The organism is Haloechinothrix halophila YIM 93223 (genome assembly GCF_000504245.1).
Taxonomy (GTDB): Bacteria; Actinomycetota; Actinomycetes; order Mycobacteriales; family Pseudonocardiaceae; genus Haloechinothrix_A; species Haloechinothrix_A halophila.
On sequence record NZ_KI632509.1, the window covers coordinates 1,341,015 to 1,397,203 of the forward strand.

Here is a 56,189-nt window from a genome sequence, read left to right on the forward strand (position 1 = left end):
CGACCACAGCGCCATACCAACTCGGTAATGATGAAGGTACGGCCCACGGTACGGGCAATGGAAGGGCGCGATTCGGTGGTGAGTGTTGCCCACGGTCGCCCTGCGTTGTCAGATAGGCATGGCACCCGGATAAAACGTGATCGAACACACTACGTGCGCCGATTGCCCGCCGCGACGGCCAGGAGCACCCTGATGCGATCAACGCACGTTAACCACCGCGGCGCGGCGGGGGACACTTGCCGTGTCGCGCCTAATCCGAGAACCGGACACGGCGAGGAGCCTCGATGACACAGGGGAACACACAGAGCGCAGATGACGGTTTCCGTCCCGGCCTTGAGGGCGTAGTCGCCTTCCGCACCGAGATCGCGGAACCGGACAGAGACGGCGGCGCGCTGCGGTATCGAGGTGTCGACATCGAGGACCTCGCGGGCAAGGTGACGTTCGGGGACGTCTGGGCGCTGCTGGTTGACGGCACGTTCGGTCAGGGATTGCCGCCGGCCGAGCCGTTCCCGATCCCGGTGCACTCCGGTGACGTCCGGGTCGACGTTCAGGCCGCGCTGGCGATGCTCGCCCCGATCTGGGGCTACGAGCCGCTGCTCGATATCAGCGACGAGCAGGCCCGCGACCAGCTGGCCCGCGCGTCAGTGATGGCACTGTCCTATGTGGCGCAGTCGGCGCGCGGCATCGGCCGCCCCGCGGTGCCGCAGTCGCGGGTGGACGAGTGCGACACCGTCACCGAGCGGTTCATGACCCGCTGGCGCGGCGAGCCGAACCCCGCACACGTCAAGGCGATCGATGCCTACTGGGCGTCCGCGGCCGAGCACGGCATGAACGCATCGACGTTCACCGCCCGCGTGATCGCCTCCACCGGCGCGGATGTCGCCGCGTCGATATCCGGCGCGATTGGCGCGATGTCCGGGCCGCTGCACGGCGGCGCGCCCGCGCGGGTGCTGCCGATGGTGTCCGAGGTGGAGCAGGTCGGCGACGCACGCGCGGTGGTGCGCGACATCCTGGACCGCAAGGACCGGCTGATGGGCTTCGGACACCGTGTGTATCGCGCGGAGGATCCACGTGCCCGCGTGCTGCGCCGCACCGCGAAGGAACTGGGCGCGCCCCGCTACGAGGCAGCGGCCGCATTGGAGCAGGCAGCGCTCGCGGAGTTGCGGGAGCGTAGGCCGGACAGGGCGATCGAGACGAACGTCGAGTTCTGGGCCGCGGTGATGCTGGACTTCGCCGAGGTTCCGCCACACATGATGCCCGCGATGTTCACCTGCGCGAGGACGGCGGGCTGGTGCGCGCACATTCTTGAGCAGAAGCGCACCGGACGTCTGGTGCGGCCGTCGGCCGTCTACGTCGGTCCCGAGCCACGCCGCCCGCAGGAGGTCGAGGGCTGGGACACCGTCCAGGCCCTCTGACGCCGGGCGGGCGGTGCGGCGTGCGGCGGCTCGCGAGTCGCACCTTAATCGCCGCGAGTCGCACCCTAATCGCCGCGAGTTTCACCTTGACGGCCGCGAGTCGCGCGTTCCGTGTCGCCGAATGCCGCGGGTCACTAACCTGGAGTGATGACGTCGAGGGGGAGCTCCGAGTACAGCCCGCTGCTGCCTGTTGGGAGACGACGGCCGCTTCCGGTGCGTCTGGTGCGAACCGTCCGTTCGCGCCGGAGCCACCTGCCAGCACCGTGGATCTCCGTCGCGGCGCTCGTGCTCGGTGTTGCGCTCGCCGCTGTGGCGGCGTTGCTCTTCCGCTGGCCGTGGTGGCTGAGCGGCCTCGTTCTCATCGCCCCGGTGTCGCTTGCGGCACTGCTGTTCGCCGCGACCGCGTTCACCGGGGGAAAAGCGGCCGAAACGTGGTCCCAGCTGACGCTGGACGTCCTGTCCAGCGTGAGCCAACGCCGGGCGCGCGAGCTCGCACTACGCCGCAGGGTGGCGCCGTTCCGGTCCGCGCCGTTTCCGCTGTACGGGCTGCCGCCAACGTGGCCCGGCCGCCGGATGTTGGGGAGCACGTCGTCCAGCGCGGACCGGAACGGGCCCATGCGGACGACGGCGCTCGAACTGCGGCACGTCAACGGGCCTGCGGTGGACGTCGAGGCTTGCCACGTCGATGACGACGGACTGACCGTCCGGCTGGACGAGCTCGGAGCCGACGTCGACGACGGTGGCGTGGTCACCATCCCGGTTGACGGCCAGGAGCACGAGTTCCGCTACCGCACGTCGGACGGCGGCGTTGTCGCATACACCCATGTCGGCGACCACGCCATCCTCGTGCGCTGTGACCGGAGCGTTCTGGACGACGTCGAACTGGTGCGCATCACCGACTTGCAGCCCTACATCGACGGCCGCAGCCCGTAGGTTCCCCGCGATCATCAGGCGTTGTGGCGATATATGTCGCCGCAACGCCTGATGATCCACACGGCGACGTCGGTGGGGCGGGCCGCCCGCCACGTCACGCGTTGCGCAACTCCTTGGCGATGACCATGCGCTGGATCTGGTTCGTGCCCTCGAAGATCTGCGGCACCTTCGCCTCGCGCATGTAGCGCTCCACCGGGAAGTCCTTGGTGTAGCCCGCGCCGCCGAGCACCTGCACCGCATCGGTGGTCACCTTCATCGCCGAGTCCGTCGCCACCAGCTTCGCGATGGACGCCTGCCGCGCGAACGGCAGCCCACGGTCCTTGCGGCGCGCGGCCTCCAAGTACGTCGCCCGGGATGACTCCACCGCCGCGGCCATGTCCGCCAGCAGGAACTCGACGCCCTGGAAGTCGATGATCGACTTGCCGAACTGCGTGCGCTCGGTGGCGTAGCGGACCGCCTCGTCCAGTGCCGCCTGCGCCAGCCCCACCGCGCACGCGGCGATGCCGAGCCTGCCGGACGCCAGCGAGTCCAGCGCGATCCGCAGCCCGGCGCCCTCCTCGCCGAGCAGCCGGTCAGTGGGCACGCGCGCGTCGGAGAAAATCATCTGCGACGTCGTCGAGGCCGTCATGCCCATCTTGCGTTCCGGCGTCGCCGCCGAGAGGCCGGGCGTGTCGGCGGCCACGAGCAGACAGCTGATGCCCTTGGAGCCGGCTGGCGAGGTCCGCACCATCGTGGTGTAGAAGTCGGCCTTGCCGCCGTGGGTGATCCACGCTTTGGTGCCGTTGACCACGTATTCGTCCCCGTCGCGCACCGCCCGCGTCGACAGCGCCGCCGCGTCCGACCCGGCGTGGGTTTCGGACAGCGCGTACGCGCCGAGCAGGTCGCCGCCGAGCAGGTCAGGCAGCCAGCGGTCGCGCTGCTCGTCAGTGCCGTAGAACGCCAGCGCGAAGCAGGACATCGTGTGCACGCTCAGCCCGACGCCGACGGACATCCACGCGCTCGCGATCTCCTCGAGCACCTGCAGGTAGACCTCGTATGGCACGTCGCCGCCGCCCCACCGCTCGGCGTACGGCAGCCCGAGCAGGCCGCTCTTGCCGAGCAGCCGGAACTGCTCGCGCGGGAAACGTTCCGCCTGCTCGTACTCGTCGGCGCGCGGTGCGAGTTCGTCGCGGGCGATCTCGCGGGTCAGCGCGAGCAGATCCTCGGCCTCGGTGGACGGCAGCAGGCGTTCGGCTGGCATGGCTCTCCTCGAGCAGTACTGAGAACGATACTGTAGAGCTTAGCTCAGTACTCTCATGTCGAGAAGACCGAAAGCAAGCTGCCTGGCACGCAGGCGTGACCTGCCAGTTCTGCTTGCTGCCGGTCGGATCGGCAGCTACTGGCGCAGTACGCTGAAGCCCATGGCACCCGGCGCACGCAGACAGCCGACGGCGCGGCAGCTGGCGCTGCTCGCCGACCTGGAGGAACTGTTCCTCGTCAAGGGTTTCGCCGCGTTCACCCTCGACGACCTCGCCGCGCAGCTGAGCTGCTCGAAATCGACGCTCTACACGCTCGCGGCCAGCAAGGAACAGCTCGCGACGCTGGTGGTGCGCCGGTTCTTCAAAGGCGCGGCGCGCACCATCGAGGAGCGCATCTCGGACAAGACGGATGTCCGTGAGGTCGTCGCGACGTATCTGGCCGGGGTATCCGACCAGCTCGACCGGGCGTCTCCGGAGTTCATGCGCGACATCGCGGAGTTCGCACCCGCCCGCGCCGAGTACGAATCGAACAGCAGGGCGGCAGCGGAGCGGATTTCGTCATTTATCGACGACGGCGTGCGCGATGGGACGTTTCGCGAAGTTCATGCCACGCTGATCGCGCAATTCGTCGGCGTGCTGATCGAGGCGATCCAGACCGGGGTTGTGGCTGATCGTGCCGGGGTCAGTGACGCCGAGGCGTACACCGCATTGGCCGAACTTTTGCTCGATGGATTGACCCGAGAGTGATCCACCTTACGTGGCGATCATCCACCGACTGTGAGAATGTTCCCAACTCCGCCGTTCCAGGGCCGTCAGATGCTGCGCGAATGGTGCTATCTGCACTAGCGTAAGGCCGAATTCATACCCCAACGGGGCGGTGTGCGGTGCGGGTCCTGTCTTGGGCTGGCTGACCACAGCCGGCCGAGCCCAGTCAGGCGCAGCCGTCCCGTGTGACGTGAGAGGGACGTACATGTCCGACACCGCAGCCACGCCGCACACCGGCACCGAGACCGTCACGCTGCGCTTGCCGAGCGGTGAGCATGAGCTGAACGTAGTACCCGCGGTCGAGGGCGCGCCGGGCATCGAGCTCGGCAAGCTGCTCTCGTCGACCGGGTACATCACGTATGACCCCGGTTTCGTCAACACCGGCGCGACGTCGTCAGCGATCACTTACATCGACGGCGATGCGGGGATCCTCCGGTATCGGGGGTATCCGATCGAGCAGCTCGCGGAGCACTCGAACTTCATCGAAGTCTCCTACCTGCTGATTTACGGTGAGCTGCCCACCGAGCGTCAGCTCGCCGACTTCAACGGCCGCATCGAACGCCACACCCTGCTGCACGAGGATCTGAAGCGGTTCTTCGACGGCTTCCCGCGCGACGCGCACCCGATGCCCGTGCTCTCCAGCGCGGTCTCCGCGCTGTCGACGTTCTACCAGGACTCGCTCAACCCGTTCGACGAACCGAGTGTCGAGCTGTCCACCGTCCGGATGCTGGCCAAGGTGCCGACGCTGGCGGCCTACGCCTACAAGAAGTCCATCGGCCAGCCGTTCCTGTACCCGGACAACTCGCTCAGCCTCGTCGAGAACTTCCTGCGGATGACGTTCGGGTTGCCCGCAGAGCCGTATGAGATCGACCCGGACATCGCCAAGGCGCTCGACCTGCTGTTCATCCTGCACGCCGACCACGAGCAGAACTGCTCGACGTCGACGGTGCGGCTGGTCGGCTCCTCCGAGGCGAACCTGTTCGCCAGCGTCTCGGCGGGCATCAACGCGCTGTTCGGCCCGCTGCACGGCGGCGCCAACGCGGCGGTGCTCGACATGTTGGAGGACATCAGGGCCGACGGTGGTGACGTCGACCGGTTCGTCTCCAGGGTGAAGAACAAGGAGGCAGGCGTCCGGTTGATGGGCTTCGGCCATCGGGTCTACAAGAACTACGACCCGCGCGCCAAGATCATCAAGAAGACGGCGGACGAGATCCTCGGCAGGCTTGGCAAGAGCGACGAGTTGCTCGACATCGCGAAGAAGCTGGAGGAGACCGCGCTCTCCGACGACTACTTCGTCGAGCGCAAGCTCTACCCGAACGTCGACTTCTACACCGGCCTGATCTACCGGGCGCTCGGCTTCCCGACCGAGTACTTCACCGTGCTGTTCGCGCTGGGAAGGCTGCCGGGCTGGATCGCGCACTGGCGCGAGATGATGCTCGACCCTGCCCGCAAGATCGGCAGGCCGCGCCAGGTCTACACGGGTGCGCCCGAGCGGAAGTACCTCGACATCGAGAAGCGCTGACGTCCTGCGCACCGTCGGCAGCCAGCTGAGCTGCCGACGGTGGTCGCTGGCGCATTGGCGCGCTCAGCGGTGGCGGGGCCGGGCACAATGATCGGGATGTCCGACCGTTGTGCCGTGCTGTGGTTCCGGCGGGACCTGCGGCTCGCCGATCACCCCGCCCTGCTGGCCGCCGCCGACCGCGCCGAGACGGTGCTCGCGCTGTACGTGCTCGACGAGCGCCTGATCGGGCCAGCGGGGGCGCCAGCGAGGCCGCTCAGCCGCGCAGCGCTGCCGTGAGCTTCATCCTGCTGCCGGTGTGCAGCACGGCGTTCTGGTAGATCCGCCCGCCGATGTAGGTGACCAGCGTGATCGCGGCGAGTGTGAGCCCGATGGCCAGCGCGCTTTCCCACACCGCGACGTCGCCCGCCGCGATGCGCCCCGGCATCAGCACTGGCGACATGAGCGGGATCAGCGACAGGACGCGTGCCGCCGTGCCGTCGGGGTCGGCGATCATCACGTTGAACCCGGCGAGGAAGCCGACCACAAGCACCATCGTCACCGGGGTGAGCACCGACTGCGCGTCCTCCTGCCGCGACACCAGCGCGCCAGCACCCGCGAACAGCGCGGCGTACAGGAAGAACCCGAGCAGGTACCAGATCACGCCCCACACCAGGGTGCCAACGGCGACACCGGACAGCGTGAGGACGTCGGCTGCCAGCGCCAGTGCGATACCGGCTCCCGCGATCGCGACCAGCTGGATGAGACCGACCAGCCCGATCCCGATGATCTTGCCGAGCAGTAGCTGCCACGGCCGGATCGTCGCGAGCAGGATCTCCACGACGCGACTGGCCTTCTCCTCGACGACGCCTTGGGCGACGAGCGTGCCATAGGCGTTGATCGACATGAACAGCAGGAACACCATGATCGCGCCGATGGCGAGCCGTTGCTCGTCCTCGGCGCCGCTCGGCTCGATCGCGGTGACCTCAACCCGCGTGGCGTTCGCTTCCGCCATCACGCGAGCCGGATTGGGCACACCAGCCTGCGCCAGTTTCGCGGTGAGCACTTCCTGCTGAGACAGCCCGGTGAGGACGGCCCGCAGCCTGGGGTTCAGCTCCTCGGCGACCAGCACCCGCAGCTCGGCGGGGGTACCGGAGACGACGGCGTCCAGCGAGCCATCGCTGAGATCGGCCCTCGCAGCGGTGAGGTCGACGACGGTGGTCGTCTCGACGTCGATCTCCAGCTCCGACGCCGCTGCCGCCACCCGCTCGGAGAGTCCGGTCGCCTGGCCAGCGAAGCCGATCTTGCTGCGGTCCTCACCGCCGAAGACCGACATCTGGAGCAACACGTAACCCGCCATCACCGCGATGATCACGAGCGTGCCGATCAGGAACCACTTGGTGCGCAGCCGAAGCGCAAGTTCCCGTTGCGCGACGAGGCGCACCGCGGCGGCCGATGTCACTGTGCGTTCCCTTCGACGACGACGTTGCGGAACAGCTCGGGCAGCGTCGGCCGGTGCCGGGAGAACTCGGTGACCCTGCCCGCTGCCATCGCCGCTCGCAGCACGGCCTGCTCGTCGGTGTCCCGCGCCAATTCGAGCAGCGTCGCGCCGCCGTCGGACCCGGCCACCCGCACGCCGTCGATGTGGTCCGCCCAGCCCGGTGCGGCATCGACGTCGACCCGCAGCCGGGTGGTGGCGTCCGCGGTGAGCTCGTCGATGCTGCCGACCGCCACCATCGCGCCGTCGCGGATGATGCCGACCCGGTCGCAGAGCCCTTCCACCAGTGCGAGCTGGTGACTGGAGAACACCACCGGCACGCCCTGCGCGGCCTTCTCCTTGAGCACCTCGCTCATGACGTCGACGGCGACCGGGTCGAGGCCGGAGAACGGCTCGTCGAGCACGAGCAGTGCCGGGTCGTGCACCAGCGCCGCCGCGAGCTGCACCCGCTGCTGGTTTCCCAGGCTGAGTTTCTGGATCTCGTCATCGCGGCGATCGGCGATGCCGAGCCGTCTGATCCAGTTCTCCGCGGCGGCGTGCGCGTCGTTGGTGGCGAGGCCGTGCAGCCGCGCGAGGTACACGAGCTGGTCGCGGACGGTCATCTTCGGATACAGCCCGCGTTCCTCCGGCATGTAGCCGATGCGGGCGCGCGTCTCGAGGTCGATCGGCTCGCCGCCGAAGCGCACGTCACCGGCATCCGCGGCGAGCACGCCGAGCATGATGCGCATCGCCGTCGTTTTGCCGGCGCCGTTGCTGCCGACGAACCCGAACAGCTCACCAGGGCCGACGGTGAATCCGACGTCGTCGAGCGCGACGATGTCGCCGTAGCGTTTGCGCAGGCCAGTGACCTCTACGGCGTGCCGCACCCGGCTCCCGGCGTGCTGCACGTCGAGCGCCATGGCGTGCCTCCTCGCGCGATCGCTGCCTCCCAGCACGGCCAATGATCGCGCGCGGTGATCAGGGCCGTCGCGGCGGGGTGGGGTGGGATGCGTTGTATGACCCTTTCACTCCGTTGGGTGGGGCGAAAGCGTCATTCGTCGCGTCTGGTGCGGGGAAGGCGCCATCCACCGCGCGGACCGGGGCACCGTCCACCAGTGCAGAGAACCGGTCCGGATGGCAACCGACGTAGCCGTGCACCGGTGCGGTCAGCGCGGGGCCGTCGACCGTCACGACGCCGTCCGGCAGCAACTCGCGCCGGTAGCGCGGGTCGTCCCTGCCCGGCTCGCCCCAGCAGCTCAGATCAGCGGCCTCGCAGACGTCGAGCACCTTGAGCTGGTCTTGGGTGACGAGCAGGACGGCGTGCTGCTCGATGACGTCCGGGACGTCCGGCACCGGAATGAGCGTCACCGTGCGCTGGTTGTCGCGGGCGCGCACTCCCGTCGTCCACACCGCCGAGTAACCCGTGCACCAGGCAAGCACCGCCACCACCGGCCCGGTGAGCCCGAGGTTGTCCCGCAACCAGGTGAGCTTCGACGGGCAGGCGTTGGAGCCATACGCGAGCACCGGCGTCCTGCCCACCAGGGGTGGCGAGCCGTGCGCCGCGAGCCAGTCGTCCAGGGGAACGCTGTCAGTGCCGCCCGCGCCGTTCACCAGGTACTCGCCGCTGGCCACCGTCAGCGGGTACCCGACGCCGTCGACGTGGACGAACGACGTCGGCGGACGGCGTCCGGGGTACGGGTCGGCCGGGTACTCGGCGTCGGTGAACAAGTCCGCTAACACGGCCCCGAGTGTGGCCGACCCGCGCCCGGCGACGCTACGCCAGCCGGGTGATCTCCAGCTCGCCCTCGGCATTGGCGGTGCGCAGCCGCTTCTTGTCGAACTTGCCGACGCTGGTCTTGGGCACCTCGTCGACGAACGTCCAGTTCTCCGGCAGCTGCCACTTGGCCACCTTGTCGCCGAGGAAGTCCCGCAACTCGGCGGCTGAGACCTGCTCGCCCTCCTTGAGTACGACGGCGACCAGCGGCCGCTCATCCCACTTCTCGTCCGGGATGCCGATGACGGCGGCCTCGGCCACGGCGGGGTGCGCCATGACGCTGTTCTCCAGCTCCACCGACGAGATCCACTCGCCACCCGACTTGATGACGTCCTTCGACCGGTCGGTCAGCGTGAGGAAGCCGTCCGGGGTGATGTGGCCGACGTCGCCGGTGCGCAGCCAGCCGTCGTGGAACTTCTCCGGGTCCACTGTGCCTGTGGCCTCGCCGGCCGGGCTGGACACGTGGTACGCCGATGCGATCCACGGCCCGCGCACCTCGAGCTCGCCGACGCTCTCGCCGTCCCACGGCAGCTCGGCGCCGGAGTCGTCGATCAGCCGCGCCCGGACCGACGCGGGGAAGCGGCCTTGGGTGTAGCGGTAGGCCCAGGCCTGCTCGCCGGATGTGCCCTGCGGGGCTCGGGCAACACTGCCCAGCGGCGACGTCTCGGTCATGCCCCAGGCGTGCAGCACAGGAACGCCGTGCTCCTCCGCGAACGTGTGCATCATCGCGGGCGGTACCGCCGACCCGCCGACGACGACCTCGCGCAGGTGCGAGATGTCCTGCGGGTTGGCCTCCAGGTGCTGCAGCAGGCCCTGCCACACGGTCGGAACGGCCGCGGCGAACGTCGGCTTCTCGGTGGCCAGGATCTCGGCGATCGGGCCAGGCTGCAGGAACCGGTCAGGCATCACGAGCGACGCGCCGACCATGAACGCCGCATACGGCAGTCCCCAGGACATCGCGTGGAACTGCGGCACGATCGCCAGCGCCTTGTCGGCCTGCGAGAGCGCCATGCCGTCGGTCATGCACACCTGCATCGAGTGCAGCCAGATGGAGCGATGCGAGTAGACGACGCCCTTCGGGTCACCCGTCGTGCCGGACGTGTAGCACATCGCGGCGGCTGAGTTCTCGTCGATCTCGGGCCAGTCGAAGCTGGTGGGCTGTGCGGCGAGCAGCGCTTCGTAGGAATGCACCTTCACCCCATCGGGTGCTTCCAGCGAGGCGGCATCCCCATTGGCGACGATCACGTGCCGCACCGTCTTGAGCTCGGGCAACTGCTTGGCGAGCAGCGGCACCAGCGTGCCGTCGACGATGATGACCTCATCCTCCGCGTGGTTCGCGACGAAGATGAGCTGATCGGGGAACAACCGGATGTTGAGGGTGTGCAGCACCGCGCCCATCGCGGGGATCGCGAGATACGCCTCGAGGTGTTCGTTGTTGTTCCACATGAAGGTCGCGACCCGCTGATCAGCGGTGATGCCCAGCGAGCGCAGCGCATTCGCCAGCTGTGCCGCACGCTCGCCGACCTGCGCGAACGTTTCCCGCCTCGGTTCGGCGTCCGTCCATGTGACTACCTCGCTCGCGCCGTGTGTGCTCGCGCCATAGCGCAGCAGTTGAGACAGAGAGAGCGGGACGTCTTGCATGGTGCCGAGCATGGGTTACTCCTGGTGTCACGTAGGGCCACGGAAGCGGTTTGTGGCGAGCCTAACCCCGTTCGCAACGCTCGATATCCACCTTTCGCATGAGTGCTTTAGCCAGGTGATATGGCGTGTCGAGGAGGCACGTTTGGCCAGGTTGGCGTTTACTTAGTGAGTAGTGCCTGCCTGGGCGAGTCGGTTCGCGGCCCGCGACGGCAGGACGATCAAGCGCAAAGAGGAAGGATTAGTACGTTGGCTCTGCCCACGTTGACTCCGGAGCAGCGCGCCGAAGCGCTCGCCAAGGCGGCGGCCGCTCGTAAGGCCCGTTCCGAGCTGCTTGCGTCGATCAAGTCCGGCGAGCAGAGCATCGACAAGGTGCTCAAGCGCGCCAAGGAGGACAAGACCATCGGAAAGACCAAGGTCGCGGCGCTGCTCAAGGCCGTGCCTGGCCTCGGTGCGGTGAAGGTCGCGGCGCTGCTCGAACAGGCGGGTATCGACCCGGACCGCCGTGCGGCCGGGCTCGGTGAGCGGCAACGCGCCGCACTGCTCGACGCGCTCAAGTAGCGCATACCAACCTAGGTCTCCACCGGCACGCCAGGTGCCGGCATAAGACCTGGTAGACGCCTTAACGGGCGTCTACCAGGTGGCTCGCGCGTGTCTTCGCGAGGTAGTTGCACTGATCACGGCCACGGATCCTGTGCGCCGGGTAGTGCCACAATCGTTCCGTGACGGATACCGCGAGCATGTCGCGCCAGGGTGTGGCCGACCCCGTACGTGCGCTCGCCGACTATCGCCGTGGTGATTTCCTGTTCGCCACCCAGCAGCGCACGCTGTTCGCCCGCGGTGTCGCGCGCGAACTCCCCTTCGCGGGTGATTCTGCGCTGGCTGCTGAGCTGGACGACGCCGCGACCCCGCTCGCGGTTGGCGTGCTGCCTTTCGACCTGACAGCCGGGCCAGCGCCCCGGCTCGTCGTGCCTCGCGAGCTACGGGTGGCAGGACCGGCGCATGAGTCGATCCGGGCGTTGCCCGTGCGCCAGATCGGCGTTCCCGAACGCATGCTCGCCGTGCCCGAGCAGGACAAGCACATCGACGCGGTGGCGCGCGCGTTGGAACCGCTGCGGGACGGCGCGCTGCGCAAGGTGGTGCTGGCGCGGGTGCTCGACATCGCCTTCGCCAACGATGTCGACCCGGCGAGCGTGCTGCACAACCTCATCGCGGACAACCCGGATGGTTTCACCTACGCCGCCGCGCTCCCTGGCGACCGCACCCTGGTGGGTGCGAGCCCCGAGCTGCTGGTGCGTCGTTATGGAACGCGCGTGGTCGCGCACCCGCACGCGGGCACCGCGTCGCGCTCGACCGACCCCGACGTCGACGAGGCCAACGCGCGTGGTCTGCTCGCTTCCGCGAAGGACAAGACCGAGCACGCGCTGGTCGTTGAGGCCGTCGTCGAGGCGCTGCGGCCCTTCTGCCGCACGCTCGATGTGCCCTCGGCGCCTTCGCTCGCGCCGACGCCCGCCGTCTGGCACCTCGGCACTGAGATCACCGGCGAGCTGGCTGACCCAGACGTGAGTGCGTTGCGGCTGGCCAGGGCGCTGCACCCGACGCCTGCGGTGTGCGGCACGCCCACCGCCGCGGCACGCGAGCTGGTCGGCGAGCTGGAACCGTTCGACCGGGACTACTACGCGGGTGCTGTCGGTTGGGTCGACGCCGCTGGCGACGGCGAGTGGGCCGTCGCGATCCGTTGTGCGGAGATCGCCGATCGCTCGATGCGGCTCTACGCGGGTGGCGGCATCGTCGCGGCCTCCGACCCGGACGCGGAGCTGGCCGAGACCTCAGCGAAGTTCGCGACACTGCTGCAAGCCATGGGCGTCGACCTGGACGCATAGGTGCCAGCGCTCCCTGCGCGCCGTGTCCGACGTTCAGGACGCCGTGTCCTGCACTCGTGACGCCGTGTTCGACGTTCAGGGCGCTGTATCCGACGTTCAACTCACAGCGAGGCCCAGTGCTCGGTGATCTCGACCGGCACATTGGTCAGCGCGGCAACGGCAGCGCGGTAGCCGGGACCGGGATCGACGTCGAGCAGGGTCGCGGCGGCGGGGTCGAGCGCGGCGTCATCGGCAGCCACCAGCCGAGGGGGTTCGCCGGGCGCGGACAGGGTAATGTTCCGCAGCGGGATCTTCAGCCCGCGCCCGGTTGCCTTCATCAGCGCTTCCTTGCGCGCCCAGTAACTGAAGAACGCGGCAGCGGCGTCGTCTGAGGTTAGCCCGGCCAGGGCCGTGCGCTCGGTGTCGTTGAGTGCGTAGTTGATGAGGTCGTTGGTCGCGTTCCTGCTGGCGGATTCGACATCGAGTCCTATCGGGACACCAGTCGTGACCGCGACGCCCACCCGGTCGCCGGAGTGCGACAGCGAGAGCGCTACGTCGTCGTGGCCGATGACGCGCGGTTTGCCGTGCGCCTTGCCGCAGTCCTGGCAGGTCGCATCGAAGCTGATCTCGGCGGGCTTGGTACCGAGCCATCGGGCGATGGCGAACCGAGCGAGCACCCGACCGGTGAGGAATCGCTGTTTGTCCGCGTTCTGCCGGTATGCGTCGAAGCGCCCGCGTTCCGCGTCATCCAGCGTGTCAAGGTAGTCGTCCGCCGACGCCAACGGACGCGACCACCACACCTCGCACGCGACGCTCATGGGTCCAACCTACGGGTCATGTCCCGCATCCCGACGTGTGCTGCGTCAATGTCGTCGGGAATGCACAACATGGCGTCGGGAATGCCGAACACGACGTCGTGAGTGCAGGACACGACGTCCGGAAGGTCGGACACAACGTCACGAGTGCAGGACACGGCATGTGGGGTTACACCCGGGTGCCCCAGGTGTACTTCACGATGGTGCGGCAGCGGTCCATGTCGGGCTGTGGTGGGGCGTCGCCGGTGCTGAGCGAGCGGAGCGCGATGTCGGTGAACTGGCTGGCGAGCCTGTCGAGCTTGATCTCGCCCTTCGGTGAATACCATCGCGCGACACCGCTGCACATCTCCAGCAGTGCCCTCCGGGCGATGCCGTCGTGATCGGGCCGGAACAGCCCTGCCTCAGAGCCCTGCTCGATCGTCTCCGCCCACAGTTGTTCGTAGGCATCGCGCTTGTCAATCACTCGCCTGCGCAGTTTCGGCGCGAGCGAACGGAGCTCGTTGTCGACGACGGCGGTCTCCTTGGCTTGCACCGCGTGTGCGATCACGTGGAGCGTGACCAGCCTCCCGAGCTTCTCCTGCGGGTCGGCAACATCGGTTGTCGCCAGCATCGCTGCGGACAGCAGCCGCTCCAGGCTCTCCCACATGATGTCGGCGAGCAGTTCCTCCTTGCTGCCGATGTAGTGGTACAGGCTCGCGGGTGACACCTTCGCCGCCTGGGCCAGCTCCCTGATGCCGACGCCGTGGAAGCCCTTCTTCGCGAACAGCCGGATCGCGGCATTGCGTACTCGGGTCTGGGTCGGGTTTACCGCCATGATTGCTCCACCCTGTCGTAAGTTCGTGCGAGCGCGTCGCCGTCGTTGCCCCGCAATTGTCCTTTCGCGACCCGCTCCGATGGTGTCGTGGGTAGTGAGTCCACAATCGCCCAAAATCGAGGCACCTTGAAATAGGCCAGTTTGGACGAACAGAACTCAGCTAGTTCATCCGGCTTCGGATTCGCGTCCCCTGAGGGGACGACGAACGCCTTGATCTCTTCGCCCCGGACCTCATCTGGTACGGCGATGACGGCGGCGAGCGAGATGTCCGGATGCTGCTGCAGCGTGCGCTCCACCTCGTCGGCCGAGACGTTCTCGCCGCTGCGCCGAATCATGTCCTTTGTCCTGCCCACGTAGTACACCAGGCCGTGCTCGTCCATGGTGGCAAGGTCACCAGTGTGGAACCAGCCGCCGCGAAACGCACGTTCTGTCGCATTGGGGTCGTCGTGGTAGCGCAGCATGAGGCCGGTGCCGCGCAGCGCCAGCTCACCGGTCTCGCCTCGTGGTAGCGGCAGGCCGCCCTCGCCGAGGATGACGGCTTCGCGGTCGCGGGTCGGCCTGCCGATGCAGCCCGATCCAACGAGCGCGTCGTGATCAGCCTCGGACATCCTGATGTCCGCTCCGGTCTCGGTCATGCCGAACGCCTCGTACCATGGCACGCCCCACCGCTGTTCGAGCGCGGCATGCACGTCGCGGGGGATAGCCGAGGCATGGATCGCACGGACGTGATGCCGCCGGTCGTCTGGGTGTTCCGGTTGCCGCAGTAGCAACGTCGGCATCAGACCGAGGCAGTAGAACCAGGTGACGTCGTACTCGCGCACCTTCTGCCAAAACGTCGACGGGTGGAACCGGTCGAGCACGACAAGCGTCGCGCCAGACGCGAGTCCTAACGCGACATTCCATTGCGGATCGATGTAGTGGAACGGCTGCGCGGTGATGAGCGTGTCAGCGTCGCTAATGGCGGGAAAGTCGGTCACCAGCCCGCGGGCCAGCGTCACCCAGTACCGGTGGGGGAGCACGCAGCCCTTCGGCGCCCCTGTCGTGCCCGAGGTGTACTGGATGTTCACCGGCTGCTCCGGAACAGCGGTGCCGGCGTCCCCGCGGGCAGCGAGGCCGATGCCGGAGGTGGCGGTGCTCTCGGTGGTGCTTTCGTGCCAGGAGACGCCAGCTGCCGGACCGACATCGTCCGGCGTCAGCACCCGCTCCAGCGCGGTCGCAGACCGAATGCGGGCGAGCAGGTCGGTGAACTCCGGTTCCACCACCGCTAGTCGCGCGCCGGAATGCGCGAGCACATGCCCGCCGTCGACCTCGCGATAGTTGGTATTGACCGGCACGATCGCTGCCCCGATGCGGGCGAGCGCCAGCCACAGCAGCGGGAACTCTGGCCGGTTGCGCAGCATCACGGCGACCCGGTCACCAGCCGAGATGCCGTAGTCGGCCAGCGCTCCGGCGAGCCGTGCGCTCTGCCGCGCCACGTCATCGAACGTCAGCGAGGTGCCGGTCTCGTCGAACACCCACGCCGTGCGGTCCGGCCATCGTGCCGCAGCCCGACTGACCAGCGAGGACAGGTCGTCGATCTCGGCGAGCGCCGTCATGTGCCCTCCGTGCCCCGCTCGCGGAACCGCCCTGCCGACGCCGCGACGGCCGCGGTGTTCTCGGTGAACAGGGCGTGCGTGACTTCGAGTTCCAGAACGGACTCCAGTGAGGCGTCGATGCCTGAGTCCAGCGCGCGTTTGACCAGCGTGACCGCATAGGACGGTTTGCCAGCCAGCTCGCGGGCCATCTCGACGGCGGCATCCCGCGGTTCGCCGGCGACGACCCGATTGATCAGCCCCATCTCCAGCGCCCGCTTGGCACCGATGCGCTCCCCGAGTAGCAGTAGTTCCTTCGCCCGTACCGGCCCGACAAGCAACGGCAGCAGCCGGGACGCGCCGCCGGTGACGCTGAGTCCGAGTCCGGCCTCCGGGAACGCGAATACCGTGTCGTCCGCGGCGAGGATCAGGTCGCAGCCGAGCGCGAACTCCGCGCCCGCTCCGATCGCGTAGCCGTGCACCGCAGCGATTACCGGCTGTGGCAGGGCGCGCAACCGTCGCGTCACATGCTGAATTCGCTCCAATCTGCCGCGCGAATCACCGGTCGGTGCCGGTTCCTTGAGGTCGTGGCCAGCGCAGAAGGCCCTGCCGTTACCGGCCAACACGACGGCGCGCACGTCGTCTCGCGCCGCGATCTCGTCCAGTCGCGCGATCAGGTCGTCGACGAGCGCGGGCACCACCGCGTTGAGCCGGTGCGGCCGGTCGAGCGCGACCACGGCGACGCCGTCGTCGATGTCAATGGCGACCGTGCGCGCTGAGTCAGCAGACGTCATGACTCCCAAGCCTAGACGATCGAACGATCGGTCGGCTAGGTTTGGGTCGGTACCTACCAATGGCGATGTGGGGGTCGACGAATGCGGGTGGACGCGGTCTACACCGGGGCACGGGTGCTGACCGGCGAGGACTTCCGGCCTGCCGACGCACTGGCCGTGCACGGCGGCAGGATCATCGCGCTGGGCGACGCGGCGCGCGAGCTCAGCGCGGCACGAACCATCGATCTCGCCGGTGCCACCGTCGTGCCGGGCTTCCACGACGCGCACAACCACATGGCCTGGTATGGCACGGGCCTCGACGAACTAGACGTCAGCGACGCTCGTTGCGCGAGCCTCGACGACGTCTACGCCGCCGTCGCCGCGCGCGCCGCCGAGCTGCCGGCAGGCAGCTGGATCGTCGGGCGCGGCTACGACCAGACCAAGCTCGGCAAGCACCCCGACCGGCACGGCCTCGATCGGGCCGCACCACGGCACCACGTGAAGCTCAAGCACACCACCGGTCACATGTGCGTCGTGAACTCGCTGGTGCTGAACCAGCTCGACCTCGCGAACGTGCCCGCGGGCGGCGACGTCGTCGCGGAGGGCGGCGAACCGACCGGTCTGTTGCGAGAGCAGGCGCAACGGCTGCTCGATCCGCTGCTGTACCCGGTGCCACTGGCCGACGTCGAACGCGGCATCGACCGCGCTGGTCAGCAGTACCTCACCGAGGGCATCACCAGCGTGCAGGAAGCGGGCATCGGCAGCGGACTCGTCGGCAACACGCCCATCGAGCTGGCCGCGTACCAGCGCGCTCGTGATGCTGGCACGCTGCGGGTGCGCACCGCGCTGATGGTCGCCGCCGACTCGCTGCATCCGCTGGAACACGGCGACGGCGACGACGTCGATTTCGGCCTCGACCTGGGTCTGCGCACCGGGTTCGGCGACGACTGGTTGCGGATCGGGCCGATGAAGCTGTTCTCCGACGGTTCCCTCGTGGGGCGTACCTGCGCGATGCACCAGCCGTTCGCGGGCGAGACGGATAACGTCGGGTACTTCCAGACGGCGGAGGACGACATCGGTGAGATCATCCGGCGCGCGCATCGGTCCGGCTGGCAGATCGCCACGCACGCCATCGGTGACCGCGCGATCTCCGTGGTGCTGGACGCCTACGCCGCCGCGCTCGCCGAGTACCCGCGCGCCGACCATCGACACCGGATTGAGCACTGCGCCGTCATCGACCAGCCTGACCTGCGGCGGGTGGCCGCGCTTGGCGTCATCCCTGTGCCGCAGGGCCGGTTCGTCAACGAGATCGGCGAGGGCATGCGGGCCGCGCTCGGGCCGGAGCGTGAGGCCTGGTGCTACCGGCAGCGCGGCTTCCTCGACGCGGGCTGCGTCGTGCCAGGCAGTTCCGACCGGCCGGTGGTCAACGGCGCGCCGCTGCTAGGCATGGCGGACATGGTGCATCGCCGTACCCCGACCGGGCATGTGCTCGCGCCGGACGAGCGCGTCAGCGCGCGTGAGGCCCTGCGTGCCTATACCTACGGCTCGGCGTACGCGGGCCGCGTCGAGCGCGACCTCGGCACGCTCGACGTCGGGAAGCGCGCCGACTTCGTCGCGCTGTCCGCCGATCCCACCGATGCCGATGCGCTGGGCGAGATCCGCGTGCTCGCCACCGCGATCGATGGTGCGATTGTCTATGAGAGCTGAGCGAGGGAGGGCCATGCCAGTACGGGACGCGACACGCGCTGACGTCGATGAGATCTGCTCGCTCATCGAGGAGCACGCCGCTTATGAGGACAAGCACGACCTGCGGCTGGATCGTGCGGGGATGACCGAGCACCTGTTCGGGGCCGCCCCGAAGGCATGGGTGCTCATCGCCTATCCGGATGATGACCCAGGCGCGGTGGCCGGTTTCGCGTTCTGCTGGTCGACGTTGTCGACGTGGGAGGGTAAGCCCGGTATCTGGATGGACGACCTGTTTGTCCGGCCCGCTTATCGACGTCAAGGCCTCGCCGCCGAACTGATGGCCGCGTTGCGCAAGCGCACCGACGGCAGGGTCGAGTGGGAGATGCGCGAGGGCAACGACAAGGCGACGGCGTTCTACGCGCAGCTCGGCGCGGTGCCGGTCACCGGCTGGGTGCAGTACCGCTGGCAGCTCTGACGGCGGAGTTGACGGCAGCACATCACCCGGTGAACGGGCCCGTATCGTAGGGGTATGCCTGATCGGTTGCAGCGACGTTCGGCCTCGATCGAGGACTACGTCCGGGTCATCTACGGCCTCGCCGAGCGTGGGGACGAGGTCACCAACACCACGCTGGCCTCGCGGCTCGAGGTCAGCCCGTCCTCGGCGTCGGGCATGGTGACCAAGCTCTCGCAGCAAGGGCTCGTCGCGCACGTCCCGTACAAGGGGATCGGCCTGACCCCGGAAGGCATGAAGCTGGCCCGATCCGTGCTGCGCAGGCATCGCTTGATCGAGTCATATCTGGTCTCCGAGCTGGGCTACACCTGGGACGAGGTGCACGCCGAGGCCGACGCGCTCGAACACGCCGTCTCTGACCTGCTGATCAACCGGATCGCGGCGAAGCTCGGCAACCCGCTACGCGACCCGCACGGCGACCCGATCCCGTCCGCGGACGGCAGTGTCGAGGAGTTGCCCACCCGCATCCTCGACGAGCTGGAACCCGGCGCCGTCGGTGAGATCGTGCGGGTCTGGGACACCGATCCTGACCTGCTGCGCTACCTCGCTGACCGGCAGATCGGCCTCGGTGAACGCATCGAGGTCGTCGAGCGGCAGCCGTTCGGCGGGCCGCTGGTCGTCAAGGTCGGCACGGACACCCACGCGCTCGGTAAGGAGATCGCGCAAGCGCTCTCGGTGGCGTTGCTGTAGGAGTCCGCGATGCGTGGCGTGCTGATCGACATCGACGGGGTGCTCACGGTTTCGTGGCGGCCACTGCCCGGTGCGGTTGACGCGCTGGCCTGGCTGCGTCGCACTGGCCATCCGCTGAAGCTGGTCACCAACACCACGTCACGCTCCCGTCGTTGGATCGCGGACACGCTGGCCGACGCTGGGTTCGACGTCGGCATTGACGACGTCGTTACCGCGCCGGTCGCCACCGCGGCTTACGTCGCGGAGCACTTCGCCGGTGCGCGGTGCCTTGTGCTGAACAGCGGCGACATCGGCGAGGACCTGGCCGGGCTCGATGTCGTGACGGACGGCACGCCGGACGTCGTCCTGGTCGGCGGGGCTGGCCCCGAGTTCTCCTACGACGCGCTCAACACGGCGTTCCGGCACGTGCAGCGTGGCGCGCGGCTGGTGGCGATGCAGCGCAACCTGTTCTGGCGCACCGACTCTGGCCTTCAGCTCGATACAGGGGCGTTCCTCGCCGGACTGGAGCGGGCCGCCAAGGTGGAGGCCGACGTCGTCGGCAAACCGGCGGCCAGCTTCTTCGCCAGCGCGTTGCGGCTGATCGACGTCGCGGCGGAGGACGCGATGATGGTCGGCGACGACATCGAGTCCGACGTCCTCGCGGCGCAGCGAGCGGGGCTGACCGGGGTGCTTGTCAAGACAGGCAAGTACCTGCCGGAGACGCATGCGCGGGCCGACGGTACCCCGGACCACGTGATCGACTCGTTCGCCGATCTGCCCGACCTGCTGCGCGGCGGTTGACTCAGTCCTCGTCGCGGCCTTCAAGCAGCAGCCGCACCGACAGCTCAAGCCGGTGCTGGACGTCGGTGGCCGATGCGCGCCGAGTCACCCATGCCACCAGGTTCGCCATCCAGACGTCGGCGATCATGTGGAAGATGACGCTGTCCCGCTCGGTGGGCACCTCTTTGCCCATCGCACGGGCGAACATGCTCTCCATCAGCTTGCCGACCTGCTCGACCTCGGCGGCGGCCGTGGTGTCGGCGAACATGAACGCGCGCACCATCGCCTCGGTCAGATGCGGGTCGCGCTGCATCATCCTGGTGTTGCGCCCCAGCACGAACAACAGCCGATCGGTTGGCGTGTCGCCGGGGATCTTGGTGCGGTCGAGCTTCTCACTCGCCCGCTGGAATTCCCGCGACAGGCCTGCGACAAGCAGGTGCACTTTGGACGGGAAGTACCGGTACAGCGTGCCGAGCGCGACGTCGGCCTTGTCCGCGACCGCGCGCATCTGCACCGCGTCGTAGCCGCCTTTCGCCGCCAGCGCGAGCGTGGCGTCGATGATCCGCTTGCGCCGTTCGCGCTGTGCCGCCGATCCAAGCTCCTCGCTCGACGTCGTGGCCATTCCGGTGCTGTTGCTCGTCGCTTGTGGCGGCATGGGTGGCATCCGCTGGCTCCCCGTTGGTCGGAACCTGTTGCAGGTTGTCGGAGGTAGCTTACCTGAGCCCCCCGTCTCCGCATGTGGCGCGGTAGTCGACACATATATAGAACACGTTCTACTCTTGAGTGGTCGACATTGCCGAGGAGGAACCCGTGCCGATCGCCATCACCGACACCCAGCGTGCGCTCGCCGACTCGATCCGGGACTGGGCCGAGCGGGCCGGATCCGTGGCCGCCGCGCGCGACGGCGCTCCCGAGCGGACCTGGGCCGGGCTGGCCGACATCGGGCTGTTCGGCATCGCGGTCCCCGACGAGCTCGGTGGGGCCGGTGCCAGCATCGCCGACGCCGCGGCCGGGCTGGAGGCCGCAGCCGAGGCGCTGGTGCCCGGCCCGGTGCTGTCCACGATGCTCGCCGCGGTGCTGCTCGGCCGTCACGCGGACGCCGCCGTGGCCAAGGAGGTCGTCCCCGGCCTGGTCGCGGGGACGTCTCGGGCGGCGGTCGCGCTGGAACCCGGCACGGTCACTGGCACCGCGACGCCCGACGGAGTCCGGCTGTCCGGCGACGCGGGCCTGCTACCCGGTGCCGATACCGACGCCGTGTTGCTGCTGTCCGCCGACGTCGACGGCGAGCAGCGGTGGTGCGTCGTCTCGCCCGGTCTCGCGCGGGTCGAACGCCTTGAGTCGCTCGACCTGAGCCGGGATGTCGCCCGCGTCCACCTGGACGACGTCGTCCTGCCGCCGACCGCGCTGCTGCCGGGCACGCAGGACGTCAGGGAGGTGGCGGCCACCTTCGCCGCGGCGGAGGCGTCCGGGGTCGCGGCGTGGTGCCTGCGGACCGCGAGTGAGTACGCCGGCGTTCGGGAGCAGTTCGGCGTCAAGATCGGCACGTTCCAGGCGGTCAAGCAGTTGTGCGCCACCGCGCTGTGCCGGGCGGAACAGGCCGCCGCGCTCGCCTGGGATGCCGCGCGCGCCGCCGACGACGACCCGGACCAGCAAGCCTTCGCGGCCGCGGTAGCGGCGGCGGGTGCCCTTGATGCCGCCGTGGACAACGCCAAGGACTGCATCCAGACGCTCGGTGGCATCGGCTTCACCTGGGAACACGACGCCCATCTCTACCTGCGGCGCGCCGTCGCGCTGCGGCAATGGCTCGGCGGCAGCGCGGCCTGGCGGCGTCGTGCCGCCCGGCTCGCGCTCGACGGCACTCGCCGGGAGCTGGCCATCGACCTGCGCGAACACGGCCCGGACGCTGCCGAAGCCGAGCGGGTGCGGGCCGACATCGCAGAGATCGCCGCCGCACCGGCCGAGCATCGCAGGGGGATGCTCGCCGAGACCGGCTACCTGATGCCGCATTGGCCGAAGCCGTACGGGCTCGACGCGTCGCCCGCGCTGCAACTCGCCATCGACGCCGAGCTGGACCGGGCCGGGATCGAGCGCCCTGACCTGGTCATCGGCGGGTGGGCCACGGCGACCATTCTGCGGCACGGCACCGACGACCAGCGCGATCGCTTCCTGCTGCCGACGTTGCGGGGCGAGCTGAGCTGGTGCCAGCTGTTCAGCGAGCCGGAGGCGGGCTCCGACCTGGCCTCGCTGCGCACCGTCGCGGAGCGCACCGACGGTGGCTGGTTGCTGACCGGGCAGAAGGTGTGGACGTCGCTGGCGCGGGAGGCCGACTGGGCGATCTGTCTCGCCCGCACCGACAAGGACGTGCCCAAGCACAAGGGCATTACGTACTTCCTGGTCGACATGACCTCGCCCGGCATAGAAACCCGCCCGCTGGCCGAGATCACCGGCGAGGAGCGGTTCAACGAGGTGTTCCTGACCAGCGTGTTCGTGCCGGATGCCAACGTAGTGGGTGACCAGGGCGACGGCTGGCGGCTCGCACGTACCACGCTGGCCAACGAGCGTGTCGCGATGAGCGACTCGTCGCTTGGCGAGAGCCTTGAGCGGTTGCTCAAGCTCGTACCCGAGGACGCCGACCTCGCCGAGATTGGCCGGTTGCTTGTGGACGGCGCGGCGTGCGCTGTGCTCGACCTGCGTTCGGTGCTCAACCAGCTCGCCGCGCAAGGGCAGGGCGCGGAGTCGAGCGTGCGCAAGTTGATCGGCGTGCGGCATCGTCAAGACGTCGCCGAGGTGGCGCTGGATCTGTTGGGGCCTGCCGGCGTGGCCGATGCGGCGGCGACCCACGACGTCCAGCACGAGTTCCTGCTCAGCCGGTGTCTGAGCATCGCGGGCGGGACGACGGAGGTGCTGCGCAACGTCGCCGCGGAGCGGATCCTCGGGCTGCCTCGGGGGTGAGTCGCGGACGGCCGCGTTTTCGGCTTTGATCGTCACGTCACAAAAGTAGAACATGTTCTAGTTTTGTGACTATAATCGCTGGTATGCAGCGACTTACCGGGCTTGACGCCAGTTTTCTGTACCTCGAAACGCCACAGCAGCTGCAGCATGTGTGCGCGCTGCTCACGCTCGATCCCTCTACCGTACCCGGCGACCACACGGTCGACGCCTTCGCGCGGCGGCTCGCCGAACGGTGCGCGCGGATCCCGGTGTTTCGCCGCAAGCTCTACAGCACGGCGTTCAATCTGGATCACCCGGTGTGGGTCGCCGACGAGGAGTTCGACGTCGACAACCACGTCTTCCGTGTCGAGCTGCCCGCGCCGGGTGGCAGGGAAGAGTTGGACGAGCTGTGTGCCGATGTCGCGGGCACGCCGATGTCGCGGGATCGGCCGCTGTGGGAGATGCACGTCGTCGATGGCTGCGCAGACGGACGGCTCGCCGTGGTCGTGAAAATGCACCACGCGGGCATCGACGGTGTGAGCGGCGCGAACCTAATCTCCTACCTGTCGAGTCTTGAGCCGGACGCACCGCTGCCTGAGCCACCGCAGGAGGACCTCGGCCCGCCCAGCGCGGTCGACGTGATCGGTGCGGGGCTCGCCGGGTTCGTGCGCAAGCCCGTCGAGCTGGCGCGACTGCTGCCAGAACTGCTCGGCGTCGCCCCGGCGTTCATCGCCCGCTCGCTGCGTGGCGATGGCATGCGACTGCCATTCACCGCGCCGAGGACGTCGGTGAACGGCACCATCACTGGCGAACGGAGCGTCGCCCACGTCGACCTGCCGCTGGACGACGTCAAGCGGGTGAAGAACGCCTTCGGCGTCACGGTGAACGACGTCGTCCTCGCGCTCTGTTCCGGGGCGCTGCGGATGTTCTTCGAGGAGCGTGGCGAGCTGCCGGATAAACCGGTGCTGGCGACCGTCCCGGTGTCGGTGCGGGACCGCAGCCAGCGCTCGGACGACGGCTCGAACAAGGTGTCCACGCTGTTCTCCTCGCTGCCGACGCACCTGGCAGACCCGGTCGCGCGGTTGCGCGAGCTTGGCGACAGCAACCGCAAGGCCAAGCGGCACCACGAGTCGATCCCGGCTGACATACTTCAGGACTGGGCACAGTTCGCCGCGCCGACGACGTTCGGCCTCGCGGTGCGCGCCTACTCGGCGCTGCGACTCGCGGAGAAGCATCCGGTCGTGCACAACCTGGTGATCTCCAACGTGCCCGGCCCGCCGATGCCGCTGTACCTGCTCGGTGCCCGGATCACCGGGATGTACCCGTTCGGGCCGGTGTTCCACGGCGCTGGGCTGAACATCACGGTGGTGTCGCTGGCTGGGCGGGTCGACGTCGGGCTGATCGCCGCGCGCAACCAGGTGGCTGACCTCTGGCCGCTCGCCGACGCGATCTCCGCCGCACTGGCTGAACTGGTGAGGGCCGCGGAACTTGCCACGGACGGGGGTTCTGGTAGAGACTAGAACATGTTCCAGTTTTGCGGTGTGAGGAGAGCGCGTGGACTTCGGTCAGGATGAGATCGCGCAGGCGATCTCCGGACTCGCGCGCGACGTGTTGCGCGCTGAGTGCGATCCCATGGCCAGCCCCGGCGACGGCTACGACGAGCGCGCCTGGTCCGCGCTGGCGAAGGCGGGATTGTTGTCGCTGGTCCTGCCCACCGAGTTGGACGGCGACGGCCTCGGCATCGCCGAGGTCGCGGCGCTGCTCACCGAGGTCGGCAGGCGCGCGGCGGCCGTGCCCGCGTTCCCCGCGCTGGCGCTGGGTGCGCTGACGGTTGCCCAGCACGGCACCGACGAGCAGCGCGCGGCCCTGCTGCCCGGCGTCGGGGACGGCACGACGTTGCTGACCGCGGCGGTGAGCGAGCCGGGTGCGCCGCTGCCCGCACGACCGACGGCCGCGGCGACGCGGGGCGCGCCGACGTCCGGGACTATGGCCGAGTCCGCGACCTTGAGGCGTTCTGGCGATCCGGATGACCACAACGCCTCAAGATCCACTCAGAAGATGTCGGCCGATGCACCGCTGGCCGAAGCTGACCGAGCTTCCTGGCGGCTCACCGGCACCAAGACATCGGTGCCCTACGCGACACAGGCCAGCCACGTCCTCGTCACCGCGACCACTCCGGACGGCGTCGGCGTCTTCCTGCTGGATCCGCATGGCGAGGGCGTCACCGCCACCAGTGCCCCGACGTCCATCGGCGCGGCGGAGCACACCCTGACGTTGGCCGATGCGCCCGCCGACCTGCTCGGCACCGACACCACAGGAGCCACCGCCGCCGCGCTGCGCGACAACGGCGTCGCCGGGGCGCTCGCCCTCGGCAGTGGCGCGCTCGCGGGTGCGTTGGAGCTGACCACCGAGCACCTGCGCACCCGCCACCAGTTCGGCAAGCCGCTGGCCACGTTCCAGGCCGTCGCGCAGCAGATCGCCGACGTCTACATCGCCGCCCGCACCGTCGAGCTGTCGACGACGTCCGCGGTGTGGCGGCTGGCGACCGCTCGCGACGCCGCCGAGGACATCGACGTCGCCACCTACTGGCTCACCGAGGAAGCGCTACCCGCTGTCCGGACCTGCCACCACCTGCACGGCGGCCTCGGCGTCGATGTCACCTACCCGCTACACCGCTACTACGCGACGCTCAAGGACCTCGCCCGCTTCCTCGGCGGCGCGGGGCATCGGCTCGACGTGCTCGCGGGAAAGGAGCGCTGAGGTGCACATCGACCTCACCGACGATCAGCGCGCGCTGCGCGACGAGCTGCGCGAGTACTTCGCGACGCTGATGACCGCCGAGGAGCGCGCCGCGATGCGCACCGAACGGCATGGGCCGGTGTTCCGCGAGGTCGTGCGGCGGATGGGCCGCGACGGCTGGCTCGGCGTCGGCTGGCCCAAGGAGTACGGCGGACACGGCTTCGGCCCGGTCGAGCAACACATCTTCGTGGACGAAGCCTCCCGCGCCGACATCCAACTGCCTTCGGTGACACTGCAAACCGTCGGGCCGACCTTGCAGGTCTATGGAACACAGTCGCAGAAGGACTTCTTCCTGCCGAAGATCCTCGCGGGCGAGGTGCACTTCGCGATCGGATACAGCGAGCCTGATGCGGGCACCGATCTGGCCTCGCTCCGAACGACGGCGGTCCGCGATGGCGACCACTACGTCGTGAATGGACAAAAGATATTCACCACGGGCGGGCACGACGCCGACTACATCTGGCTCGCCGTCAGGACCAATCCGGACGCGCCGAAACACAAGGGCATCTCGATCCTGATCGTCGACACCCGCGACCCTGGCTATAGCTGGACGCCGATCATCACGTGCGACGGCGCACACCACGTCAACGCGACGTACTACACCGACGTGCGGGTGCCAGTGGACATGCTGGTTGGCGAGCAGGACAAGGGCTGGAAGCTGATCACGTCGCAGCTCAATCACGAGCGCGTCATGCTCGGGCCAGCCGGGCGCATCGGTGCGGTGTATGACCGGGTACGCGCGTGGGCGACGACGAATGGGCTGCTCGATCGGCCCGACGTCGCGGCAGCGCTCGCGGAGACCCGTGCCACCCAGCGCGTCAACGAACTGCTCAACTGGCAGGTCGCCAGTGCCGACGCCGATAAGCCCGTTGATGTCGCGGACGCCTCCGCGACGAAGGTGTTCGGCTCCGAGCGGATCCAACGTCTCGTCGCGCTGCTGGAAGACGTCGTCGCACGCCACGGAGACCTTGCCGACCCCACCACCGCGGGACTCGCCGACTGGCTGGACATGCAGGCCAAACGCAACCTGGTGCTCACATTCGGTGGCGGCGTCAACGAAATCCAACGGGAGCTGATCGCTATGACCGGACTCGATCTGCCGAGGGTGCCACGATGACGACTGACGCGACCGCGACCGAAGCGACCGACCCCGAGGCGGACCGGATCAGGCAGGCCGCTGAGCGCATCGCAGCCGGGGGTCCGTCCGCTCCGGTGCTCGGTAGAGACCCGGTGAACCAGGCCATGGTGAACACCTGGGCCGAGGCCATGGGCGACGCCAACCCCGTCTACACCGACGCATCGGCCGCTGAGTCGTCCGTCCACGGTGAACTCGTCGCGCCGCCAGCGATGGCGCAAGTGTGGACGATGCGCGGTCTGCACGGGACACGCGCCGAGGACGATCCGCTCGGCGCGATGATGCTCGCGCTCGACGAGGAAGGCTTCACCTCGGTGGTGGCGACCAACTCCTCGCAGACGTACCACCGCTACCTGCGACCGGGCGAGCACGTCGCGGCATCGAATCGCCTGGAGAGCGTTGTCGGTCCGAAACAGACCGCGCTCGGTGAGGGCTGGTTCGTCACGACACGGACGACGTGGACGGTCGGCGAGGAAGTCGTTGCCGAGATGACATTCCGGGTGCTCAAGTTCCGTCCAGTATCAAGCCGTCCGACGGTAGCGCGCGAGGGGGCGCGCATCATCGACGCGCCGGAGTACGCCGACGGGGTACTGCGCCCGGTGATCTCCCGCGACACGGCATTCTTCTGGGAGGGCACGCAGGTCGGCGAGCTGCGCATCCAGCGGTGGGGCGACACGTTGCGGCATCCGCCCGGCCCTGTCGATCCCAGCGGCGACCTCGACGCCAAGCCCGACTACATCGTGGCGCGTGGCACCGGCACGGTCTACAGCTACGTCGTCCATCACCACCCGAAGGTGCCCGGCAAGCGGCTGCCGTTCGTGGTGGCGCTGGTCGAGCTGGACGAAGGTGTCCGGGTGCTTGGCGAGCTCATCGACGCCGAGCCTGACGACGTCTACATCGGACTTCCGGTGCGAGCGGTGTTCCTGCGCATCGATGAAGAGCTGACCCTGCCAGCCTGGGAGGTACTGCGATGAGCATTGCTCGCGAATCCGAACCATCGGGCACCGCGACGCTGTCCGCATCGGACGTCGAGGTTGGGGCGACGTTGCCACCGATGACGATCAAGGCGACACCGACGTTCGTCATCAGCACCGCGCTGGCCACCCGCGACTTCCAAGACGTCCACCACGACCGCGACGCGGCCGTCGCGCGCGGTTCCAAGGACATCTTCCTCAACATCCTCACCGACAACGGCCTTGTGCAGCGGTTCGTCACCGACTGGGCTGGCCCGGATGCGCTGGTGCGCTCGATCGACATCAAGCTCGGCGTGCCGTGCTATGCCTACGACACGCTCACCTTCACCGGCACGGTCACCGACCGCGTCATCGTGGACGGTGAGCAGCGATGGGTGGTCGAGGTGGTCGGCAAAGGCAACCTGGGTGACCACGTGCGCGGCATGGTCCACATCGCACTGCCGGAGGTGGCGTCGTGAGTGCCTATCAGCGTTCTAACCCTGACCAGCACTCACGAGTCCGGGAGATCCTGTCCGGCAACGCGGCTATCGCCGGGATCGGCGCGACCGAATTCTCCAAGGACTCCGGTCGCAGCGAGCTGCGGCTCGCGTCGGAGGCGGTGCGGGCAGCGTTGGCGGACGCCGGACTCGAACCGGCCGATGTGGACGGACTGGTCACGTTCACCATGGACAGCAACGCGGAGATCGCCGTTGCCCGCGAGCTGGGCATGGGTGACCTGCGGTTCTTCAGTCGCATCGGCTACGGCGGGGGTGCGGCCGCGGCGACGGTGCAGCAGGCCGCGATGGCCGTGGCCACTGGCGTCGCCGACGTCGTGGTCGCCTACCGCGCGTTCAACGAGCGGTCAGGGCACCGGTTCGGGCAGGTGTCGTCGGCGGCAGCGCAGCAAGTCAACACCTCCGGGATCGACAACAGCTTCACCTACCCGATGGGCATCGCGACACCCGCAGCGACGGTGGCGATGCTGGCCAGGCGTTACCAGCACGACTACGGCGCGACTAGCGAGGACTTCGGCCGGATCGCCGTCATCGACCGCGCCAACGCCGCTACCAACCCGAGCGCGTGGTTCCACGGCAAGCCGATCACGCTGGACGACCACCAGGCGTCACGGTGGATCGCCGAGCCGCTGCGGCTGCTCGACTGCTGCCAGGAGTCCGACGGCGGGGTGGCGCTGGTGATCGTGAGCGCCGAACGCGCGCGCGAACTGGCGCATCCTCCCGCGGTCGTGCGCGCCGCCGCGCAAGGCAGTGGGCCGGACCAGTACGTCATGACCAGCTACTACCGCGACGAACTGGCGTCACTGCCGGAAATGCACGTCGTCGGGCGGGAGCTGTGGCGCCAGGCGGAACTTGGGCCATCCGATGTGGACGTCGCGGTGCTGTATGACCACTTCACGCCGTACGTGCTGCTGCAACTTGAGGAGCTGGGTTTCTGCGGTCGCGGCGAGGCGAAGGACTTCATCGCGGATGGCAGGCTGGAGCTGGAAGGCTCGCTGCCGCTCAACCCCCACGGCGGTCAGCTCGGCGAGGCCTACATCCACGGCATGAACGGCATCGCGGAAGGCGTCCGGCAACTGCGCGGGACGGCGGCAAACCAGGTCACCGGCGCGGAGACCGTGCTCGTCACCGCGGGGACCGGCGTACCGACCTCCGGCCTGGTACTGACGTCGTCGTAGCTTGACCGCGAGTCCCGCTTTCCGGGGCCGCGAGTTCCGACTTCTGGCGGTCAGCTTGCGTCGCGGGAGGTGAGCACCGCCATCGCCGCGTTGTGGCCGCCGATGCCGCTCACCCCGCCGCCGCGCATCGCGCCCGCGCCGCAACGGAGGATGCGCGGGTGCCGGGTAGCGACACCCCACGGGTCGGCCGGGTCGTCGGCGTACGGCCACGCGAGATCGCCGTGGAAGATATGCCCGCCAGGCAGCCCGAGCTCGCGCTCCAGGTCCACCGGCGTCTTCGCCTCCAGACACGGCTTGCCGTCGGCGTCGGTGAGCAGGCAGTCCTCGATCGGTTCGTCGAGCACATGATTCAGCGACGTCAACGTGGCGGCCAACGCCGCATCGCGGGCGGCATCGTTGCCGCCAATGCCGTTGTCGGACCGGAACAGCCGTGCGGGCATGTGCAGCCCGAACAGGGTCAGCGTGTGCACACCGGCCGCGCGCTCGGCGGGCCCGAGAATCGACGGGTCGGTCAGCGAGTGGCAGTACACCTCGCACGGCGGCAGGCTCGGAATCCGACCGGCCGACGCCTCGGCGTAGGCGGTGGCCAGCTGCCGGTACCCCTCGTTGACGTGCAGCGTTCCGCTGAACGCCGCCTCCGCCGTGACGTCCGGGTCGGCCAGCCGGGGCAGCCTGCGCAGCGCCATGTTGACCTTCAACTGCGCGCCTTCCGGCTCCGGCTCCTCGTGCGATTCACCGAGCAGTGCGGCCAGCCGCGACGGCGCGACGTTGGCCAGCACATGACCGGCGCGCACCGTCCGCTCGACGTCGTCGTGGACGTAGCGCACCTCGCCGTCCGGGTCGATACCGGTCACGTCGGCGCTGGTCACGACCTCGACGCCCGCGCGCTCGGCAGCGTCGCGCAGCGCGGCGGTGACCGCGCCCATCCCGCCGACCGGCACCCGCCACTCGCCGGTGCCGTTGCCGATCACGTGGTACAGAAAGCAGCGGTTCTGCCGCAGCGACGGATCGTCCGCCGCTGCGAACGTGCCGATGAGCCCATCGGTCAGCAGCGTCCCGCGAACGGCGTCATCGGCGAACGCCGATTCCAGTGCGTGACCAAGCGGTTCGGTGAACACCTCTCGCCACGTCCGATCGTCGACCAGCATGCGCAGCTCGTCGCGGCTCGGCAACGGAGTGGTCAGCGTCGGAAACACCCGCTTGGCGAGCCGTTCCAGTCGCGAGGAGAACTCCTGCCACGCCGTGAAATCGGCGTCTGATCCGGTGACCGCTGTGAACGACGCCTTGGTGCGTGCCGGATCGGCATTGTCGACAAGGAGACCCGTCGACGTGCCGTCGTCGCGGCGCACCGGCGTGTACCAGCCGAACCGGCGCGCCCGCAACGACAACCACAGCCCAAGGTCGTCGACGATCCGCTGCGGCAACAGGCTGACCAGGTACGAGTACCGGGACAACCGGACGTCGACGCCGGGAAACGCGCGGTACGACACCGCGGCGCCGCCGACCTCGCCCTTGCGCTCCAGTACGCGCACCGACAACCCGGCGCGGGCGAGATAGGCGGCCGCGACGAGCCCATTGTGGCCGCCACCGACAACGACGACATCCGGATCGCTCATGGGAGGCGAGGTTACGCGGCGGGTGCCGGTGCGCACAGCGCCGAGCTGTGCGCCAGCGCAGCGCCGTCACCTGCCGAGCGGCGGATCCGTTACGCCGCGACGAGAACGCCGTCCGCGAGCACCGGCGCGTCCCGCTCAACGGAATGCGTGGTGACCACGAAGCGGTCGCCATCCGCCCACACGCTGGTGCGCAGCGTCTCGCCGGGGATGACCACTCCCGCGAACTTCGCGGACCAGGACAGCACACGGTGCGGATCGCCGTTCAACATGAGGTCGGTGACGGCCTTCGCCACGATCCCGTAGGTGCACAACCCGTGCAGGATCGGCCGGTCGAAACCAGCCGCCTTGGCGAACTCCGGGTCGGCGTGCAGCGGGTTCCGGTCGCCGCACAGCCGGTAGAGCAGCGCCTGCTGCGGGAGCGTCGGCGTCGACACGACCGCGTCCGGTGAACGATCCGGCAGCGTGAGCTTCTCCGAGGGGCCGCGTTCGCCGCCGAATCCGCCTTCACCTCGGGCGAAAATGCTCGATCGTGCCGTCCACAGCGGGCTGTCCTCCTCGTCTATGACCTCGGTCTCCTGTACGATCACCGCGGCCTTGCCCTTGTCATAGACGTCGGCGATCCTGCCGCGCGCCGTGGCCTTGCCCGACGTTGGGATCGGCCGGTGCACGGTGACCGACTGGTTGCCGTGCACGACCTTGGCCAGATCGATGTCGATGCCGGGGAACGACACTGACGGCGGCTCGTAGGTGCGCAGGTTGGGCGCGACCGTGGCGAAGCTCGGCAGCACCCGCAGGTCCTGCTCGTAGGTGTAGCGCAGCTCGACAGGGTTCATCGGGTCGGCGCCCGCCCCGATGCCGAGGTGATACAGCAGCACATCGGAGGGCTCCCAGGAGAACGACGTCTCACCGAGATCGGCTCCGATCGCGACGGCGGGATCGATGGGCATGGGCTGCTCCTCACTCGTAGCTGACGGACACGTCGTCAGTGACGGGCACCGACTGACAGGCAAGCACGATGCCCTCGTCCAAGTCCACCGGTTCCAGTATCTCGTTGTTCAGCATCTTCACCTCGCCGGATGTGATCCGGCACGCGCAGGCGCTGCACGCCCCTTCCCGGCAGGAGTACGGCGCGTCGAGGCCCTGCTCGAGCAGGAAGTCCAACAGCTTGCGCTGCCGCGGCCAGGAGAAGCTGTGCCGCTGCCCATCCAGTTCGACGTCGAGCTGTGTCGGTGCCTCATCCGAACTGTCCTCGGTGGCGGCGTCCACAGTGTCCTCAACCTCGAACGGGTTGCGCGACAACGAAATAAACCGCTCGATGTGGACACGCTTGCGATCGACGTCCAGTTCGGACAACGCCGAGGATGATGCGTCCATGAACGCGCTCGGGCCGCAGATGAACGTCTCACGCCCCGCCCATGGCGACATGAGCGCGGCGAGTTGTGGCACGGACGGCAGTCCCTGCACCGACTCCAGCCAGTGCACGACGGTCAACCGGTCCGGGTGCTGCCGAGTCAGCTCGGCCAGCTCGTCGGCGAAGATCACCGAGTGCTCGTCCCGGTTGGCGTAGAGCAGCGTGAGGCTGCCGGTGCCGGCGGCGAGCACCGATTTGATGATCGACATGATCGGCGTGATCCCGCTGCCGCCAGCGAGCAGCAGCAGGTCGGTGTCCAACGACTTCGGCGTGAACACCCCTGCTGGCGGCAGGACCTCCAGCGCCATGCCCTCACGAGCGTTGTCGCACAGCCAGTTCGAGCCGTAGCCGTCCCGCACCCGCTTGACGGCGACCTTGAGCGGGCCATCCTCGTGCGGCGCGCTGCACAGCGAGTAGCAGCGGCCGACCGAACCGGTGCGTTCGCTGGGAATCCGCAACGTCAGAAACTGCCCTGGCCGGTGTTGGAACTTGTCGGCCAGGTCTTCGGGAACGTCCAGCTCAAGCGAGCACGCGTCCGGCGTCTCGGCGACGACGCGCGCGATACGGAGCCGGTGGAAACCAGCGTCCGGTAGCTCGGGCTCGGTCACGGCCCCTCCTCGCGCCCGTTGGTTCGGACCTGCGAGCAGTCCTCGTGCCCATTCGTTCGGACCTGCGAGCAGTCCTCGTGCCCATTCGTTCGGACCTGCGAGCAGTCCTCACCGACGGGAATCTCACCCTCCGCGGCGGCCGCCGCGATGCTCTCGGACAGCTCGATGCAGGTGTCCAGCAGCGCGGTGTTGCCGCCGCGCGCGACCTCCTCTTGATAGCGCGGGCAGCTGCTTGCCGGGTCGGACGTCCATTGGATGCTGGTGTGCTGCTCGCTGTTCTTGCGCACCAGCACCTCGGTGTCGCAGGACCGGCAGGACACGGGGGTGAGCCGGGCGGTGAGGAACTCGGCGCGGTCGGCGAGCGTGTCGGCACGCACGTCCGGCTCGCCGAACGTCGTCCGACCCCCGGTGAACGCGCGCTGCGCCTCGGTCGACACCGTCACACCCCGGTTTCCTGCGCGTCCTGCTTGCGTGCGAGATTCGCCGCGACTTCGGCCTCCCACGCCTCGACTGCGTGCGAGGTGTCCACTTCGAACTCGAAGCGACGCGTCATGTCCTCTGTGACCTCCTCGACGTCCACATAGAACTGCTCGTACCACCGGCGCAGCTGGTAGACAGGACCGTCTTCTTCGCACAGCAGCGGGTTGTCGATCCGGCTCTTGTTCTTCCAGATCTCGACGTCCTGCAGGAAGCCCTTACCGACGTTCTTGGCGAACTTGCCAGCCACCTTGTCGGCCTGCTCATTGGACAGCCCTGGGAGCTTCTTCACCTTCACGCCCCACTGCAGCACGAAGGAGTTCTGCGTGACGGGGTAGTGGCAATTGATCAACACGTTGTCGATCTCGATGCCGTTCCAGGTGTTGTGCAGGTGGTTGATCATGTATGACGGGCCGTAGTAGTGCGCCTCGGAGCGCAGCAGGTTGTCCGCACCGCCGTAGTTGCCCTCATCGACGTCAGGACGCCCCTTGGTGTTGAGGTACTGCGATGCGATGTGGCCCTCGAAGACGTTCTTGAAGTACGTCGGGAATCCGAAGTGGATGTAGAAGAAGTGGGCCATGTCGACGACGTTGTCGATGATCTCCCGGCAGTTCGACCCCTCAATGAGGAGCGAGTCCCAGGTCCAATTGCTCCAGTCGTCGCCGAAGACGCCCTCGATGCGAGGGATCGTCAGCTCATCGCCGGGCGGACGGCCCTGCGGGTCATGCCAGATGAACAGCTGCTCGTTTTCCTCGTAGGTCAGCCACGACCGGGTGCGGGCCCGCAGCGGTACTCGCTTGCCGTAGGGGATCGACTTGCACTTGCCATCGCCGCCCCAGCGCCAGTCGTGAAACGGGCACGCGACCTCGTTGCCCTTGACCGTGCCCTGGGTCAGGTCGCCGCCCATGTGGCGGCAGAAACCGTCCAGCACGTTGATCTTGCCGTCCTCGCCTTGGAAGACCACGAGCTTGGTGCCGAAGGCGTTGATCGCGTGCGGCTTGCCGTCCTTGTAGTCCTTGGCGAGGCCGATGCAATGCCAGCCTCGGGCGTAACGGGTCGGCGTCGTGCCGACGTCGATGGTGCGGAACCCGGGGTCGGTTGCGGTCATGACAATCCTCCGTCGTGATCGGCGAGTGCGGGTGCTGCGGTTGTTGCCAGGTCGTGCGCGGCCAGGTAGCCGAAGACCATCGCTGGACCGATGGTGGCGCCGGGTCCGGCGTAGGTGTGGCCCATGACCGGGGTGCTGGCGTTGCCCGCCGCGTAGAGGCCTGCGATGACGCTGCCGTCGTCGCGCAGCACCCTGGCGCGGGCGTCGGTCTTGAGCCCGCCTTTGGTGCCCAGGTCACCTGGCACCAGCTTGGCCGCGTAGAACGGCCCCGTGTCCAGTGGGCCGAGGCTGGGATTGGGACGGTTGCGCGGGTCACCGTAGTAGTGGTCGTAGGCACTGGCACCCCGGTTGAAATCGGGGTCGCTGCCGTCGGCGGCGAACCCGTTGAACCGCGACACGGTGCTGGTCAGCGCCTCGGCGGGGACGTCGATGGCCTCGGCCAGCCCGGCCAGCGTGGACGCCCGTGCGAGGGCCCCGGTCTTGAACCAGCGGCCGGGCAGCGGCTGGCGCGGCCCGACCCCGGCGAACAGGTATCGGTTCCGGTAGCGCTGGTCGAAGATCAGCCAGGTCGGGATGTTCTCGGCGGGCCCATCGCCCTGGCCGAGTTCGCCGCCGTACATCGCGTGGGTGGCGTCGACGTACGGCGCCGATTCGTTGACGAACCGCTCGCCGCGGCCGTTGACCATGATGCTGCCAGGTAGCGAGCGTTCGGCAAGGCAGAACCACGGCCCGCCGGGCAGCGGGATCGACGGTCCCCACCAGGCGTCCGCCATGAACTCCACTGCCGCGCCGAGCGCCTGACCAGCACGGATGCCGTCGCCGGTATTGCTGGGCGCGCCGGTGGTCCAGTCAGTGCCGATCGGCTCACGCTGGTGCTGCTTACGCATCGCCTCGTTGTGCTCGAAGCCGCCTGAGGTGATGACGACGCCCCGGCGCGCGGTCAGCCTGCGTTCGGTGTCGCCCTGCCGGACAACGACGCCGGTGACGACGTCGTTGTCGGTGGTCAGGTCGACCAGCGGCGTCTCGAGCCAGACCGGCACGTCCGCCTGCTTGAGCCCTGCCCGCAGCGCGGCCGCCAGCGCCTGGCCCCTGCCGAGTAGCCGCTGCCGCAGTAGCTTCGCCTTCAGCCAGCGCGCCCCGACTCGCATGGCCCGCGCCGGCCCGCGTGGGGTGCGGGCGAGCAGGTTCAGCCGCCGGAAGTCGGCCTGCGTGACGACGACGTTCAGCGGCGACTTGCCGTAGTCGGGCGCCAGTGTGGCCAGGTCGTCGCCGAGCTTCGTGCCGTCGAACGGCACCGGCTCCACCGAGCGGCCGTGCGCGCGCCCGCCGGGTGCCTCGGGGTAGTAATCGGAGTAGCCCGGCACCCACTGCAGCCGCAGCGGGGTGTTCCGCAGCAGGAACGAGATGACCTCCGGGCCGCGGTCGACGTAGGTGTCGATCCGGGCGGGATCGCCGTACTCGCCGATGATGCTGTGCAGGTAAGTGCGGGCGTCATCGAGCGAGTCGGTGAGGCCCGCCGCCCGCAGCGCCTCGTTGTCCGGGATCCACACGCCGCCGCCCGAGCGCGCGGTCGAGCCACCAAAGGTCGCGGCCTTCTCCACGATCACCGTGCGCAATCCCTGGTGCGCGGCGGCCAGTGCCGTCGTCATGCCCGCCGCGCCGCTGCCGACGACGATGACGTCGAACTCGGCGTTGTTCTCGTCGCCTGGCGCCATGCTGCTCCTTGTGCTCGGCCGTTCGAATGCAACGCTGTAACGTGTTGCAGCGGAGAACGGTCTCTTCATCCGTCTAGCGTTACTCTAGATGAGAACATGTTCTAGTTTCTAGGGTAGCTCACCCAGTGGGCTTCGTACACGGGTGAACGGGACTGACTGTGGGTCAGGGTCGTGTCCGCCACGTAGACGAGAACGTGTTCCAGTTCTAAAGTGAGTGGTCATGGGCAGTGACGTGGCCGATATGGCTGTTGCCGGACGCGGCGTGGCGAGCGCGGGTGCCGCGCCCGATGCGGCCTGTGCTGCTTCTGGGGTGTCGCGGTTCGTCCGCGTGGGCGGTGCTGACTCGCTCGGGCAGCGGGCCGCGTCGCGCGGGGTGCCGCTGCGGCGCTATGGGGCGTCTGATCCAGTAACGGGTTCTATCTCTGCCGCTCGGGGAGCGAGGCGCCGGGTGTTGTCTCGGGTCGATCCGGCCCGCGCCGTGGCGGCCCGCGGCGCCGCTGAATCAGGTCTCCACGCTCCCGGCGGGTTCGCCGTGGGAATCCGTTCTCGCTCTAATGTCGGCGGCTTGTCGCTGGCTGGCCGCGGGTTTATCCGCTCGCCGACCAGGCACGCACGCCTTCTCGGTGGCGGCGCGTAGGGGGAGGTGCTGACAAAAACGAGAACATGTTCTAGTCTTAGGGTGAGCGTTTCCATCAGACCGATTGGGGCAGCGACGTGCCGACACCGACAAGCAGCAGTGCCGCCGAGGTGCTCGCGGGGATTGAGGAACTCCTTCCTGCCCTGCGCGAGCGGGCTCAGGACGCCGAAGACCTCCGGCGAGTGCCGGATGAGTCGATCAAGGCGTTGCAACAGACTGGCTTCTTCGCGCTGCTCCAGCCGAAGCGCTACGGCGGCATCGAGGCGGACCCGGTTGACTTCTACACCGCCGTCAAGCAGGTCAGCAGCGCGTGTGGCTCGACAGGGTGGGTCGCCTCCATCCTCGGCGTGCACCCGTGGCACGTAGCGCTGTTCGACGCAGCCGCGCAGGACGAGGTGTGGGGTGATGACCCCGACACGCGCATCTCGTCGTCCTACGCGCCGATGGGCAAGGCCACCGTCGTCGACGGCGGCTACCGGCTCTCCGGGAAGTGGAGCTTCTCCTCCGGCTGCGATCACTCGACGTGGGTGCTGCTCGGCGGTCCCGCGTTCGACGCCGAGGGCAGCCCGGTCGACTTCTGCACCTACCTGCTGCCGAAGTCCGATTACGTGATCAACGACGTGTGGGACACCGTTGGCCTGCGTGGCACCGGAAGCAACGACATCGTCGTCGAGGACGTCTTCGTGCCGCAGCACCGGGCGCTGAGCTTCATCCCGATGTCCAAGTGCCAGGTGCCCGGTCAGGAGGTCAACCCTGGTCCGCTGTACCGGCTGCCGTTCGGGTCGGTGCACCCCAGCACCATCACCGCGCCGATCATCGGCATGGCCCAAGGCGCGTACGACGCGCACGTCGAGCACCAGCGCACCAGGGTTCGCGCCGCCTACGCCGGCGAGAAGTCGCAGGAGGACCCGTTCGCCAAGGTGCGCATCGCCGAGGCTGCCAGCGAGATCGACGCCGCATGGCTGCAGCTGACCACCAACATCGCCGAGGAGTACCGGCATGCCTGCGCGGGCGAGAAGATCCCGTTCCCGCTGCGGGTCAAGGTCCGCCGTGACCAGGTGCGCGGTACCGAACGCGCCATCGCGGCCGTGGACCGGCTGTTCGAGAACTCCGGCGGCAGGGCGTTGCGGACGGGCACGCCGATCCAGCGGTTCTGGCGCGATGCCCACGCGGGCCGGGTGCACGCGGCCAACGACCCGGAGCGGGCGTATCAGATGTTCGGCACCGCCGAGTTCGGCCAGCAAGTCAAGGATTCGATGGTATGAGTTCGCCCGAAGGCCACTACGCGGAAGCTGCGCCTGACCTGCGGTTGCATTACCACGAGTCGGGCACTGAGCACTCCGAGACGATAGTCCTGCTGCACGGCGGCGGGCCAGGCGCATCGGCGTGGAGCAACTTCAGCCGCAACATCGGTGTGCTCGCCAAGCGGTTCCGGGTCATCGCCGTCGACCAGCCAGGTTTCGGCCGTTCCGGCAAGCCCACCGAACATCCGCAGTACTTCCGGCACAGCGCCGACGCGCTGCTCGGGCTGCTCGACGCGCTCGGCATCGAGCGCGCGCACCTGATCGGGAACTCGCTCGGCGGCGGCGCCGCCGTCCGGTTCGCGCTGGACCATCCGGACCGGGCGGGCAGGCTCGTGCTGATGGGCCCTGGCGGGCTGAGCGTCAATGTCTTCTCGCCCGACCCGACCCAGGGCGTGCAGAACCTGATGCGATTCGGCGCGCAGCCCAGCAAGGAGGCGCTGGCGACGTTCCTGCGCGGCATGGTCTACGACCAGTCGTTGATCACCGATGAGCTGATCGAGGAGCGCTACGCCGCCGCGACGACGCCGGAGTCGTTGGCCGCCATGGGCGCGATGGGCAAGTCGTTCGCCGGTCCTGACGCCGAGCTGGGCATGCTCTGGCGCGAGGCACACCGGCTGCGGCAACGGGTGCTGCTGATCTGGGGCCGCGAGGACCGGGTCAACCCGCTTGATGGTGCGCTCGTGGCGCTCAAGCAGATCCCTCGGGCGCAGCTGCATGTGTTCGGCCGTTGCGGGCACTGGGCGCAAGTGGAGAAGTTCGACGAGTTCAACCGGCTCGCGATGGATTTCCTCAGCGATCCGGCTTCGGGGAGTGGTACGTAATGGGCATCCGGTCGCTTGGCTACCTGCGCATCGAGGCCACCGATATGGCGGCCTGGCGCGAGTACGGCCTCAAGGTGCTCGGCATGGTCGAGGGCTCCGGTGACGACCCGGAGTCGCTTTACCTGCGGATGGACGACTTCCCGGCCCGTCTGGTGATCGTGCCTGGCGAGTCCGATCGGCTCTCGGCGGTCGGCTGGGAAACCGCCAACGCCGCCGAGCTGCAGGAGGTCCGTGACCGGCTCGACGCCGCGGGCGTGCCGTACAAGGAAGGCACCGCCGAGCAGCGGTCCGACCGCAAGGTGGACGAGCTGATCACCTTCACCGACCCGTCCGGCAACACCCAGGAGGTGTTCCACGGCGTCGCGTTGCAGCACCGCCGTGTCGTCAGCCCGTACGGGCACCGGTTCGTCACCGGCGAGCAGGGGCTGGGCCACGTCGTGCTGTCCACGCACGACGACGATGCCGCGCTGCACTTCTACCGCGACGTCCTCGGGTTCCGGCTACGCGACTCGATGAAGCTGCCGCCGCAGGCCGTCGGCCGAGGCGAGGACGACCCGCCCGCGTGGCTGCGGTTCTTCGGCTGCAACCCCCGGCACCACAGCCTTGCGTTCCTGCCGATGCCGACGCCGAGCGGGATCGTGCATCTGATGGTGGAGGTGGAGAACACCGACGACGTCGGGCTGTGCCTCGACCGGGCACAGCGCAGGAACGTGAAGATGTCGGCCACCCTTGGCAGGCATGTCAACGACCTGATGCTGTCGTTCTACATGAAGACGCCAGGCGGATTCGACGTCGAGTTCGGCTGCGAAGGCCGTCAGGTGGACGACGAGTCCTGGATCGCGCGGGAGAGCACCGCCGTCAGCCTGTGGGGCCACGACTTCAGCGTGGGGATGCGGTGAGCGCGCGCGCTGCCGCCGAGGTCACCGACGTGGCCACCGGTGCCGCCGCGGACGTCGCGATCGACCCCGCGCGGTTCCGGCGGACGCTGGGCCACTTCTGCACCGGCGTCACGGTGGTGACCGGAATGGGCCCAGACGGCCCGGTCGGCTTCGCGTGCCAGTCGTTCGCCGCACTCTCGCTTGATCCGCCGCTGGTGCTGTTCTGCCCCGGCAAGGGTTCGCGGGCGTGGCCGGTGATCGAGGCGTCCGGCGCGTTCGCGGTGAACGTGCTCGGTGACTCCCAGCGCGAGGTCAGCAACGTGTTCGGCTCGCGTGGGGTGGACAAGTTCGCCTCGGTGGACTGGACGCCTGCCGGCTCGGGTGCGCCGCTGATCTCTGGCTCGCTGACCTGGATCGATTGCGCCGTCGACGCGGTGCACGACGCCGGGGACCACTACATCGTCGTGGGCAGGGTGCTCACGCTGGGCGACACCGGCACGGACCGGCCGCTGCTGTTCTACCAGGGCAACTACACCTCAACCGCCCCGGAACACACCCAGCTCACGCCCGCCAGGGAACGCCTCGACGCGTTCCTGACCTGGCCCTGCGGCGACGACTGGCTCTAAGCGCCGCGAGTCGCACCCTATCGGCCGCGAGTCGCACCTTATTTCGTGCGAGTTCCACCTTGTTGTGCGCGAGTTGCACCGTGCGGGCCCTGCTCCGGTGTTATCTCGACGGGCACCGTCCGGTTCCTGTTGAGGTCACCCTGCTTGACGAGCTGCGTCAGTGCGCTGGCTGCCACCGCTGCCGCTCGGCGCTCGGCGCTCGGGAGCGAAGGGGAGGTCGCCGCGCTGGGCCGTCAGACGCGCCGCGAATGACGGACACGGCGTCGGGAGTGCATGACACGACGTGGTGCGGTCAGCGGCGGGCGAGGTGTTCGTGTGGCATCCCGAACAGCTGCGACGACGAGTGTGCCCGCTTGAAGTACAGGTGGGCGTCGTGCTCCCAGGTGATCGCGATGCCGCCGTGGAGCTGGATCATCTCCGCGGCCACGGTTTCGAATGCCTCAGAGCAGTACACCTTCGCCGTCAGCGCGGCGTCCGGTGCCTCGGGCGATCCGGCGTCGAGCGCATCGCCCGCCGCGTAGCACGCTGACCGTGCCGCCTCCACCAGCATGTGCATGTCCGCCATGCGGTGCTTGAGCGCCTGGAACGAGCCGATAGGCCGACCGAACTGCACACGTTCCTTGCTGTACGCTACGGTCAGAGCTAGTGCTTCGGCGGCCGCGCCGACCTGCTCCGCGGCGAGCACGGCGCACGCGGTGTCCCGCACGGACGCCAGCGCCTGCCGGACGTCGCCGCCGATCCGCCACGCTGGGGCCGCGTCGAGCGCGACGGTCGCGAACCGCCGGGTGCCGTCCATCGACACGGTGTGCACACGGCGCGCCGAGGCTGGGGCGACCTCGAACAACCCCAGTTCGCCCGCGCAGTCGGCGAGCACAAGCAGGATCTCGGCGGTGTCGCCGTCCAGCACGTAGTGTGCGGTGCCGTCGACGACATACCCGTCGCCGCGTGGCCGCGCGGTATACGCCGTCCGCTCGGGGTCCCAGCGCCCGGAGGCGTTCACCCAGCCCAACGCGCCGATCCGGCTGCCAGCGGCCAGTTCCGGAAGCAGGCGCGCACCCGCGTCGTCGTCACCGGAGACCAGCAGCGCCTGTGTGGCAAGGGTCGAACCAAGCAGCGGCGATGGTGTCACCCCGCGCGCCAGTTCCTCGGCGACCGCCTGGAGTTCGCGGATACCCGCGCCGAATCCGCCGTAGCGTTCCGGGATGGCGAGCGCGGTGACACCCACCTGCTCGCACAACACCGACCACAGCTTCTCGTCGTAGCCGCGCGGCGCGTCAATCGCCGCTCGCACGCTTTCCGGTCCCGACTCGCGATCCAGCACGCTGCGCACGGTCCGTGCCAGCTCCGCGCGCTCCTCGGCGGTCGTCATGCCACCCTCCGCTCGTCCAGCAGCGCGCCGAGCACCTGCTCACGGTGCCACGCTTGGGTGCCCCACACTGACCGGAGCGCACGCACCTTGGTCAGCCACAGTGCCATGTCGTGCTCGGCCGTGTAGCCGATGGCGCCATGCACCTGCAGCGCGGTCCGTGCCGCGCGGTACGCCGCGTCCGCGCAGGCCACTCGCGCCGCCGAGACGTCGCGTGCGGTCGACGTGCCGTCCGCGTCGAGGCTGACCGCCGCGCCGTAGAGGAGCGGCCGGGCCAGTTCGAGTTGCGTCACCACGTCCGCGAGCAGGTGCTTGATGGCCTGGTACCCGCCGATCTGGTTGCCGTACTGGCTGCGCTGCTTGGCGTAGTCCACGCTCATCTCAAGCAGCTGTCTGCCCGCGCCGAGGAGTTGCGCCGCGCAGGCAAGCACGCCGTATGCCCACGCACGCTCCGTCCGAGCAGGACAGACAACCGCGCCGATCTCCACAGCGGACAACAGGCGGGCCGCGTCCACAGAGGACGTCGGCTCAGCTGGAGCGAACTCGTGCAACGCGTCATCGACAACGCACAGCCGGATGTCGGCCACATCGGCGTCCACGGCGTAGGGCACATGGGGCTGCCAGGCCAGCGTGCCGATCATCTCGCCGGACGCCAGGCCCGGCAGCCACCGGGTCTCGCCACTGTCGGCCAGCAGCACCGGCAGCGCGGCGATCGACTCCGTCACCGGTCCTGGCACGGCGTGACGCCCGAGCATCTCCACGGCGACCGCGAGGTCGACCGCACTCGCGCCGAGTCCGCCGTGTTCCTCGGCCACCGCTAGCCCGGTTACGCCCAGGTCAGCGAGCCGCCGCCACAACGCCAACCCAGGCTCGTGCTCGCCGCTGCCCCAGGCGCGCACGACCGTGGGCGTGTCGGCGGCGCTCAGCAGGTCGTCGATGCTCGACGCGAAGTCGCGTTGTTCCGGTGCGAGCGTGAACCTCATCGCGGCCCCCTCGGCAGGCCGAGCAATCGCTCGGCGATCGTGTTGCGTTGAATCTGATCCGTGCCGCCATAGATCGGGCCCGCGAGGGAGAACAGCCAGCCATCGAGCCAGTCACCACGCAGTTCGCCGACAGGGCCGAGAATGTCCAACGCGGTCTCGTGCAGTTCGAGGTCCAATGTGGACCAGAAGAGTTTGTTCACACTGGACTCTGGACCCAGTTCGCCACCCTCGGCCAGCCGGGTCACCGTCTCGAACGTGTAGAGCTGGTAGGCGCGAGCTCCGATCCAGGCGTCGGTGACTCGCGAGGCCAGCGCCGTATCGCCGGGATCGCCCTCGCGTTCCCACAAGTCGAGCAGCCGGTCGGCGGCGGCGAGGAACCGTCCCGGCGCACGCAGCGACAGCCCGCGTTCGTTGTTCGCGGTGGTCATCGCGACCCGCCAACCGTTGCCCGGCTCACCGATCACGTCGTCGTCCGGCACGAACACGTTGTCGAGGAAGATCTCGGCGAACCCGGTCTCGCCGTCGAGCTGCGGGATCGGCCGTACCTGCACGCCCGTGGCGCGCAGGTCGAACATGAGGTACGTGAGCCCACGATGCCGCTCACTGTCCGGATCGCTGCGGAACAGGCCGAACGCGGCATCCGCGAAGGCAGCCCGCGAGCTCCACGTCTTCTGCCCTGACAGCAGCCACCCGCCGTCCGTGCGAGTCGCGGTGCTGCGCAGCGACGCGATGTCGCTCCCAGCATCCGGTTCGGACCACGCCTGTGCCCACACCTGCTCCGAACGCGCCATCGCGGGCAGGATCCGGCGCTGCTGCTCCGGCGTGCCGTGCGCGAACAGCGTCGGCGCCAGCATGAAGATGCCGTTCTGGTTGACGCGCGCTGGCGCGCCAGCCGCGTAGTACTCCTCCTCGAACAGCACCCACTCCAGCAGCGAGGCGTCCCGTCCGCCGAACTCCTCCGGCCAGGACACTACCGACAACCGAGCGTCCGCCAGCCGTTTCTCCCACGCGCGGTGCTGTTCGAAGCCAGCAGCGGTGTCGAACGACTCCAGCGGCTTGTCCGGCATGTTCTCCGCCAGCCACGTTCTGACCTCGGCGCGGAAATCCTTGCTGCGCTGATCAAGCTCGAGGTCCACGCTCATTCCTTCCGAGCGGCGTTCGCCATCGACTTCGCGTCCTGGCCGCCAAGCGAGTCGCCATTGGACACTTCGGCGTTGTGCGCGTGGGCGAAGTGGTGTAGCCCGAACGCGGCGTCCATTCCGGTCCGCATGCCCATCTGGTCTTCGGCCTGGTTGACGGCCTTCTTGGTCAAGGCAAGCCCGAACGTCGGCATCTCCGCGATGGTGTTGGCCAGCGTGAAGGTTTCGGTTTCCAGCTCGTCGCGGGGAACGACCCGGTTGAGCATGCCCCATTCCTTGGCCTGCGCCGCACTGAAGCGCTCGCCAGTGAACAGCACTTCCTTCGCCGCGCGCGGGCCGAGGATCCAGGGATGCGCGAAGTACTCGACGCCAGGAATCCCCATGCGCACGACAGGATCGGCGAAGAACGCGTCTTCACTGGCCACGATCAGATCGCACACCCATGCCAGCATCAGGGCTCCCGCGATGCAGGCACCCTGCACGCTCGCGATCATCGGCTTGGGAATCTCCCGCCAGCGGCGGCACATTCCTAAGTACACTTCGGACTCACGGGCGAAACGCTGGTCGCCACCCTGCTTGCCGAGGTGATCCCACCACAACACCGCGCGGTTGTCGAAGTGCGCGTCCATGTCCCTACCGGGACTGCCGATGTCATGGCCCGCCGAGAAATGCTTGCCCGCGCCCGCGAGCACGATGACCTTCACCTCGTCGTCCTCGACGGCGCGGGTGAACGCGGCATCGAGCGCGTAGGTCATCGCGGAGTTCTGCGCGTTGCGGTAGTCGGGGCGGTTCATGGTCACCACGGCCACCGGTCCGCGCCGTTCGTAGTGGACTACGTCGGTCACGACATCTCCTTCCGCTGCTGGTCCCACAGGACCCACTTGAGCACCTTGCCGGTGGCGTTGCGGGGCAGTTCGTCGACGAACTCGACCGCGCGCGGCACCTTGTAGTTCGCGAGTCGTTCCTTGCAATGTGCGAGGACATCCGATTCGGATAGTCCGGAGTGACCGTCCCGCCGCAACACGTACGCCTTGCCGACCTCGCCGAGCCGCTCATCGGCAACGCCGATCACCGCGGACTCCGCGACCCCGTCCAGCCGTGCCAGCGCCTGCTCGACCTCCGCCGGGTAGACGTTGAAGCCGCCGGAGACGTACATGTCCTTGATCCGGTCGGTGATGGTGAGGTAGCCGCGCTCGTTGACGACGCCGACGTCGCCGGTGTGCAGCCAGCCGTCCGCGTCGATCGCCTCCGCCGTCGCCGCTGGGTCGTCCAAATAGCCCCGCATCACGTTCGGCCCGCGCAGTAGCACTTCGCCGGGCTCACCTGGCGCGACGTCGGTGCCGTCATCGGCGACCGTGCGCAGCTCCATGTCAGGGACCGGCCTGCCGCACGTGGTGGCAACCGTCTCCGGGTCGTCCTCGGCGCGGCACATGGTGGCGACCACGGCCTCAGTCAGTCCGTACGCGGTGAGCACGGTGTCGAAGTCCAGCTCGGACCGCATCCGCTCCACCAGCACCACCGGGACCGTCGCGGCTCCCGTGACCGCGAGCCGGAGGCTGGACAGGTCGAACTCCCCGCGGCGCGAGTGGTCGAGCATCACCTGGTAGATCGTCGGCGCGCCGGGCAGCACGGTGATCCGCTCGGTCTCGATCAGCCGGAAGGCCGCTTCGACGTCGAACGCGGCCTGCGGCACGATCGTCGCGCCGCGCTGAATGGCGGCCAGGATGCCCGCCTTGTACCCGAAACTGTGGAAGAACGGGTTGATCACGAGGTACCGGTCGCCGTGGCGGAGCCCGCCGATGTCGGCCCAGGTGGCAGCGACGCCGAGCGACTGGGTGTGCGCGCTCATCGCGCCCTTGCTGCGGCCCGTGGTGCCCGAGGTGAACAGGATGTCGCTGATCGTGTCGGCGTCAAGGTCCGCGGTCCGGTCGGCCACGGCGTCGTCGGTCACCGCGCTCGCCCGCTCGGCGATGTCGCGCCACTCGATCACCCCCGGCTCTGGCTCGGATTCGCCCTCGATCGGCACCCGGAGTACGCAGCGCAGCGACGGCGCGTCTCCTGCCTTGCGCAGCTCGGCGAGCCGGTCGGTGCCGAGGAACGGACCCGCGATGACCAGCGCGCTCGCCTGCGCGCGGTGCACGATGTCGAGTGCCTCGTGTCCGGTGAAACGGGTGTTGATCGGCACCAGTGTCGCGCCAGCGGACAGCGCGCCGAGCGCGGCGACGACCCAGTGGTAGCTGTTGGGCGACCAGATCGCCACGCGCTCACCAGCGCGGACGCCTTCGGCGATGAAGAGCCGGGCGCAGTCATGGACCCGCTGGTGCAGCTCGGTGTAGGTGAGTCGGACACCCCCGTCCACCTGGCCGTCGACGACGGCTTCGGTGTCGGGGAACCGGCGCACCGCATCGGCCAGTGCCGCGGGGATCGTCCCTGATGCCGGCATCGCGCCACCTCCTCCCGGTCAAGCTGTCGACAGGTGCACCCCGGACCCGATACGACCGTCGCACGGGCTACCGAGCAAGTGCTTGGTAGAGTAGCCTACGCAGTGATGCCCCGGTTTGACCAGAGAGGCGGCCGATGGAACCTGACGAACAGTTCCGCACCCGCATCCGCGACTGGCTCGCCGACAACCTGACCGGCGAGTTCGCTGACCTGCGCGGGCGCGGCGGTCCCGGCAGGGAGCACGAGGCGTTCGACGAGCGTGTCGCGTGGGAGCGCCACCTCGCCGCCGCCGGATGGAACTGCATCGGCTGGCCGGTCGAGCACGGCGGGATGGGTGCCACGCTGGCACAGCAAGTGATCTTTCACGAGGAGTACGCCCGCGCCAACGCGCCAGCCAGGGTCAGCCACCTTGGTCAGGAACTGCTCGGACCCACGCTGATCGCGTTCGGCACGCCGGAACAGCAGCGCAGGTTCCTGCCCCGCATCCGCGACGTCGAGGAGTTGTGGTGCCAGGGCTACTCCGAGCCAGGAGCGGGCTCCGACCTGGCCGCGGTCGCTACCACCGCCACCCGCGATGGTGACCACTGGGTCATCACCGGCCAGAAGGTCTGGACGTCGTTGGCGCACGTCGCCGACTGGTGCTTCGTGCTCGCCAGGACCGAGTCCGGCTCGCGACGCCACCATGGACTGTCCTATCTGCTCGTCCCGATGCGGCAGTCCGGTGTGGAGGTCCGGCCGATCACCCAGCTCACCGGGACCTCTGAGTTCAACGAAGTCTTCTTCGACGGCGCGCGCACCGACGCCGACCTGGTCGTTGGTGAGCCGGGCGATGGCTGGCGGGTGGCGCTGGGCACGTTGGCGTTCGAACGCGGCGTGGCCACGCTCGGCCAGCAGATCGGCTTCCGCAGGGAACTCGACGCGCTCGCGGACGAGGCGCGGCGCAGCGGCGCCGATGCCGATCCGTCGATCAGGGAGGGACTCGCCAGGGCACGAGTCGGGCTCGACGTCTTGCGCGCGCACGCCAGGCGCACCCTCGGCGACACCGCTACCGGCACCGCGGAGGTGAGCAAGCTGCTCTGGGCGAACTGGCACCGTGACCTGGGCGAGCTGGCGATGCGGGTCAGGGGCGCCGCATCGCTCACCGCCGAGCCGGAGCTGGACGACTGGCAGCGGCTGTACCTGTTCAGCCGTGCCGACACGATCTACGGCGGCTCCAACGAGATCCAGCGCAATGTCATCGCCGAGCGCGTGCTCGGGCTGCCACGAGAGGTGAAGCCATGACGACTGCTCGCAGGTCGGAATCATCAGACCCGACGACTGCTCGCAGGTCGGAATCATCAGACCCGACGACTGCTCGCAGGTCCGATTCATCGAACATGACCACGACCCCGCCCATCCCGCCGTACCCCAAGGGTAAGGACCTGCTCGCCGACAAGGTCGTCGTCGTGACGGCGGCCGCGGGTACCGGCATCGGCTCCGCCGTCGCGCAACGCAGCCTGGAAGAAGGCGCACGCGTCGTGATCAGCGACTGGCACGAACGGCGTCTCGCGGAGAAGGCCGACGAACTCGCCGCCGATCACGCGGACCGGGTGCACGCCATCGCCTGCGACGTCACCAGCGAAGACCACGTGCAGTCCCTCATGGATGGTGCCGCGGACCACTTCGGACGCATCGACGTCCTGGTGAACAACGCCGGGCTCGGTGGCACGAAGTCCATCGTGGATATGACGGACGATGAGTGGTCCCGGGTGCTCGACGTGACCCTCAACGGCACGTTCCGGGCCACCCGAGCGGCGCTCCGGCGGTTCATCGATCAGGGCGGTGGCGGCGCGATCGTCAACAACGCCTCGGTAGTCGGCTGGCGGGCGCAGGCCGAGCAGTCGCACTACGCGGCGGCCAAGGCTGGCGTGATGGCGCTGACCCGATGCGCCGCTGTCGACGTCGCCGAGCACGGCATCCGGGTGAACGCGGTCGCGCCGAGTCTGGCGATGCATCCGTTCTTGGCCAAGGTCACCACCGACGAACTGCTCGCTGAGCTGGAGAAACGCGAGGTGTTCGGCAGGGCGGCGCAGCCGTGGGAGGTCGCTAATGTGATGGTGTTCCTCGCCAGCGAGTACGCCTCGTACCTGACCGGCGAGGTGATTTCGGTCAGCAGTCAACATCCGTGAGGACCTGATGAGCCCAGCCAAGAGCGCCAAGCAACCCTCGTCCGGCAGGCGAGCCGAACTGCTCGCCCTGGCCTGCCGATTGTTCGCCGAGCGAGGCTTCCGTGCGACCACGGTGCGTGACATCGCCGACGCGGCGGGCATCCTCTCCGGCAGCCTGTACCACCACTTCGACTCCAAGGAGTCGATGATCGACGAGTTGCTGCGCGGGTTTCAGGACGAGTTGTTCGGCCGGTACCGCGAGATCGTTGCCAAGCAACTCGGTCCACGAGAGACACTGCGCGCCGTCATCACCGCGTCATTCGAGTCGATCCACAAGCATCACGACGAAGTGGCGATCTACCAGAACGAAGCGCAGTATCTCGCGCAGTTCCCGCGCTTTTCCTATTTGGAGGAGCGCAATGTGGAGTTCCACGAACTGTGGACGTCCATTCTGGCCGATGGCGTGCGCGCTGGTGACTTCCGAGCCGACTTGGACATCGAGGTCGCCTACCGGTTCATCAGGGACACGGTGTGGGTCGCCGTCCGCTGGTACAGCCCGGGCGGCTCACTGACCGCGGAAGACGTCGCGGAGCAGTACCTGCGGATCCTGCTCGACGGGATCTCCGCGAAACCGACACAGTAGCGACACAGCAAGGAGCGGAGCATTGGCTGAAGCGTTCGTGATCGACGCGGTCAGGACACCGGTCGGCAAGCGTGGCGGCGGGCTGAGCGAGGTGCACCCCGCCGACCTGGGCGGGTATGTGCTCACCGCGTTGCTGGACCGGGCGGACGTCGATCCGGCGCTGGTGGACGACGTGATCATGGGCTGCGTCGACACCATCGGCGGCCAGGCGGGCAACATCGCGCGGTCGGCGTGGCTCGCGGCAGGGCTGCCGGAGCATGTGCCCGGTGTGACGGTGGACCGGCAGTGCGGATCCAGCCAGCAGGCGATCCACTTCGCCGCGCAGGCGGTGATGTCCGGAACGTCCGATCTTGTCGTCGCGTCCGGCTTGCAGAACATGAGCCAGATCCCGATCAGCGCGGCGATGCTGGCGGGCAGGGAGTACGGCTTCGACGACCCGTTCTCCGGCTCGGCCGGTTGGCACAAGCGTTACGGCGACGTCGAGGTGTCGCAGTTCCGCAGCGCCGACATGATCGCCAGGCACTGGGACCTGACGCGCGAGGCGATGGAAGCCTACGCGTTGTCCAGCCACGAGCGCGCTATCGCCGCGATCGACGCGGGACGGTTCAACGCCGAGCTAGCCCCGCTGGGCGGCTGCACCGTGGACGAATGTCCCCGCAGGTCGACGTCCCTGGAACGGATGGCGTCGCTGGAGCCGCTTGCCGAGGATTCGCGGATCACGGCGGCGGTGTCCAGCCAGATCTGCGACGGCGCGAGCGCGGTGCTGCTCGCCTCGGAGTCGTTCGTGGCTGAACACGGGCTGCGCCCGCGCGCGCGGGTACACCACCTGTCGGTGCGGGCGGCCGATCCGGTGTGGATGCTGACCGGGCCGATCCCCGCGACCCAGCACGCGCTCCGCAGGACCGGTCTCGGCATCGGCGACATCGACCTGTTCGAGGTGAACGAGGCCTTCGCCAGTGTGGTGCTCGCCTGGCTGGACGAAACGGGCGCCGACCGGGACCGCGTGAACGTCAACGGCGGCGGGATCGCGCTCGGCCACCCGATCGGCGCGACCGGAGCGAAGCTGTTCACCACGATGCTGCACGAACTGGAACGCCGTGGCGGCCGGTACGCGCTGCAGACCATGTGCGAGGGCGGCGGCACGGCGAACGTGACGATCATCGAACGGCTCTGAGAGGCAGCGTTCCCGAGGGTTTCTCGACGTGGCTGAGCGACGAGCTGGCGCTGGCTCGCGGTTGACACGTTCGTGGCATTGTCATCGAACATAGATTCGATAACAATGGAAGCATGGCGGAGTTCGTGCAGGTCGGCAGCGCGGCGGGGGTCTTGATGCTTCCCGCCGGAGTGGCTGGTGAGCGGCAGATGTCGGAGCCGGCCTCGCGCGACTTCGTGTGCACGGCGCGTTCGGGAGCTGAGATCGCGCGGCTGACCGATTGCGGTGAGTTGGTCGACACGCTGGCGGCCGTGCGGCGGATGCGGGCGCGGGCGGATGCCATCGAGGCGCACACCCTGTCTCGGTTGGCCATGTTGCGCAGCGAACCTACCGGTGAGGTCGATCCCGACACGGGCAGGCCGGTGTGGCGGGAGTCGCGGTACCTGCCCGATGAGGTCGCGTTGGAGTTGCGGGTCACGCGTCGTCAGGCAGAGACCCGGTTGGAACGGGGCACGGCGCTGGTGCGGCGGTTTCCGCGGTTGCTGTCCGCGATGGCCGACGGTGAGCTTGAGGGCTATGCGGCGGCTGGAGTTCGACCCGGACACCGGCGTCGCCACCATCACGAGCCCGACGGGCCGCACGTACACCAAAGCCCGCAGGCCCATCGTCGAACGACCTGACACCACACGTGACGAGAGCACGCGAGAACGGATTATCCACCCGCCAGGAGCGGACCCACCGTTCTGACACCGACGGGTCAGCGGTCCTGTGTGGCCCGCGATGTGTCCGGTCGTCTCACGACGCGTCCGCCGCGGGCCGCTTGGCCTTCGGCAGTGAGGCGACCACCAGGTCGTAGGAGTCTTCGATCATGTCGCGAACTAGCTGTTCCGGCACGGTGCCGTCCAGCACGACGGTGTTCCAGTGTCGTTTGTTCAGGTGGTATCCGGGTGTGATCGCCGGATAGGTCGCACGCAGTTGCTCGGCTAACGGCGGGTCGCACTTCAGACTGACGCTGAGCGGGTCGCCGTCCAGTGCGCTGATCGCGAAGAGCTTGCCGCCCACCTTGAACACCGAGTGCCGTTCGTCGAACGGGAACTCCTCCCGCGCGCCGGAGAAGCTCAGGCACAGCGCTTTCAGTTCATCAGCCGTCATGGCGCGCAGCCTACGGCGCGGCACTGACAGTCTCCGGTGGTGACGACGCCGCAGCCGGTCTGAACTGGTGGATCTTGATGCTGTTTGGCGATACGTATAGCCAAACAGCATCAAGATCGCGAGGTGAGTTGAACGCGCTACGGCAATGCCGCGATCCGTTTCTCCGCCTCGCTCACCACGGACTCGATCAGCTCCGCGACGGATGGCAGGTCGTCCAGCATGCCGACGACCTGGCCGGACGCCAGCACCCCCGCGTCGGTGTTGCCCTCGACAAGGCCCGCCCGCAGCAACATTGGCGTGTTGGCCGCCATCAGCAGCTGCGACCAGTCGCGATCGCCGGAGCGTCGCGTGGCAAGGCCCTCTCGCAGCAGACCATGCCAAGACACGCCGGTGAGCCGTCTGAACCGCAGCGTGTTCCGAGCGGCGCGCGCTAGCCCGCGCACCCGGCCGGAGCGCTCGAGCGCGTCGACCAGCTCGGTGCGCAACACCCGGTGCGGCATGCCGTCCACCTTGGTGGTGACCACGGTGTCGCCGAGCCCGCGCGTCAGGTATGCCCGCTTGACCTCGTCGGGCACGGTGCTTTCCTTGGTCAACAAGAACCGCGTGCCCATACCGACACCGGAAGCACCGTAGGCGAGTGCCGCGGCGAGCCCTCGGCCGTCGAAGAACCCGCCAGCCGCGATCACCGGGATGTTCACGGCGTCCAGCACCGAGGGCAGCAGCAAGGTGGTCGCCACACCGCCGGTGTGCCCACCGCCCTCGCCGCCCTGCACGATCACCGCGTCCGCGCCCCAGTCGGCGACCTTCGCCGCGTGCCGAGCCGCGCCGACCGAGGGGATCACCACGACGCCGTTGTCCTTGAGCTTGCCGATCATCTCCTTGCGCGGGGCGAGCGCGAACGACGCCACCCGCACACCCTCGTTGATCAGCAGGTCCACCCGCCGCTGCGCGTCCTCGGCGTCCGCGCGCAGGTTCACGCCGAACGGCGCGTCGGTGCGTGCGCGTACCTCGCGGATCGCGGCGGCCAACTCGTCGTAGGTCATCGTCGCCGATGCCAGGATGCCGAGCCCGCCTGCCTGCGCGGTCGCGGTGACCAGCCGGGGGCCGGCGACCCATCCCATGCCGGTCTGCACCACCGGGTGCCGCATACCGACGAGATCGGTCAGCGCGGTGCGTAGCGGCGCACTCGGTGGCTCTGATTCGGACCCACGAGCAGTCGTCGGTGGCTCTGATTCGGACCTGCGAGCAGTCCTCATGACGGCACTTCCTTGTCCCGTGTGGTTTTCGGGTCCACGACCTCCCGGATCAGCCGCAGCTCCTCGGCGTCCGGTAGCCGGGTCTCGGTCGTCCGCGAGGTGTCGAGCGGGAACGACGTCTGCTCCAGTACCTCGTCGACGCTCACGCCGGGGTGCACCGAGACCAGCCGCATCGACCGATCCGGCGTGTCGAAGTCCAGTACGGCCAGGTTGGTGACCACCCGGTGCACGTCGTGGAACCGGCTCGCCGCCTGCCCTGCCTTGTGCGCGTTGTCGTAACCGACACCGGACACCACGTCCACGGCGTCGACGAACACCCGCTTGCTGTGCTTGGGGGTCCAGTAGCTGGTGCGGTGGTTGACGGTGTTGCCCGGTGCGCCCCTGACCCCGAGCAGCTGCCGGTCAGGGCGGGCGTGGTCACCAATGGCCGAGATGTTCTGGTTGCCGAAGCGGTCGATCTGATTCGCGCCCATGACGACGTGCCGCGTGCCGTGCGGTACGACGACGTCGAGCACCTTCTTGAATGGCTGCCAGCCCTCGACCTGCCCGTCGGCGTCGAGCAGGTAGGCCTCGCCGTCAGAGAGCAGCAGTCCCGGCGCGAACGTCAGCCGCGCCAGTTTGGCGCCGAGCGAGGGGATGAGCCCCATCGGGCTGGCCACGATCTCGCCAGCGTCGCGGAACAGCTCGGCGCAGGCCACAACCGCCACCTCGGCGCGGGTTACGTCGTCACCATTGTCCGATGATTCGGACCTGCGAGCAGTCGTCATGCCGCCGCCTCCTGAAATCGGGTCACTTCGGACTGATACGTCGTCTCGTCACCGGACAAGAAACGGTCCACAAACGACGGCCACGCTTCCGGGTCCTTGGCGCAGGCGACGTAGTGCCGTTGGAACGCCTCGTCGCGGCCGTAGTCGGGGGCGGCCGAGGTGAAGTGCGCGCCGTGGGGTGCTGCGACCACCCCGGTCACCGCGCCCCGGTTGAGCAGTAGCGACTGCGCCGGCGCGGACGACAAGTCCGCGGTGTCCACAACACGCTCGGCGGAGACGAAACACCGGTCGGCCGCGAGCGCGAAATCGTCGTCGAAGTACGGGTCTGGCCCGAGGTACTGCGCGTTCCCACGCGCATCCGCCCGGTTCAGGTGCACCAGTGCGACATCCAGTCGCAGCGCGGGTACGGCCAGGAGCTCCTCGCCGTCAGCGTACGGCGAGGTGACGGTGCGTAAGTCCGGATTGGTCGTGACCACATCGGACCCGAGTCCCGCGCGCATCGGCAGGAACGGCAGTCGCTTGACCGCCGCCGATAGTCCAGCCGCGACCATGCCCTCGTCGTACTCCGTGACATCGATGGCACCGGACTGCCGTGCCCGCGCGAAGTGCGGATCGAACGGCACCGAGTCGAGCGTGACGAACCCGAACACCAGCTTGCGGATCTTGCCCGCCGCGGCGAGCAGTCCGACGTCGGGGCCGCCATAGGAGACGACGGTCAGATCCTTGACGTCGGTACGCAGGATCGCGCGGATCAGCGCCATCGGCTTGCGCCGCGAGCCCCAGCCGCCGATCCCGATGGTCATCCCGTCGCGGAGTTCGGCCGCCACCTCGTCGGCGGTCATACGTTTGTCCATTCAGGCTCCCGTGCTGTTGCCGAGGAAGTCCTGGCGCGCGGAGTCGGAGACCCCGGCCAGGTTGAGTTCGAAGGTGAAGCCCTGCTCGAAGCGATAGCTGCGATGCACGTCCTGCGGGTCGATGCCATTCAAGGCCTGCTTGGCCTTGCGGATCACCCTGGTGTCCTTGGTCGCGATGTCGCGTGCCACCGCCAGCGCCGCGTCGTCAAGCTCGTCGCGCGGCACGACCCGGTACACCGAACCGTGGTGGTGCAACTGCTGCGCGGTGATGGTGCTCGCGGTGTAGTACAGCGCCCGCATCAGGTGCGGCGGTACCAGCCTGGCGAGGTGAGTGGCCGCGCCGAGCGCACCCCGGTCGACCTCGGGCAGGCCGAATGTCGCGTCGTCGCTGGCCACCACGACGTCGGCGTTGCCGACCAGTCCGACGCCGCCGCCGAGGCAGTAGCCGTGCACGGCGGCGATCACCGGCACCTCGCAGTCGTAGACCGCGGAAAACGCGGCGGCACAGCCGTGGTTGGCGCCGATGAGCGCGCTGTAGCCGTCGCTGGCCTCGATCTCCTTGATATCGACCCCCGCGTTGAAGCCACGGCCCTCGGCGCGCAGCACAACAACGTGGCAGCCGGGGTCGGCGCCTGCCTTGCTGATCGCGGCCGCCACGTCGTACCAGCCCTGCACGGTGAGCGCGTTGACCGGCGGTGCCGCCATGGTCACCACGGCGATATGCGGCTCGGGTTCGGTGGTGCTCACTGCGGGCACATCGACCTCCTGCTACCTAACCTAGCACTTGCTTGGTACAGTAGCAGCCGCACCGGGCCTCCCGGTAGTCCCGGCAGTTCGAGCTCGACGGAAAGGTGCGCCGATGGCCGTATCGCTGGACTTCGACGGCGCGATCGTGCTGGTCACCGGCGGAGTGCGCGGGGTAGGCGCGGGAATCACGCGGACATTCGCGCGGGCGGGCGCGACCGTGGTGACCTGCGCCCGTAACCGCCCGGAGTCCCCGCTGGAGCACGCCCAGTTCGTTTCGTGCGACGTGCGGGAACCCGAGCAGGTCGACCGCATGGTGGACGGCGTCGTCGCCGAGCACGGCCGCATCGACGTGCTGGTCAACAACGCCGGTGGCGCGCCGTTCGCGCTGGCCGCCGACGCCTCGCCCCGGTTCCACGACAAGATCGTCGGGCTCAACCTGCTGGCGCCGCTACTGGTCGCGCAGCGGGTCAACGCGGTCATGCAACAGGGGGCTGGCGGCGCCATCGTCAACGTCAGCAGCGTCAGCGGCACCCGGCCCTCACCGGGCACCGCGGCCTACGGAGCCGCCAAGGCAGGGCTGGACAACCTCACGGCCAGCCTCGCCGTGGA

At 68.6% G+C, this 56,189-nt stretch carries 53 protein-coding genes and 1 pseudogene (1 of these 54 only partly in view); 28 read left to right on the top strand and 26 right to left on the bottom strand.

Annotated features, from left to right (window positions below; genetic code table 11):
* Window positions 1-284 precede the first annotated feature (284 nt).
* On the top strand, window positions 285-1,415 hold the full coding sequence (locus tag AMYHA_RS06260) for a citrate synthase 2 (protein ID WP_034268896.1): 1,131 nt from the start codon (window positions 285-287) through the stop codon (window positions 1,413-1,415).
* A 222-nt stretch (window positions 1,416-1,637) separates the two neighbouring features.
* Window positions 1,638-2,348: a hypothetical protein gene (locus tag AMYHA_RS06265; RefSeq protein ID WP_157361859.1), complete on the top strand. Its 711-nt coding sequence runs from the start codon at window positions 1,638-1,640 to the stop codon at window positions 2,346-2,348.
* 94 nt (window positions 2,349-2,442) lie between these two features.
* Here AMYHA_RS06265 and AMYHA_RS06270 read toward each other — a convergent pair whose 3' ends face one another.
* Window positions 2,443-3,588 (bottom strand): acyl-CoA dehydrogenase family protein, encoded by a 1,146-nt coding sequence (locus AMYHA_RS06270; protein WP_034268902.1) that lies wholly within the window; start codon window positions 3,586-3,588, stop codon window positions 2,443-2,445.
* 160 nt (window positions 3,589-3,748) lie between these two features.
* Here AMYHA_RS06270 and AMYHA_RS06275 point away from each other — a divergent pair, with 160 nt between their 5' ends.
* The 3 genes and pseudogenes from AMYHA_RS06275 to AMYHA_RS06285 all read left to right on the top strand — a co-directional run.
* Window positions 3,749-4,333 (top strand): TetR/AcrR family transcriptional regulator, encoded by a 585-nt coding sequence (locus tag AMYHA_RS06275; protein ID WP_034268905.1) that lies wholly within the window; start codon window positions 3,749-3,751, stop codon window positions 4,331-4,333.
* A gap of 223 nt (window positions 4,334-4,556) precedes the next feature.
* Window positions 4,557-5,873, top strand: a complete 1,317-nt coding sequence (locus tag AMYHA_RS06280; protein WP_051399596.1) for a citrate synthase — start codon at window positions 4,557-4,559, stop codon at window positions 5,871-5,873.
* 96 nt (window positions 5,874-5,969) lie between these two features.
* Window positions 5,970-6,116: pseudogene (locus tag AMYHA_RS06285) on the top strand (deoxyribodipyrimidine photo-lyase); the annotation flags it as partial.
* A 10-nt stretch (window positions 6,117-6,126) separates the two neighbouring features.
* On the opposite strand, the gene AMYHA_RS06290 reads toward AMYHA_RS06285, so the two are convergent.
* From AMYHA_RS06290 to AMYHA_RS06305, 4 genes are read right to left on the bottom strand one after another with little or no spacing between them, the layout of a single operon-like run.
* Window positions 6,127-7,311, bottom strand: a complete 1,185-nt coding sequence (locus AMYHA_RS06290; protein WP_034268911.1) for an ABC transporter permease — start codon at window positions 7,309-7,311, stop codon at window positions 6,127-6,129.
* The gene (locus AMYHA_RS06295) at window positions 7,308-8,246 is read right to left on the bottom strand and encodes an ABC transporter ATP-binding protein (RefSeq protein WP_051399597.1); all 939 of its coding nucleotides are present in this window, start codon (window positions 8,244-8,246) and stop codon (window positions 7,308-7,310) included. The genes AMYHA_RS06290 and AMYHA_RS06295 overlap by 4 nt, the downstream gene beginning before the upstream one ends.
* Before the next feature lie 58 nt (window positions 8,247-8,304).
* The gene (locus AMYHA_RS25565; RefSeq protein WP_051399598.1) at window positions 8,305-9,066 is read right to left on the bottom strand and encodes a hypothetical protein; all 762 of its coding nucleotides are present in this window, start codon (window positions 9,064-9,066) and stop codon (window positions 8,305-8,307) included.
* 34 nt (window positions 9,067-9,100) lie between these two features.
* Window positions 9,101-10,753, bottom strand: a complete 1,653-nt coding sequence (locus AMYHA_RS06305; RefSeq protein ID WP_034268914.1) for a long-chain fatty acid--CoA ligase — start codon at window positions 10,751-10,753, stop codon at window positions 9,101-9,103.
* A 234-nt stretch (window positions 10,754-10,987) separates the two neighbouring features.
* Between AMYHA_RS06305 and mihF the strand changes: the two genes are divergently transcribed.
* Both mihF and AMYHA_RS06315 read left to right on the top strand, forming a co-directional pair.
* Window positions 10,988-11,299 carry an integration host factor, actinobacterial type gene (gene mihF / locus AMYHA_RS06310; RefSeq protein WP_051399599.1) on the top strand — a complete coding sequence of 104 codons (312 nt, stop codon included), beginning with the start codon at window positions 10,988-10,990 and terminating at the stop codon, window positions 11,297-11,299.
* A 179-nt stretch (window positions 11,300-11,478) separates the two neighbouring features.
* Window positions 11,479-12,621: an isochorismate synthase gene (locus AMYHA_RS06315; RefSeq protein WP_051399600.1), complete on the top strand. Its 1,143-nt coding sequence runs from the start codon at window positions 11,479-11,481 to the stop codon at window positions 12,619-12,621.
* 101 nt (window positions 12,622-12,722) lie between these two features.
* Here the strand turns inward: AMYHA_RS06315 and AMYHA_RS06320 are convergent, their stop codons facing one another.
* The 4 genes from AMYHA_RS06320 to AMYHA_RS06335 form a co-directional block, all read right to left on the bottom strand.
* Window positions 12,723-13,418, bottom strand: coding sequence for a 4'-phosphopantetheinyl transferase family protein (locus AMYHA_RS06320; RefSeq protein ID WP_034268917.1), 696 nt, complete (start codon window positions 13,416-13,418; stop codon window positions 12,723-12,725).
* A 166-nt stretch (window positions 13,419-13,584) separates the two neighbouring features.
* The gene (locus tag AMYHA_RS06325) at window positions 13,585-14,229 is read right to left on the bottom strand and encodes a TetR/AcrR family transcriptional regulator (RefSeq protein WP_034268920.1); all 645 of its coding nucleotides are present in this window, start codon (window positions 14,227-14,229) and stop codon (window positions 13,585-13,587) included.
* Window positions 14,220-15,824 carry an AMP-binding protein gene (locus AMYHA_RS06330; protein ID WP_034268923.1) on the bottom strand — a complete coding sequence of 535 codons (1,605 nt, stop codon included), beginning with the start codon at window positions 15,822-15,824 and terminating at the stop codon, window positions 14,220-14,222. The genes AMYHA_RS06325 and AMYHA_RS06330 overlap by 10 nt, the downstream gene beginning before the upstream one ends.
* A complete protein-coding gene (locus AMYHA_RS06335) occupies window positions 15,821-16,594 on the bottom strand; it encodes an enoyl-CoA hydratase/isomerase family protein (protein ID WP_034268926.1) in 774 nt (257 codons plus the stop codon). Before AMYHA_RS06335 ends, AMYHA_RS06330 begins: the two co-directional genes overlap by 4 nt.
* Window positions 16,595-16,675: 81 nt before the next feature.
* On the opposite strand from AMYHA_RS06335, the gene AMYHA_RS06340 reads away from it, so the two are divergent.
* From AMYHA_RS06340 to AMYHA_RS06355, 4 genes are read left to right on the top strand one after another with little or no spacing between them, the layout of a single operon-like run.
* Entirely contained in the window at window positions 16,676-18,280 is a 1,605-nt protein-coding gene (locus AMYHA_RS06340) for an amidohydrolase (RefSeq protein ID WP_034268929.1), read from the top strand.
* Between the two features lie 13 nt (window positions 18,281-18,293).
* Window positions 18,294-18,734 (top strand): GNAT family N-acetyltransferase, encoded by a 441-nt coding sequence (locus tag AMYHA_RS06345; RefSeq protein WP_034268932.1) that lies wholly within the window; start codon window positions 18,294-18,296, stop codon window positions 18,732-18,734.
* A 54-nt stretch (window positions 18,735-18,788) separates the two neighbouring features.
* Complete coding sequence (locus tag AMYHA_RS06350; RefSeq protein ID WP_034268935.1) at window positions 18,789-19,460, top strand: metal-dependent transcriptional regulator; 672 nt, start codon at window positions 18,789-18,791, stop codon at window positions 19,458-19,460.
* A gap of 9 nt (window positions 19,461-19,469) precedes the next feature.
* Window positions 19,470-20,240 (top strand): TIGR01458 family HAD-type hydrolase, encoded by a 771-nt coding sequence (locus AMYHA_RS06355; RefSeq protein ID WP_034268938.1) that lies wholly within the window; start codon window positions 19,470-19,472, stop codon window positions 20,238-20,240.
* A 1-nt stretch (window position 20,241) separates the two neighbouring features.
* On the opposite strand, the gene kstR is transcribed toward AMYHA_RS06355, so the two are convergent.
* On the bottom strand, window positions 20,242-20,874 hold the full coding sequence (gene kstR / locus AMYHA_RS06360; protein ID WP_157362474.1) for a cholesterol catabolism transcriptional regulator KstR: 633 nt from the start codon (window positions 20,872-20,874) through the stop codon (window positions 20,242-20,244).
* A 155-nt stretch (window positions 20,875-21,029) separates the two neighbouring features.
* On the opposite strand from kstR, the gene AMYHA_RS06365 reads away from it, so the two are divergent.
* From AMYHA_RS06365 to AMYHA_RS06395, 7 genes are all read left to right on the top strand, one after another.
* Complete coding sequence (locus tag AMYHA_RS06365) at window positions 21,030-23,171, top strand: acyl-CoA dehydrogenase family protein (protein ID WP_034276114.1); 2,142 nt, start codon at window positions 21,030-21,032, stop codon at window positions 23,169-23,171.
* An 83-nt stretch (window positions 23,172-23,254) separates the two neighbouring features.
* Window positions 23,255-24,670 (top strand): WS/DGAT/MGAT family O-acyltransferase, encoded by a 1,416-nt coding sequence (locus AMYHA_RS06370; RefSeq protein ID WP_034268944.1) that lies wholly within the window; start codon window positions 23,255-23,257, stop codon window positions 24,668-24,670.
* A gap of 34 nt (window positions 24,671-24,704) precedes the next feature.
* Window positions 24,705-25,910 carry an acyl-CoA dehydrogenase family protein gene (locus tag AMYHA_RS06375; RefSeq protein WP_034268947.1) on the top strand — a complete coding sequence of 402 codons (1,206 nt, stop codon included), beginning with the start codon at window positions 24,705-24,707 and terminating at the stop codon, window positions 25,908-25,910.
* Between the two features lies 1 nt (window position 25,911).
* Complete coding sequence (locus AMYHA_RS06380) at window positions 25,912-27,066, top strand: acyl-CoA dehydrogenase family protein (RefSeq protein WP_034268950.1); 1,155 nt, start codon at window positions 25,912-25,914, stop codon at window positions 27,064-27,066.
* Window positions 27,063-28,058, top strand: a complete 996-nt coding sequence (locus AMYHA_RS06385) for a bifunctional MaoC family dehydratase N-terminal/OB-fold nucleic acid binding domain-containing protein (protein ID WP_051399601.1) — start codon at window positions 27,063-27,065, stop codon at window positions 28,056-28,058. Before AMYHA_RS06380 ends, AMYHA_RS06385 begins: the two co-directional genes overlap by 4 nt.
* Window positions 28,055-28,516: a MaoC family dehydratase gene (locus AMYHA_RS06390; RefSeq protein ID WP_407919874.1), complete on the top strand. Its 462-nt coding sequence runs from the start codon at window positions 28,055-28,057 to the stop codon at window positions 28,514-28,516. Before AMYHA_RS06385 ends, AMYHA_RS06390 begins: the two co-directional genes overlap by 4 nt.
* On the top strand, window positions 28,513-29,730 hold the full coding sequence (locus tag AMYHA_RS06395) for a lipid-transfer protein (RefSeq protein WP_407919875.1): 1,218 nt from the start codon (window positions 28,513-28,515) through the stop codon (window positions 29,728-29,730). The genes AMYHA_RS06390 and AMYHA_RS06395 overlap by 4 nt, the downstream gene beginning before the upstream one ends.
* A 50-nt stretch (window positions 29,731-29,780) precedes the next feature.
* On the opposite strand, the gene AMYHA_RS06400 is transcribed toward AMYHA_RS06395, so the two are convergent.
* The 6 genes from AMYHA_RS06400 to kstD form a co-directional block, all read right to left on the bottom strand.
* Window positions 29,781-31,346, bottom strand: a complete 1,566-nt coding sequence (locus AMYHA_RS06400; protein ID WP_034268952.1) for a phytoene desaturase family protein — start codon at window positions 31,344-31,346, stop codon at window positions 29,781-29,783.
* A gap of 89 nt (window positions 31,347-31,435) precedes the next feature.
* Window positions 31,436-32,293, bottom strand: coding sequence for a MaoC/PaaZ C-terminal domain-containing protein (locus AMYHA_RS06405; RefSeq protein ID WP_034268954.1), 858 nt, complete (start codon window positions 32,291-32,293; stop codon window positions 31,436-31,438).
* A gap of 10 nt (window positions 32,294-32,303) precedes the next feature.
* Window positions 32,304-33,365, bottom strand: coding sequence for a ferredoxin--NADP reductase (locus AMYHA_RS06410; RefSeq protein ID WP_051399602.1), 1,062 nt, complete (start codon window positions 33,363-33,365; stop codon window positions 32,304-32,306).
* Window positions 33,362-33,808 carry a hypothetical protein gene (locus AMYHA_RS28270; protein WP_330759433.1) on the bottom strand — a complete coding sequence of 149 codons (447 nt, stop codon included), beginning with the start codon at window positions 33,806-33,808 and terminating at the stop codon, window positions 33,362-33,364. Before AMYHA_RS28270 ends, AMYHA_RS06410 begins: the two co-directional genes overlap by 4 nt.
* Window positions 33,805-34,950, bottom strand: a complete 1,146-nt coding sequence (locus AMYHA_RS06420; RefSeq protein ID WP_034268957.1) for a Rieske 2Fe-2S domain-containing protein — start codon at window positions 34,948-34,950, stop codon at window positions 33,805-33,807. Before AMYHA_RS06420 ends, AMYHA_RS28270 begins: the two co-directional genes overlap by 4 nt.
* Entirely contained in the window at window positions 34,947-36,665 is a 1,719-nt protein-coding gene (gene kstD / locus AMYHA_RS06425) for a 3-oxosteroid 1-dehydrogenase (RefSeq protein WP_034268959.1), read from the bottom strand. The genes AMYHA_RS06420 and kstD overlap by 4 nt, the downstream gene beginning before the upstream one ends.
* A gap of 714 nt (window positions 36,666-37,379) precedes the next feature.
* Here kstD and hsaA point away from each other — a divergent pair.
* Genes hsaA through hsaB form a run of 4 tightly spaced genes read left to right on the top strand, consistent with a single transcriptional unit; the run spans window position 37,380 to window position 40,931 of the window.
* Window positions 37,380-38,567 carry a 3-hydroxy-9,10-secoandrosta-1,3,5(10)-triene-9,17-dione monooxygenase oxygenase subunit gene (hsaA, locus tag AMYHA_RS06430; RefSeq protein WP_034268962.1) on the top strand — a complete coding sequence of 396 codons (1,188 nt, stop codon included), beginning with the start codon at window positions 37,380-37,382 and terminating at the stop codon, window positions 38,565-38,567.
* A complete protein-coding gene (hsaD, locus tag AMYHA_RS06435) occupies window positions 38,564-39,427 on the top strand; it encodes a 4,5:9,10-diseco-3-hydroxy-5,9,17-trioxoandrosta-1(10),2-diene-4-oate hydrolase (RefSeq protein ID WP_034268966.1) in 864 nt (287 codons plus the stop codon). The genes hsaA and hsaD overlap by 4 nt, the downstream gene beginning before the upstream one ends.
* Window positions 39,427-40,326, top strand: coding sequence for an iron-dependent extradiol dioxygenase HsaC (hsaC, locus tag AMYHA_RS06440; RefSeq protein ID WP_034268969.1), 900 nt, complete (start codon window positions 39,427-39,429; stop codon window positions 40,324-40,326). Before hsaD ends, hsaC begins: the two co-directional genes overlap by 1 nt.
* Window positions 40,327-40,355: 29 nt before the next feature.
* Window positions 40,356-40,931 (top strand): 3-hydroxy-9,10-secoandrosta-1,3,5(10)-triene-9,17-dione monooxygenase reductase subunit, encoded by a 576-nt coding sequence (gene hsaB, locus AMYHA_RS06445; RefSeq protein ID WP_034276126.1) that lies wholly within the window; start codon window positions 40,356-40,358, stop codon window positions 40,929-40,931.
* 292 nt (window positions 40,932-41,223) lie between these two features.
* Here the strand turns inward: hsaB and AMYHA_RS06450 are convergent, their stop codons facing one another.
* From AMYHA_RS06450 to AMYHA_RS06470, 5 genes are read right to left on the bottom strand one after another with little or no spacing between them, the layout of a single operon-like run.
* On the bottom strand, window positions 41,224-42,300 hold the full coding sequence (locus AMYHA_RS06450; RefSeq protein ID WP_034268972.1) for an acyl-CoA dehydrogenase family protein: 1,077 nt from the start codon (window positions 42,298-42,300) through the stop codon (window positions 41,224-41,226).
* A complete protein-coding gene (locus tag AMYHA_RS06455; RefSeq protein WP_034268975.1) occupies window positions 42,297-43,280 on the bottom strand; it encodes an acyl-CoA dehydrogenase family protein in 984 nt (327 codons plus the stop codon). The genes AMYHA_RS06450 and AMYHA_RS06455 overlap by 4 nt, the downstream gene beginning before the upstream one ends.
* On the bottom strand, window positions 43,277-44,416 hold the full coding sequence (locus AMYHA_RS06460) for an acyl-CoA dehydrogenase family protein (protein WP_034268978.1): 1,140 nt from the start codon (window positions 44,414-44,416) through the stop codon (window positions 43,277-43,279). Before AMYHA_RS06460 ends, AMYHA_RS06455 begins: the two co-directional genes overlap by 4 nt.
* Before the next feature lie 2 nt (window positions 44,417-44,418).
* Complete coding sequence (locus AMYHA_RS06465; protein WP_034268982.1) at window positions 44,419-45,264, bottom strand: enoyl-CoA hydratase; 846 nt, start codon at window positions 45,262-45,264, stop codon at window positions 44,419-44,421.
* Window positions 45,261-46,862 (bottom strand): FadD3 family acyl-CoA ligase, encoded by a 1,602-nt coding sequence (locus AMYHA_RS06470; RefSeq protein WP_034268985.1) that lies wholly within the window; start codon window positions 46,860-46,862, stop codon window positions 45,261-45,263. Before AMYHA_RS06470 ends, AMYHA_RS06465 begins: the two co-directional genes overlap by 4 nt.
* A gap of 134 nt (window positions 46,863-46,996) precedes the next feature.
* Here AMYHA_RS06470 and AMYHA_RS06475 point away from each other — a divergent pair, with 134 nt between their 5' ends.
* From AMYHA_RS06475 to AMYHA_RS06495, 5 genes are all read left to right on the top strand, one after another.
* Window positions 46,997-48,142 carry an acyl-CoA dehydrogenase family protein gene (locus AMYHA_RS06475; RefSeq protein WP_034268988.1) on the top strand — a complete coding sequence of 382 codons (1,146 nt, stop codon included), beginning with the start codon at window positions 46,997-46,999 and terminating at the stop codon, window positions 48,140-48,142.
* A gap of 95 nt (window positions 48,143-48,237) precedes the next feature.
* Window positions 48,238-49,029, top strand: coding sequence for an SDR family oxidoreductase (locus AMYHA_RS06480; RefSeq protein WP_034268991.1), 792 nt, complete (start codon window positions 48,238-48,240; stop codon window positions 49,027-49,029).
* 7 nt (window positions 49,030-49,036) lie between these two features.
* A complete protein-coding gene (locus AMYHA_RS06485; protein ID WP_034268993.1) occupies window positions 49,037-49,651 on the top strand; it encodes a TetR/AcrR family transcriptional regulator in 615 nt (204 codons plus the stop codon).
* A gap of 22 nt (window positions 49,652-49,673) precedes the next feature.
* On the top strand, window positions 49,674-50,825 hold the full coding sequence (locus AMYHA_RS06490) for an acetyl-CoA C-acetyltransferase (protein WP_034268995.1): 1,152 nt from the start codon (window positions 49,674-49,676) through the stop codon (window positions 50,823-50,825).
* Between the two features lie 113 nt (window positions 50,826-50,938).
* Entirely contained in the window at window positions 50,939-51,484 is a 546-nt protein-coding gene (locus tag AMYHA_RS06495) for a hypothetical protein (RefSeq protein WP_034268997.1), read from the top strand.
* Between the two features lie 115 nt (window positions 51,485-51,599).
* Here AMYHA_RS06495 and AMYHA_RS06500 read toward each other — a convergent pair whose 3' ends face one another.
* From AMYHA_RS06500 to AMYHA_RS06520, 5 genes are all read right to left on the bottom strand, one after another.
* Window positions 51,600-51,956 (bottom strand): MmcQ/YjbR family DNA-binding protein, encoded by a 357-nt coding sequence (locus AMYHA_RS06500; protein WP_034269000.1) that lies wholly within the window; start codon window positions 51,954-51,956, stop codon window positions 51,600-51,602.
* A 137-nt stretch (window positions 51,957-52,093) separates the two neighbouring features.
* Window positions 52,094-53,104, bottom strand: a complete 1,011-nt coding sequence (locus tag AMYHA_RS06505) for an NAD(P)H-dependent flavin oxidoreductase (RefSeq protein ID WP_034269003.1) — start codon at window positions 53,102-53,104, stop codon at window positions 52,094-52,096.
* A gap of 104 nt (window positions 53,105-53,208) precedes the next feature.
* Complete coding sequence (locus AMYHA_RS06510) at window positions 53,209-53,979, bottom strand: CoA-transferase subunit beta (RefSeq protein ID WP_051399603.1); 771 nt, start codon at window positions 53,977-53,979, stop codon at window positions 53,209-53,211.
* Entirely contained in the window at window positions 53,976-54,833 is an 858-nt protein-coding gene (locus AMYHA_RS06515) for a CoA transferase subunit A (RefSeq protein ID WP_034269005.1), read from the bottom strand. Before AMYHA_RS06515 ends, AMYHA_RS06510 begins: the two co-directional genes overlap by 4 nt.
* The gene (locus AMYHA_RS06520) at window positions 54,834-55,589 is read right to left on the bottom strand and encodes an enoyl-CoA hydratase family protein (protein WP_084036885.1); all 756 of its coding nucleotides are present in this window, start codon (window positions 55,587-55,589) and stop codon (window positions 54,834-54,836) included. It abuts the gene before it with no gap.
* A 103-nt stretch (window positions 55,590-55,692) separates the two neighbouring features.
* Here AMYHA_RS06520 and AMYHA_RS06525 point away from each other — a divergent pair, with 103 nt between their 5' ends.
* Window positions 55,693-56,189, top strand: partial view of an SDR family oxidoreductase gene (locus tag AMYHA_RS06525; protein ID WP_034269011.1) — the 5' portion only. Its footprint extends 265 nt past the window's final position; only the first 497 of its 762 coding nucleotides appear in the window; it begins with the start codon at window positions 55,693-55,695; its stop codon lies beyond the right edge, outside the window.

What these genes read in the sequence shown, in the direction of transcription:
- AMYHA_RS06260 (WP_034268896.1), top strand. Translation starts at nt 285, where the DNA reads ATGACACAGGGGAACACACAGAGCGCAGATGACGGTTTCCGTCCCGGC.
- AMYHA_RS06270 (WP_034268902.1), bottom strand. Translation starts at nt 3,588, where the DNA reads ATGCCAGCCGAACGCCTGCTGCCGTCCACCGAGGCCGAGGATCTGCTC.
- AMYHA_RS06275 (WP_034268905.1), top strand. Translation starts at nt 3,749, where the DNA reads ATGGCACCCGGCGCACGCAGACAGCCGACGGCGCGGCAGCTGGCGCTG.
- AMYHA_RS06280 (WP_051399596.1), top strand. Translation starts at nt 4,557, where the DNA reads ATGTCCGACACCGCAGCCACGCCGCACACCGGCACCGAGACCGTCACG.
- AMYHA_RS06295 (WP_051399597.1), bottom strand. Translation starts at nt 8,246, where the DNA reads ATGGCGCTCGACGTGCAGCACGCCGGGAGCCGGGTGCGGCACGCCGTA.
- AMYHA_RS06305 (WP_034268914.1), bottom strand. Translation starts at nt 10,753, where the DNA reads ATGCTCGGCACCATGCAAGACGTCCCGCTCTCTCTGTCTCAACTGCTG.
- AMYHA_RS06315 (WP_051399600.1), top strand. Translation starts at nt 11,479, where the DNA reads ATGTCGCGCCAGGGTGTGGCCGACCCCGTACGTGCGCTCGCCGACTAT.
- AMYHA_RS06320 (WP_034268917.1), bottom strand. Translation starts at nt 13,418, where the DNA reads ATGAGCGTCGCGTGCGAGGTGTGGTGGTCGCGTCCGTTGGCGTCGGCG.
- AMYHA_RS06325 (WP_034268920.1), bottom strand. Translation starts at nt 14,229, where the DNA reads ATGGCGGTAAACCCGACCCAGACCCGAGTACGCAATGCCGCGATCCGG.
- AMYHA_RS06330 (WP_034268923.1), bottom strand. Translation starts at nt 15,824, where the DNA reads ATGACGGCGCTCGCCGAGATCGACGACCTGTCCTCGCTGGTCAGTCGG.
- AMYHA_RS06335 (WP_034268926.1), bottom strand. Translation starts at nt 16,594, where the DNA reads ATGACGTCTGCTGACTCAGCGCGCACGGTCGCCATTGACATCGACGAC.
- AMYHA_RS06340 (WP_034268929.1), top strand. Translation starts at nt 16,676, where the DNA reads ATGCGGGTGGACGCGGTCTACACCGGGGCACGGGTGCTGACCGGCGAG.
- AMYHA_RS06345 (WP_034268932.1), top strand. Translation starts at nt 18,294, where the DNA reads ATGCCAGTACGGGACGCGACACGCGCTGACGTCGATGAGATCTGCTCG.
- AMYHA_RS06350 (WP_034268935.1), top strand. Translation starts at nt 18,789, where the DNA reads ATGCCTGATCGGTTGCAGCGACGTTCGGCCTCGATCGAGGACTACGTC.
- AMYHA_RS06355 (WP_034268938.1), top strand. Translation starts at nt 19,470, where the DNA reads ATGCGTGGCGTGCTGATCGACATCGACGGGGTGCTCACGGTTTCGTGG.
- kstR (WP_157362474.1), bottom strand. Translation starts at nt 20,874, where the DNA reads ATGCCGCCACAAGCGACGAGCAACAGCACCGGAATGGCCACGACGTCG.
- AMYHA_RS06370 (WP_034268944.1), top strand. Translation starts at nt 23,255, where the DNA reads ATGCAGCGACTTACCGGGCTTGACGCCAGTTTTCTGTACCTCGAAACG.
- AMYHA_RS06385 (WP_051399601.1), top strand. Translation starts at nt 27,063, where the DNA reads ATGACGACTGACGCGACCGCGACCGAAGCGACCGACCCCGAGGCGGAC.
- AMYHA_RS06390 (WP_407919874.1), top strand. Translation starts at nt 28,055, where the DNA reads ATGAGCATTGCTCGCGAATCCGAACCATCGGGCACCGCGACGCTGTCC.
- AMYHA_RS06400 (WP_034268952.1), bottom strand. Translation starts at nt 31,346, where the DNA reads ATGAGCGATCCGGATGTCGTCGTTGTCGGTGGCGGCCACAATGGGCTC.
- AMYHA_RS06405 (WP_034268954.1), bottom strand. Translation starts at nt 32,293, where the DNA reads ATGCCCATCGATCCCGCCGTCGCGATCGGAGCCGATCTCGGTGAGACG.
- AMYHA_RS06420 (WP_034268957.1), bottom strand. Translation starts at nt 34,950, where the DNA reads ATGACCGCAACCGACCCCGGGTTCCGCACCATCGACGTCGGCACGACG.
- kstD (WP_034268959.1), bottom strand. Translation starts at nt 36,665, where the DNA reads ATGGCGCCAGGCGACGAGAACAACGCCGAGTTCGACGTCATCGTCGTC.
- hsaD (WP_034268966.1), top strand. Translation starts at nt 38,564, where the DNA reads ATGAGTTCGCCCGAAGGCCACTACGCGGAAGCTGCGCCTGACCTGCGG.
- hsaC (WP_034268969.1), top strand. Translation starts at nt 39,427, where the DNA reads ATGGGCATCCGGTCGCTTGGCTACCTGCGCATCGAGGCCACCGATATG.
- AMYHA_RS06450 (WP_034268972.1), bottom strand. Translation starts at nt 42,300, where the DNA reads ATGACGACCGCCGAGGAGCGCGCGGAGCTGGCACGGACCGTGCGCAGC.
- AMYHA_RS06455 (WP_034268975.1), bottom strand. Translation starts at nt 43,280, where the DNA reads ATGAGGTTCACGCTCGCACCGGAACAACGCGACTTCGCGTCGAGCATC.
- AMYHA_RS06470 (WP_034268985.1), bottom strand. Translation starts at nt 46,862, where the DNA reads ATGCCGGCATCAGGGACGATCCCCGCGGCACTGGCCGATGCGGTGCGC.
- AMYHA_RS06475 (WP_034268988.1), top strand. Translation starts at nt 46,997, where the DNA reads ATGGAACCTGACGAACAGTTCCGCACCCGCATCCGCGACTGGCTCGCC.
- AMYHA_RS06480 (WP_034268991.1), top strand. Translation starts at nt 48,238, where the DNA reads ATGACCACGACCCCGCCCATCCCGCCGTACCCCAAGGGTAAGGACCTG.
- AMYHA_RS06485 (WP_034268993.1), top strand. Translation starts at nt 49,037, where the DNA reads ATGAGCCCAGCCAAGAGCGCCAAGCAACCCTCGTCCGGCAGGCGAGCC.
- AMYHA_RS06495 (WP_034268997.1), top strand. Translation starts at nt 50,939, where the DNA reads ATGGCGGAGTTCGTGCAGGTCGGCAGCGCGGCGGGGGTCTTGATGCTT.
- AMYHA_RS06500 (WP_034269000.1), bottom strand. Translation starts at nt 51,956, where the DNA reads ATGACGGCTGATGAACTGAAAGCGCTGTGCCTGAGCTTCTCCGGCGCG.
- AMYHA_RS06505 (WP_034269003.1), bottom strand. Translation starts at nt 53,104, where the DNA reads ATGCGGCACCCGGTGGTGCAGACCGGCATGGGATGGGTCGCCGGCCCC.
- AMYHA_RS06510 (WP_051399603.1), bottom strand. Translation starts at nt 53,979, where the DNA reads ATGACGACTGCTCGCAGGTCCGAATCATCGGACAATGGTGACGACGTA.
- AMYHA_RS06515 (WP_034269005.1), bottom strand. Translation starts at nt 54,833, where the DNA reads ATGGACAAACGTATGACCGCCGACGAGGTGGCGGCCGAACTCCGCGAC.